Origin of the sequence: Dysgonomonas sp. ZJ279 (assembly GCF_011039205.1) — a bacterium.
GTDB lineage: Bacteria > Bacteroidota > Bacteroidia > Bacteroidales > Dysgonomonadaceae > Dysgonomonas.
In genome coordinates, this window is the sequence record NZ_JAAKEL010000001.1 from 402,167 (window position 1) to 459,837 (window position 57,671).

Annotated in this window: 56 protein-coding genes (2 of these 56 running past the window's edge); 22 read left to right on the top strand and 34 right to left on the bottom strand. The window is 36.9% G+C overall.

The annotated features are described in order from the left end of the window. Both G7Y57_RS01770 and G7Y57_RS01775 read left to right on the top strand, forming a co-directional pair. Positions 1-2,371 carry the 3' portion of a GumC family protein gene (locus G7Y57_RS01770; protein ID WP_165020452.1) on the top strand. The gene continues 14 nt to the left of window position 1, outside the view, so 2,371 of the gene's 2,385 nt are visible here — the last part of the coding sequence; its start codon lies off the left edge, out of view; its stop codon occupies positions 2,369-2,371. A 135-nt stretch (positions 2,372-2,506) separates the two neighbouring features. Then, on the top strand, positions 2,507-2,998 hold the full coding sequence (locus G7Y57_RS01775) for a GAF domain-containing protein (RefSeq protein WP_165020453.1): 492 nt from the start codon (positions 2,507-2,509) through the stop codon (positions 2,996-2,998). Between the two features lie 21 nt (positions 2,999-3,019). Here G7Y57_RS01775 and G7Y57_RS01780 read toward each other — a convergent pair whose 3' ends face one another. Beyond that, entirely contained in the window at positions 3,020-4,852 is a 1,833-nt protein-coding gene (locus G7Y57_RS01780; RefSeq protein ID WP_165020866.1) for an SLC13 family permease, read from the bottom strand. 313 nt (positions 4,853-5,165) lie between these two features. Between G7Y57_RS01780 and G7Y57_RS01785 the strand changes: the two genes are divergently transcribed. From G7Y57_RS01785 to G7Y57_RS01810, 6 genes are all read left to right on the top strand, one after another. Further along, positions 5,166-5,720 carry a nucleotide exchange factor GrpE gene (locus G7Y57_RS01785; protein ID WP_165020454.1) on the top strand — a complete coding sequence of 185 codons (555 nt, stop codon included), beginning with the start codon at positions 5,166-5,168 and terminating at the stop codon, positions 5,718-5,720. 16 nt (positions 5,721-5,736) lie between these two features. Next, entirely contained in the window at positions 5,737-6,876 is a 1,140-nt protein-coding gene (gene dnaJ / locus G7Y57_RS01790; RefSeq protein WP_165020455.1) for a molecular chaperone DnaJ, read from the top strand. 189 nt (positions 6,877-7,065) lie between these two features. Then, positions 7,066-8,160 carry a Nif3-like dinuclear metal center hexameric protein gene (locus G7Y57_RS01795; RefSeq protein ID WP_165020456.1) on the top strand — a complete coding sequence of 365 codons (1,095 nt, stop codon included), beginning with the start codon at positions 7,066-7,068 and terminating at the stop codon, positions 8,158-8,160. Positions 8,161-8,269: 109 nt separating this feature from the next. Next, the gene (locus G7Y57_RS01800; RefSeq protein ID WP_165020457.1) at positions 8,270-9,025 is read left to right on the top strand and encodes a zinc ribbon domain-containing protein; all 756 of its coding nucleotides are present in this window, start codon (positions 8,270-8,272) and stop codon (positions 9,023-9,025) included. 325 nt (positions 9,026-9,350) lie between these two features. Further along, the gene (locus G7Y57_RS01805) at positions 9,351-11,900 is read left to right on the top strand and encodes an adenosylcobalamin-dependent ribonucleoside-diphosphate reductase (protein ID WP_165020458.1); all 2,550 of its coding nucleotides are present in this window, start codon (positions 9,351-9,353) and stop codon (positions 11,898-11,900) included. 94 nt (positions 11,901-11,994) lie between these two features. After that, positions 11,995-12,498: a pyridoxamine 5'-phosphate oxidase family protein gene (locus G7Y57_RS01810; protein ID WP_165020459.1), complete on the top strand. Its 504-nt coding sequence runs from the start codon at positions 11,995-11,997 to the stop codon at positions 12,496-12,498. A 6-nt stretch (positions 12,499-12,504) separates the two neighbouring features. Here G7Y57_RS01810 and G7Y57_RS01815 read toward each other — a convergent pair whose 3' ends face one another. From G7Y57_RS01815 to kdsA, 22 genes are all read right to left on the bottom strand, one after another. Next, positions 12,505-13,230: a hypothetical protein gene (locus G7Y57_RS01815; RefSeq protein WP_165020460.1), complete on the bottom strand. Its 726-nt coding sequence runs from the start codon at positions 13,228-13,230 to the stop codon at positions 12,505-12,507. Positions 13,231-13,308: 78 nt separating this feature from the next. Further along, a complete protein-coding gene (locus G7Y57_RS01820; RefSeq protein WP_165020461.1) occupies positions 13,309-14,085 on the bottom strand; it encodes a prephenate dehydrogenase in 777 nt (258 codons plus the stop codon). A gap of 81 nt (positions 14,086-14,166) precedes the next feature. Continuing rightward, the gene (locus G7Y57_RS01825) at positions 14,167-15,228 is read right to left on the bottom strand and encodes a bifunctional 3-deoxy-7-phosphoheptulonate synthase/chorismate mutase type II (RefSeq protein ID WP_165020462.1); all 1,062 of its coding nucleotides are present in this window, start codon (positions 15,226-15,228) and stop codon (positions 14,167-14,169) included. A gap of 22 nt (positions 15,229-15,250) precedes the next feature. Further along, entirely contained in the window at positions 15,251-15,802 is a 552-nt protein-coding gene (locus G7Y57_RS01830) for a GNAT family N-acetyltransferase (protein WP_165020463.1), read from the bottom strand. Beyond that, positions 15,792-16,352: a GNAT family N-acetyltransferase gene (locus G7Y57_RS01835; RefSeq protein ID WP_165020464.1), complete on the bottom strand. Its 561-nt coding sequence runs from the start codon at positions 16,350-16,352 to the stop codon at positions 15,792-15,794. The genes G7Y57_RS01830 and G7Y57_RS01835 overlap by 11 nt, the downstream gene beginning before the upstream one ends. Before the next feature lie 19 nt (positions 16,353-16,371). Further along, on the bottom strand, positions 16,372-17,538 hold the full coding sequence (locus G7Y57_RS01840; RefSeq protein ID WP_165020465.1) for a pyridoxal phosphate-dependent aminotransferase: 1,167 nt from the start codon (positions 17,536-17,538) through the stop codon (positions 16,372-16,374). A 22-nt stretch (positions 17,539-17,560) separates the two neighbouring features. Beyond that, positions 17,561-18,403 (bottom strand): prephenate dehydratase, encoded by an 843-nt coding sequence (locus tag G7Y57_RS01845; RefSeq protein ID WP_165020466.1) that lies wholly within the window; start codon positions 18,401-18,403, stop codon positions 17,561-17,563. A gap of 322 nt (positions 18,404-18,725) precedes the next feature. Beyond that, positions 18,726-19,484, bottom strand: a complete 759-nt coding sequence (locus G7Y57_RS01850) for a GH25 family lysozyme (RefSeq protein ID WP_165020467.1) — start codon at positions 19,482-19,484, stop codon at positions 18,726-18,728. Between the two features lie 13 nt (positions 19,485-19,497). Continuing rightward, positions 19,498-20,622, bottom strand: coding sequence for an aspartate aminotransferase family protein (locus tag G7Y57_RS01855; RefSeq protein WP_165020468.1), 1,125 nt, complete (start codon positions 20,620-20,622; stop codon positions 19,498-19,500). A gap of 21 nt (positions 20,623-20,643) precedes the next feature. Further along, positions 20,644-21,051, bottom strand: coding sequence for a GNAT family N-acetyltransferase (locus G7Y57_RS01860; protein WP_165020469.1), 408 nt, complete (start codon positions 21,049-21,051; stop codon positions 20,644-20,646). Then, positions 21,048-22,397 carry a MutS-related protein gene (locus G7Y57_RS01865; RefSeq protein ID WP_165020470.1) on the bottom strand — a complete coding sequence of 450 codons (1,350 nt, stop codon included), beginning with the start codon at positions 22,395-22,397 and terminating at the stop codon, positions 21,048-21,050. The genes G7Y57_RS01860 and G7Y57_RS01865 overlap by 4 nt, the downstream gene beginning before the upstream one ends. Positions 22,398-22,426: 29 nt before the next feature. After that, positions 22,427-23,395: an N-acetyl-gamma-glutamyl-phosphate reductase gene (argC, locus tag G7Y57_RS01870; protein ID WP_165020471.1), complete on the bottom strand. Its 969-nt coding sequence runs from the start codon at positions 23,393-23,395 to the stop codon at positions 22,427-22,429. 51 nt (positions 23,396-23,446) lie between these two features. Continuing rightward, entirely contained in the window at positions 23,447-23,821 is a 375-nt protein-coding gene (locus G7Y57_RS01875) for a GxxExxY protein (protein WP_185153908.1), read from the bottom strand. A gap of 57 nt (positions 23,822-23,878) precedes the next feature. Continuing rightward, the gene (locus G7Y57_RS01880; RefSeq protein ID WP_165020472.1) at positions 23,879-25,078 is read right to left on the bottom strand and encodes an argininosuccinate synthase; all 1,200 of its coding nucleotides are present in this window, start codon (positions 25,076-25,078) and stop codon (positions 23,879-23,881) included. After that, positions 25,075-25,671: a GNAT family N-acetyltransferase gene (locus G7Y57_RS01885; RefSeq protein WP_165020473.1), complete on the bottom strand. Its 597-nt coding sequence runs from the start codon at positions 25,669-25,671 to the stop codon at positions 25,075-25,077. The genes G7Y57_RS01880 and G7Y57_RS01885 overlap by 4 nt, the downstream gene beginning before the upstream one ends. A 52-nt stretch (positions 25,672-25,723) precedes the next feature. Continuing rightward, positions 25,724-26,182: an arginine repressor gene (locus tag G7Y57_RS01890; protein ID WP_255491306.1), complete on the bottom strand. Its 459-nt coding sequence runs from the start codon at positions 26,180-26,182 to the stop codon at positions 25,724-25,726. A gap of 151 nt (positions 26,183-26,333) precedes the next feature. Then, on the bottom strand, positions 26,334-28,640 hold the full coding sequence (locus G7Y57_RS01895; RefSeq protein WP_255491327.1) for a glycoside hydrolase family 3 N-terminal domain-containing protein: 2,307 nt from the start codon (positions 28,638-28,640) through the stop codon (positions 26,334-26,336). A 59-nt stretch (positions 28,641-28,699) separates the two neighbouring features. Then, positions 28,700-29,431, bottom strand: coding sequence for a biotin--[acetyl-CoA-carboxylase] ligase (locus G7Y57_RS01900; RefSeq protein WP_165020476.1), 732 nt, complete (start codon positions 29,429-29,431; stop codon positions 28,700-28,702). Between the two features lie 11 nt (positions 29,432-29,442). Beyond that, positions 29,443-29,805 (bottom strand): MmcQ/YjbR family DNA-binding protein, encoded by a 363-nt coding sequence (locus G7Y57_RS01905; protein WP_165020477.1) that lies wholly within the window; start codon positions 29,803-29,805, stop codon positions 29,443-29,445. A gap of 6 nt (positions 29,806-29,811) precedes the next feature. After that, the gene (locus G7Y57_RS01910) at positions 29,812-30,177 is read right to left on the bottom strand and encodes a YraN family protein (RefSeq protein WP_165020478.1); all 366 of its coding nucleotides are present in this window, start codon (positions 30,175-30,177) and stop codon (positions 29,812-29,814) included. A 4-nt stretch (positions 30,178-30,181) separates the two neighbouring features. Then, on the bottom strand, positions 30,182-30,898 hold the full coding sequence (locus tag G7Y57_RS01915) for a 2-phosphosulfolactate phosphatase (RefSeq protein ID WP_165020479.1): 717 nt from the start codon (positions 30,896-30,898) through the stop codon (positions 30,182-30,184). A gap of 1 nt (position 30,899) precedes the next feature. Beyond that, complete coding sequence (gene kdsA / locus G7Y57_RS01920) at positions 30,900-31,694, bottom strand: 3-deoxy-8-phosphooctulonate synthase (protein ID WP_165020480.1); 795 nt, start codon at positions 31,692-31,694, stop codon at positions 30,900-30,902. A 287-nt stretch (positions 31,695-31,981) separates the two neighbouring features. Between kdsA and G7Y57_RS01925 the strand changes: the two genes are divergently transcribed. Together G7Y57_RS01925 and G7Y57_RS01930 are read left to right on the top strand one after the other, a co-directional pair. Beyond that, positions 31,982-33,313 (top strand): PhoH family protein, encoded by a 1,332-nt coding sequence (locus G7Y57_RS01925; RefSeq protein ID WP_165020481.1) that lies wholly within the window; start codon positions 31,982-31,984, stop codon positions 33,311-33,313. A gap of 178 nt (positions 33,314-33,491) precedes the next feature. Beyond that, on the top strand, positions 33,492-34,229 hold the full coding sequence (locus G7Y57_RS01930) for a porin family protein (protein WP_165020482.1): 738 nt from the start codon (positions 33,492-33,494) through the stop codon (positions 34,227-34,229). 70 nt (positions 34,230-34,299) lie between these two features. Here the strand turns inward: G7Y57_RS01930 and G7Y57_RS01935 are convergent, their stop codons facing one another. The 7 genes from G7Y57_RS01935 to G7Y57_RS01965 all read right to left on the bottom strand — a co-directional run bounded on the left by G7Y57_RS01935 (position 34,300) and on the right by G7Y57_RS01965 (position 42,743). Then, positions 34,300-36,345, bottom strand: a complete 2,046-nt coding sequence (locus tag G7Y57_RS01935) for a M13 family metallopeptidase (protein ID WP_165020483.1) — start codon at positions 36,343-36,345, stop codon at positions 34,300-34,302. A gap of 12 nt (positions 36,346-36,357) precedes the next feature. Further along, on the bottom strand, positions 36,358-37,017 hold the full coding sequence (locus G7Y57_RS01940) for a GDSL-type esterase/lipase family protein (protein ID WP_165020484.1): 660 nt from the start codon (positions 37,015-37,017) through the stop codon (positions 36,358-36,360). Between the two features lie 11 nt (positions 37,018-37,028). Further along, the gene (locus tag G7Y57_RS01945) at positions 37,029-38,978 is read right to left on the bottom strand and encodes an ABC-F family ATP-binding cassette domain-containing protein (RefSeq protein ID WP_165020485.1); all 1,950 of its coding nucleotides are present in this window, start codon (positions 38,976-38,978) and stop codon (positions 37,029-37,031) included. 100 nt (positions 38,979-39,078) lie between these two features. Next, positions 39,079-39,651 carry a pentapeptide repeat-containing protein gene (locus tag G7Y57_RS01950; protein ID WP_165020486.1) on the bottom strand — a complete coding sequence of 191 codons (573 nt, stop codon included), beginning with the start codon at positions 39,649-39,651 and terminating at the stop codon, positions 39,079-39,081. A 47-nt stretch (positions 39,652-39,698) separates the two neighbouring features. Then, the gene (locus tag G7Y57_RS01955; RefSeq protein ID WP_165020487.1) at positions 39,699-41,084 is read right to left on the bottom strand and encodes an FAD-dependent oxidoreductase; all 1,386 of its coding nucleotides are present in this window, start codon (positions 41,082-41,084) and stop codon (positions 39,699-39,701) included. A gap of 18 nt (positions 41,085-41,102) precedes the next feature. Further along, positions 41,103-41,918 carry a peptidylprolyl isomerase gene (locus tag G7Y57_RS01960; RefSeq protein ID WP_410492629.1) on the bottom strand — a complete coding sequence of 272 codons (816 nt, stop codon included), beginning with the start codon at positions 41,916-41,918 and terminating at the stop codon, positions 41,103-41,105. A 15-nt stretch (positions 41,919-41,933) separates the two neighbouring features. Then, positions 41,934-42,743: a peptidylprolyl isomerase gene (locus tag G7Y57_RS01965; protein WP_165020488.1), complete on the bottom strand. Its 810-nt coding sequence runs from the start codon at positions 42,741-42,743 to the stop codon at positions 41,934-41,936. 265 nt (positions 42,744-43,008) lie between these two features. Between G7Y57_RS01965 and pyrH the strand changes: the two genes are divergently transcribed. The 10 genes from pyrH to G7Y57_RS02015 all read left to right on the top strand — a co-directional run bounded on the left by pyrH (position 43,009) and on the right by G7Y57_RS02015 (position 52,496). Beyond that, entirely contained in the window at positions 43,009-43,719 is a 711-nt protein-coding gene (gene pyrH, locus G7Y57_RS01970; RefSeq protein WP_165020489.1) for a UMP kinase, read from the top strand. 60 nt (positions 43,720-43,779) lie between these two features. Further along, entirely contained in the window at positions 43,780-44,343 is a 564-nt protein-coding gene (gene frr / locus G7Y57_RS01975) for a ribosome recycling factor (RefSeq protein WP_165020490.1), read from the top strand. 83 nt (positions 44,344-44,426) lie between these two features. Then, positions 44,427-45,356, top strand: a complete 930-nt coding sequence (rsgA, locus tag G7Y57_RS01980; RefSeq protein ID WP_165020491.1) for a ribosome small subunit-dependent GTPase A — start codon at positions 44,427-44,429, stop codon at positions 45,354-45,356. Further along, positions 45,337-45,735 (top strand): DUF2809 domain-containing protein, encoded by a 399-nt coding sequence (locus G7Y57_RS01985; protein ID WP_185153909.1) that lies wholly within the window; start codon positions 45,337-45,339, stop codon positions 45,733-45,735. The genes rsgA and G7Y57_RS01985 overlap by 20 nt, the downstream gene beginning before the upstream one ends. Before the next feature lie 4 nt (positions 45,736-45,739). Further along, on the top strand, positions 45,740-46,138 hold the full coding sequence (locus G7Y57_RS01990) for a hypothetical protein (protein ID WP_165020492.1): 399 nt from the start codon (positions 45,740-45,742) through the stop codon (positions 46,136-46,138). A gap of 53 nt (positions 46,139-46,191) precedes the next feature. Beyond that, on the top strand, positions 46,192-47,616 hold the full coding sequence (gene cls / locus G7Y57_RS01995; protein WP_165020493.1) for a cardiolipin synthase: 1,425 nt from the start codon (positions 46,192-46,194) through the stop codon (positions 47,614-47,616). 69 nt (positions 47,617-47,685) lie between these two features. Beyond that, positions 47,686-48,852, top strand: coding sequence for a thioredoxin family protein (locus G7Y57_RS02000; RefSeq protein WP_165020494.1), 1,167 nt, complete (start codon positions 47,686-47,688; stop codon positions 48,850-48,852). Positions 48,853-49,024: 172 nt separating this feature from the next. Further along, on the top strand, positions 49,025-50,176 hold the full coding sequence (gene gmd, locus G7Y57_RS02005; protein ID WP_165020495.1) for a GDP-mannose 4,6-dehydratase: 1,152 nt from the start codon (positions 49,025-49,027) through the stop codon (positions 50,174-50,176). Between the two features lie 10 nt (positions 50,177-50,186). Next, entirely contained in the window at positions 50,187-51,287 is a 1,101-nt protein-coding gene (locus tag G7Y57_RS02010) for a GDP-L-fucose synthase (RefSeq protein WP_317167520.1), read from the top strand. 39 nt (positions 51,288-51,326) lie between these two features. Beyond that, complete coding sequence (locus G7Y57_RS02015) at positions 51,327-52,496, top strand: OmpA family protein (RefSeq protein WP_165020497.1); 1,170 nt, start codon at positions 51,327-51,329, stop codon at positions 52,494-52,496. 252 nt (positions 52,497-52,748) lie between these two features. Here G7Y57_RS02015 and G7Y57_RS02020 read toward each other — a convergent pair whose 3' ends face one another. After that, complete coding sequence (locus G7Y57_RS02020) at positions 52,749-53,180, bottom strand: DUF5606 domain-containing protein (RefSeq protein ID WP_165020498.1); 432 nt, start codon at positions 53,178-53,180, stop codon at positions 52,749-52,751. 158 nt (positions 53,181-53,338) lie between these two features. After that, positions 53,339-54,232 carry a bifunctional methionine sulfoxide reductase B/A protein gene (locus G7Y57_RS02025; RefSeq protein WP_410492632.1) on the bottom strand — a complete coding sequence of 298 codons (894 nt, stop codon included), beginning with the start codon at positions 54,230-54,232 and terminating at the stop codon, positions 53,339-53,341. Between the two features lie 181 nt (positions 54,233-54,413). On the opposite strand from G7Y57_RS02025, the gene G7Y57_RS02030 reads away from it, so the two are divergent. After that, entirely contained in the window at positions 54,414-55,673 is a 1,260-nt protein-coding gene (locus G7Y57_RS02030; protein WP_165020500.1) for a DNA recombination protein RmuC, read from the top strand. A gap of 294 nt (positions 55,674-55,967) precedes the next feature. On the opposite strand, the gene G7Y57_RS02035 is transcribed toward G7Y57_RS02030, so the two are convergent. Beyond that, entirely contained in the window at positions 55,968-56,459 is a 492-nt protein-coding gene (locus tag G7Y57_RS02035) for a transposase (RefSeq protein WP_165020501.1), read from the bottom strand. 146 nt (positions 56,460-56,605) lie between these two features. Between G7Y57_RS02035 and G7Y57_RS02040 the strand changes: the two genes are divergently transcribed. Beyond that, on the top strand, positions 56,606-57,334 hold the full coding sequence (locus G7Y57_RS02040; RefSeq protein WP_165020502.1) for a DUF3667 domain-containing protein: 729 nt from the start codon (positions 56,606-56,608) through the stop codon (positions 57,332-57,334). A 14-nt stretch (positions 57,335-57,348) separates the two neighbouring features. Here the strand turns inward: G7Y57_RS02040 and G7Y57_RS02045 are convergent, their stop codons facing one another. After that, positions 57,349-57,671, bottom strand: the 3' portion of a protein-coding gene (locus G7Y57_RS02045; RefSeq protein WP_165020503.1) for an MmcQ/YjbR family DNA-binding protein. Its footprint extends 49 nt past the window's final position; 323 of the gene's 372 nt are visible here — the last part of the coding sequence; its start codon lies beyond the right edge, outside the window; the stop codon is at positions 57,349-57,351.

Genomic DNA, 57,671 nt, shown 5'->3' on the forward strand with positions numbered 1-57,671 from the left:
TACGAGTCCCGCAGATAAAGTTCTAGATGAAACTGAAGAAGAGATAAATTTGAGAGAAGTATTTTCTAAATATTTTTCTCATTGGAAATGGTTCATTCTGTCTATAATCGTATTTTTAATAATAGGCATGTTCGTTTATTTATGTTTAGATAGAAAATATGAAGTGCAATCAGCGATTTTGTTAAAACAAGATAAAAACTCACCTTCTGGAGGGGCTGCTGGAGCCATGGCTAGTATGGCAGATTTGGGTTTATTTAGTAGTGCTAGTAACATAGATAATGAGGTTGCAGTATTGTCTTCTCCAAACCTGATGAGGCAGGTTGTATCAGATTTAGGTTTACATACATCATATTTTGAAAATGGTTTGTTTCGTAATACAGAGGTCTATAATAAATGTCCTTATATCGTCCATCTAGAAGATATATCGCCAGATGAATTGAAAGGTAAAATATATTTGAAACTAGAGAAGGAGAAAAATGGGATTCGTATTATAGGGGAATATCTCGTAAAAAAGGATGAGTACGAAATAGATGAATTTTTAGATCAGTTACCAGGATTTATTACTTTACCGGAAGGTGTGGGACGCTTGTCTATTTCTCACAGACCGGATTTTATAGTTGAGGAAGGAAAAGAAAATGAGGCTTATAGAGTACATATAAATAACACCCAAAAAGAAGCCTATGCATTGGGTGAATTGCTAACCATTGCCCCTACATCTAAATCATCATCCGTATTAAATCTAACCATAACTGTTCAGAATGTTGATAAGGGTGTCGATATTTTAAATAAAATTCTTAAAACTTATAATAAAAATAATGTTGATGATAATAATGAAATAGCGAGGAATACGTCTGTTTTTGTAGATGAGCGTTTGGTTGCTATATCATTAGACTTGAAAGATATAGAGAATAAGGTTGTTGATTATAAGACAGGTAATTCAATAACAGATTTAGGTGAGGAAGCTAAATTATTTATCGAGAATACATCTGAAATAGAACAACGGCTTATTGATCTTGGAACGCAATTACAATTAATTGATTTTATTGAAGATTATCTTAAAAAGACAGAAAATAGTTATAGAACTATACCTACTTTAGGTATTTCTGATGGTGGTTTGGCAGGTTTGATATCTAGTTACAACTCCCAAGTATTACTTTATGAAAGTTTAGAGAGGAGCACAACGGAAAGTAACCCTTCTCGTATAAAAGCACTATCAGACATAAATAATTTACAAGCAAGTGTTTTATCGGCAATAGTAAATCAAAAGAAGACACTGAATATATCGAAAAAGGAACTCGAAAAACGATCGTCTCTAATATCCTCTCGCATTCGGTCTGTACCAAATCAAGAGAGGGATTTATTGGATATTAAAAGGCAGCAACAGATCAAGCAATCACTCTATCTTTATTTAATGCAAGTTAAGGAGGAGACCAATATAGCGATGGCTTCTTACTCCGATAAAGCAAAATTGATTACAGATCCGATTATCCCAGATTATCCAATTTCACCAAGAGGGAAAGTTATATTATTAGGCTTTTTCATTCTGGGCATAGTGCTTCCTATTGGAATAATCTATGTAAGAGAATTGATGCAAGTAAATATAGTGAGCAGGAAAGAATTAGAGAAGTTGTCTAAAGTGTCAGTTATTGGTGAAATAATGAAAGCCGATCTTCACAATGAGGTAATTGTTGTTAAGCCAGGCCAAGTAACGCCTATTGTAGAGTTATTCAGAACATTGCGTAACAATATGCAATTTATATTAGGCTCTACCGATACAAAAACTATATTAGTTACGTCTACAGTGCCAGGCGAAGGAAAGACATTTGTGAGTATAAATCTTGCTGCATCTTTTGCTTTATTAGAGAAGAAGGTTCTTTTAGTTGGCTTGGATATAAGAAATCCTAGGCTTGCTGATGATATAGGCTTTTCAAAAAAGATTGGTGTTACTTCTTATCTTTCAGGTGGTGAAACGGAATGGAAACCATTAGTGAATAAGTTAAAGGGTTATGGCAATTTAGATATTCTCCAAGCAGGAGTTATACCTCCTAATCCGAATGAATTGCTGATGAAGCCAATATTGAAAAAACTACTGGACGAGGTTAAAGAAGAGTATGACTTGGTCATAATAGATTCCGCTCCTATCGGTGTTGTCTCTGATACATTCTTACTGGCTCCTTATGCAGATGCGACGGTTTATGTTACTCGCGAAAATGTTACACCTAAGGAGGCCGTGAATTTTATTAATGAAGTTTATAAAGATGATAAGCTTCCCGATATGTATTTAGTTCTTAATGGAGCCGATTTATCTAAAAATAAAGGACGCTATGGGTATGGAAATACTTATGGGTATGGAGTGGATAAGCAGTCTTAATACTAAAAAAAATAATGAATTAATATATGTCATCCCCCATTTGAAAATCAATTTTCAAATGGGGGATGATAATTTATAAATTATATTGTATGTACAGTTTTTTATTTTAATTTAGACGACATAAACTTTTGATATATGGCCGAATCCCTTACTATCCCAACTACTTTCTCTAAGGAGGAAAAATACAAAACTCTCTTACCGCAGTTTAAGGCTTTAATAGGAGGAGAGACAGACGTTATTGCCAATTTTGCCAATATATCTGCTGCTTTAAAACAGGCATTCTATTTTTTTTGGGTTGGATTCTATATCGTAAAAAGAGACGAGCTTGTTCTAGGTCCATTCCAAGGGACTATTGCATGTACCCGAATTAAATATGGTAAAGGTGTTTGTGGAACGGCGTGGAAAGAAAAGCGAGTTGTTATTGTACCTGATGTAAACGAATTTCCCGGACACATCGCATGTGATGCACTATCTCAGTCCGAAATTGTTGTTCCTCTTTTCTATAAAGATGAAGTTATTGCAGTGTTGGATGTTGATAGCGAATTAATCAATCACTTCGATCAGATAGATGCTACTTACCTCCAACAAGTAGTTAACTTGTTAGAGGCGAGTTTATCCGAAGCTTAATTCCTTTCTTTTCTTTTATTTTTACTTGAATGGGAATAATATTGGAAGCATAAGTATCATTACTATACCCATTACAACCTGTAAAGGTAATCCTACTTTTATATAATCCATAAATGTATATCTACCAGCGCTCATAACCAGTGCGTTCGGTGGTGTTGAGAATGGCGATGCGAAGCACATGCTTGCTGCAACAGCTACTGCAAATAAAAATGGATATGGGCTCACATCCATTCCGATAGCTGCCTGCATTGCAATTGGTGTAAATAATACTGCAGTTGCAGTGTTGCTTATAAACATAGTTAGGAGTGATGTACAGAAGTATATCCCCGCTAGTAGTGCGTAGGGCCCCATGTCTCCTAGTTGATCAATCAAGCCGTTTGAAATCAGTGTGTCGACTCCTGTGTTTTTAAAAGCGGTAGCCATTGGCAACATAGCTCCAATGAGAACAATGCTTTCCCAGTTGATACTGCCGTATGCCTCTTCTACATTCCGTAGGCAGCCTGTTATTACCATGAAAACAGCGGCAAGAAGTATCGCCACGACTGATGGTACTATGTCGAAGACCATGGCCACAACCATTAATGCCATAATAATAGCAGCGATAGGAGCTTTCTGATTGAGAGTTACTTTAGCAGCTTCTTGTAACGGTTGACCCACAAGTACCAAGTCATTTTGGCGATCGCCTAGATTTGCAATGTCAGCCCATGTGCCTTGTATTAGTAGAGCATCACCCGAATGGAGTTTTGCACCCTTTATATCATACATCTGATATTCTTTCTGGCGTTGTATGCCAAGTACATTTACATTATATTCTTCTCTGAAACGAATTTCAGAAATCGTACGATTTATCAGTTTAGAATTGGGCATTATAAATATTTCGGCAATGCCCGATTCTTGAAAGTCAGAGAATGCTTCCTTATTCTGTTTTCGCTCAAAGTCAAGATTGTTTTCAGATGCAAATCGCTCCAAGCTGGATGCTTCTCCTTGACAGTACAGTATGTCGTCTTTTTGTATAATCGAGTTTGGCCCTGCGATTTCCTCGATGTATTTTTTTCTTAGTTTCGATGAGCCTACTTTTCTTATTATTTTACTTATACTAATATCATAATGTGTAGCAATCTTTAGTTCGGCTAAGCTCTTGTTGAGCAGCGGCGAATTGTTATTAACCTCTACTTTATATGATTGTTGTAGCAGATTGTATTCGCTAGTCAGTTCCTTTAATGATTTGCCCTGATTCTTTTTCGTTTTTGAATCATCATTCTTAGATATAAGTAATTTACTAAGAAAGAAAAGTACGACAAGTCCTACTGATAGGGCAATAAAGCCGATCGGGGCGAAAGAGAAAAAGCCTAAAGGCTCAAATCCGGCATTAATTATTGCATCTTGTATAACCAGATTGGGAGGTGTACTAATCAATGTAAACATACCCATGCTACTTGCGAAAGCCAAGGGCATTAAATATCGGCGAGGACTGATGTTGGCACTATTAGCTAAACTCACAATGATAGGCATCATCACAGCCACTGTACCGGTATTACTTACAAAAGCTCCAATACCTGCTGTTACAATCATAACCAGTACAAATAACAAATTCTCGTTACCACCTGCAAGCTGTAGTATTTTACTACTTATCATTTTTGCCAAACCCGTCCTGAATATCCCTGCGCCTACGACAAATAGGCCGATCATCATTATAACCACAGGATTTGAGAATCCGGCTAATGCTTCAGATGGTTGTAATATGCCGAATAAAATAAGGGCAAGTAACGAGCATAATGCTACAAGATCGGAGCGGACTTTGCCTCGCATGAAAAAGAATGAAGCGATAGCAAGAATAGTCAGTGTTATATTGATAGGCGTTAAAAGCGATAGTAGTGACATATCTAATTATATTGTGATGTTATTAATTTGCGGTACAAAGATAACGATTACAGGTATAAACTGTAATCATTTTTATTTAACATTAACAACATAAAAGTCTCAAAATTGTTTTGAAGTAATGTCTTAAAGTTATTGTTGATTGTTCTTAGTGAAAATGTATTTGAAATACATGCCTTTGTCTACTTTGGCAAGCCTTTTGCATTAAATGATATGCCAATATTGACAGAAAATATCAATTATCTGTCATGTGTGTTCTATTTGGTTGATAACAAGAATGATATTAGATATGAAAGAAGAAAATAACGATTTTAATCAAGAAAAAGAGGAAGAATTAGCTGCTGATAATATGACAATAAATCAGTCGGAAGAGGTTTCTGATGAAAATATTAATGACAATGTGACTGATTGGGAAGCTAAGTATAATCAATTAAATGATTCTTACCTGCGTCTTAATGCTGAATTCGATAATTACAGAAAACGTACATTGAAAGAGAAAGCCGAGCTAATAAAATCGGGTAGCGAACGTGTGCTGTTAGATGTAATAAGTGTTGTCGATGATTTTGACCGTGCATTGGAAAACGTATCCAAGACAGAAGATGTGGATGCTGTAAAAGAAGGAATAGATCTTATTTATGCAAAATTCTTGAATTTTTTAACAAAGCATGGTGTAAAGGAAGTAGATGCGATCGGACACCCTTTCGATACGGATAAGCATGAAGCGATAACCACTATTCCAGCTCAGGAGGAAGAAGATAAAGATAAGATTGTAGACTGTGTACAAAAAGGATATACACTTGATGATAAGGTGATTCGTTATCCAAAAGTAATTGTAGCAAAATAAACAATAGAAGAAGCTAATGGCAACGAAAAGAGATTACTACGAAATACTGGAAGTAACTAAAACTGCATCCTCAGAAGAAATAAAAAAAGCATACAGGAAAAAGGCTATCCAGTTTCATCCTGATAAAAATCCTGATAATAAGGAAGCCGAAGAAAAGTTTAAAGAAGCTGCTGAAGCTTATGAGATATTGAGCGACGAGCAAAAGCGTGCGAAGTATGATCGTTACGGTCATTCTGCGCCCGGAGGCTTTGGCGGACACGATGGCGGTTTTTCTATGGATGATATATTCTCTCAATTCGGAGATATATTCGGTGGACATTTTGGTGGAGGCTTTGGTGGTTTTGGCGGACAGCGAGGACCTCGTGCAAACAGAGGTTCGGATTTGCGTGTAAAAGTGAAGCTGACCCTAAAGGAGATTGCATCGGGAGTAGAGAAAAAAATTAAAGTAAAGAAATACGTATCTTGTTCTTATTGTAGTGGTACAGGTGCAGATAATGGCACAGCATACGAGACATGTTCTACCTGTAAAGGTTCGGGTGTTGTTACTCGTATAATGAATACGATGTTGGGGCAAATGCAGACACAAAGCACATGTCCTAGCTGTAATGGAGAGGGTAAGAATATAACAAAGAAATGTGTTCATTGCTCTGGCGAAGGTATTGTGCGCGAAGACGAAGTGATTACAATAAATATACCGGCAGGTGTTGCTGAAGGTATGCAATTGTCGATGAGTGGTAAGGGAAATGCTGCACGTCATGGAGGTGTTAACGGAGACTTGTTGATTCTGGTGGAAGAAGAGCCGCATGCAGAACTTTTCAGAGATGAAAACGATGTTGTTTATAATCTTCTGTTGACTGTTTCTACGGCTGCTTTAGGTGGTACTGTAGTTGTCCCTACTATCGACGGAAAAGTAAAAGTTACTATTGAGCCGGGTACACAACCGGGAAAAGTACTTCGATTGAAAAATAAAGGATTGCCAAGTATCAATAGATATGGTACAGGTGATTTATTGATCAATATAAGTGTTTATATTCCTGAGAACCTAAGCGATAGTGAGAAAGATACGCTTACCGGACTAGAGAATTCACCGAATTTTCAACCAAGTAAGTCTGTAAAAGATAAAATATTCAGTCATTTCAGAAAGATGTTTGACTGATCAAAATATAATAGCGAAAAAGCAATCTAATTTTAGATTGCTTTTTTTTATACGCTATCATTTACATATATGCTGTCTTCCTCGAATTAATTATGTTGGCTTTAACAATTATAAGATCTGCAATATAACTGAATGATTTTCTATCTTTCAATTTAAATTTTATCTTTGGTATTATAAAATGAAGAGATTATGAAAATAAAAGAGATACTTCATGCTATAGAGCAGTTGGCTCCCCTTTCTTTACAGGAAAGTTACGATAATAGTGGAGTTCAGGTGGGAGATACCAATCAGGAAGCAAAAGGTGCGATAGTCTGTATCGATATTACTGAAGCAGTTTTGGATGAGGCTGTTGCTTTAGAATGTAACCTGATAATCTCACATCATCCGTTAGCATTTCGCGCATTTAAATCGTTGACAGGCAAAAATTATATAGAACGTTGTATGATGAAAGCGTGTAAGCATGACATTGTGATCTACGCGGCACATACCAATCTCGATAATGCGATGGGAGGCATAAATTACTATTTGGCTGATATGCTTAACCTGCAAAATGTTAGAATACTTGATCCTCAAAAAGGTAAATTGCTCAAACTCGTTACTTTCGTGCCTCAATCTCATGCCGAAACGGTACGTAATGCATTGTTTAATGCAGGTGCCGGAAATATCGGTAACTATGATTCATGTAGCTATAGTGTGGTAGGTGAGGGTACATTCAGAGCAGGAGAAGGTACGAACCCATTTAGAGGGGAAGTTGGCGAACTGCATTTCGAAGGTGAAATAAGGATTGAAATGATACTTCCTGTTTTCAAGCAATCGGAGGTTTCACGTGCTTTGATAGCGGTGCATCCTTATGAAGAGCCTGCCTATGATTTCTATGCACTTGAGAATACATGGTCGCAAGCCGGTGGCGGAATAGTTGGGACGCTACCCGAGGAAATGGAAGAGGAGGATTTCTTGTATTTCTTAAAGGACACTTTCAAACTGACTACCTTGCAATATTCTCCATATAACAGAAAGTCAGTGCGTGATGTGGCTATTTGTAGCGGAAGCGGTTCGTTTCTGATACCGAAGGCAATTTCGTATGGAGCAGATGCATTTATAACAGGCGAGGCTAAATATAATGACTTCTACGATGTTGAAGATAAAATATTGTTGGCGACGATAGGGCACTACGAATCTGAAATTTTCACAAAGAATATATTTTTCGATATTATTTCGAAAAAATACCCTACCTTTGTAGTCTATATGTCAGGAGCTGATGTGAATCCTGTCAACTATTTGTAACTAAGTAGCGATATACTCCTACCCATTGCAAATGATGTAGTAAATAAGTAGTTTCGGCTGTTTAATTACTGCATTTTTTTATTCGTATTTATTAAATTTATATATAATCATGGCTAAAAAGCAAGAAAAAGAAATTACAGTAGAGGATAAGCTAAAAACGCTATACTCCCTACAACAAAAATTGTCTGAGATAGACTCTATTAAGATTCTTCGTGGTGAATTGCCACTAGAGGTAGCTGATTTGGAAGATGAGATTATCGGATTGGATACTCGTATCAAGAAACATGAGGCAGAATTGAAAGAATCGGAAACTACTGTTTCTCAACAAAAACAAAAAGCTAAGGATTCTGCTTTGAAGATCGAAAAATATAAAGAGCAGTTAGATAACGTACGTAATAATCGTGAGTTCGATCATTTAAGTAAAGAAATCGAATTCGAAACTCTAGAGATTGAGTTATCGGAAAAACGTACGCGCGAATTTGGTCAGGAATCTAAAAATCTTGCTGAACAAATCGAAAAAAGCAAAGCATTCTTAGAGGAACGTAAATTAGACCTTGCTCAAAAGAAAGATGAGTTAGAGGGTATCGTATCTGAAACAAAACAACAAGAAGAAGAGCTTCGTGAAGAGGTGAAAAACGTAGAAACTCAAGTTGAGCCTCGTTTACTTCATGCATTCAAGCGAATTCGTAAAAGTGCACGTAACGGCCTAGCTGTTGTATGTATCGAGCGTGGTGCTTGTGGTGGTTGCTTCAATAAGATTCCACCTCAAAAGCAAATGGATATAAAATTAGGTAAGAAAATTATTGTTTGTGAATACTGTGGACGTATTATGATCGACCCGGAATTAATAGCTCCGGCAGATTAAATATATTTCTTTAATATAGTAACGCCCGTTAGGTTGTTTTTTAACAATCTGACGGGCGTTTTAGTGTCTTTTTACGTGAACTATATGTGTTATGTTTTTGTTTATCATAATGTGACATCGAAAAACAAAATGGAAAACTTTTTGGATATTCTAAAAATTTAATCAATTGATTAGTAGATATTTGAAAAATAAAATGGAAAACTTTTTAAATTGTTCATAAATTAATCTTGTAAAATTTGTTTCGTTTTCGATTAATTTCTAACATTGTACATCGAAAGAAAAATAAGACTTTATATTACAATCAAAATATATAATAACAAAAAAAATGGCACAAAAGGTTTACACTTTTGATGAGGCATGTACTGCCGCACTGGCATACTTTGATGGCGATGAACTTGCAGCAAAAGTGTGGGTAAATAAGTATGCATTGAAAGATGCAGCCGGTAATATTTACGAGCAATCGCCCGAAGATATGCACTGGAGATTAGCTAATGAAATAGCTAGAGTAGAAGCTAAATATGAGAATGGCTTAACCAACAAAGAATTATACGATTTATTTGATCACTTTAAATATATTATACCTCAGGGAAGTCCGATGACAGGTATCGGAAATAATTTCCAGATAGCATCTTTGTCTAACTGTTTTGTAATAGGGCTGGATGGCCAGGCAGATTCATACGGTGCAATTATTCGTGTCGATGAAGAACAAGTTCAATTGATGAAACGCCGTGGTGGAGTAGGACACGATTTATCCCATATCCGACCTAAAGGTTCTCCTGTGAAGAACTCTGCATTGACATCTACAGGGTTGGTTCCATTCATGGAAAGATATTCGAACTCTACACGTGAGGTGGCACAAGATGGCCGTCGTGGGGCATTGATGTTGAGCGTGTCTATCAAACATCCCGATTCTGAATCTTTTATCGATGCTAAAATGGAGCAGGGTAAAGTAACAGGAGCGAACGTATCCGTGAGAATTGATGACGATTTTATGCAAGCTGTTGTTGATGACACATTATATACACAACAATATCCAATCGATTCTAAAAATCCGACAACAGTTAAAGATATAGAAGCATCGCAACTTTGGAAAAAGATTGTGCATAATGCATGGAGATCGGCTGAACCCGGTGTTCTTTTCTGGGATACGATTATTAGAGAATCGGTGCCTGACTGTTATGCTGATTTAGGGTTTAAAACCATATCAACAAATCCTTGTGGTGAGATTCCACTTTGTCCTTACGATAGCTGCCGTTTATTGGCGATCAATTTATATTCATATGTAGTTAACCCATTCAAGGATGATGCCTATTTCGATTTTGATTTATTCAAAAAGCATGTAGCATTAGCTCAGCGAATTATGGATGATATTATCGATCTTGAAACTGAAAAGATCGAACTTATCCTTAAAAAGATAAATGATGATCCTGAGTTGGAAGAAGTAAAATCTACCGAGAGACATCTTTGGGAAAAAATTCGCAAAAAAACACTTCAAGGTCGCCGTACCGGAGTTGGTATAACAGCCGAAGGTGATATGATTGCTGCTATGGGTCTTCGCTATGGAACAGAAGAAGCTACTGCTTTTGCTGAAGAAGTGCACCGTACATTGGCTCTTGCTGCTTATCGTTCGTCTGTAGACATGGCTAAAGAGCGTGGAGCATTCGAAATATTTGATATCAAACGTGAGAAAAACAATCCGTTTATTAATCGTTTGGCAGAAGCAGATCCACAATTATATAAAGATATGGAGAAATACGGTCGCCGTAATATTGCGTGTTTGACTGTAGCTCCAACAGGAACAACAAGTTTGATGAGTCAATCATCGTCGGGTATAGAGCCTGTATTTATGCCGGTTTACAAACGCCGTCGTAAGGTGAATCCAAATGATAAAGAGGTTCGTGTCGACTTTATTGATGAAAATGGTGACTCGTGGGAAGAATACATTGTATTCCATCATAAGTTTGTTACATGGATGGAAAGTAAGGGCTATTCTACAACAAAACGTTATACAAACGAAGAAGTGGATAAGATGGTTTCCGAATCTCCTTATTACAAAGCCACATCGAATGATGTAGATTGGTTGCAAAAAGTGAAGATGCAAGGACGTATTCAAAAATGGGTCGATCACTCTATCAGCGTAACTATTAACTTGCCATCTGATGTGTCTGAAGATCTTGTTAATCAACTTTACGTAGAGGCTTGGAAAAGCGGATGTAAGGGTTGTACTGTATATCGTGATGGTTCACGCGCAGGTGTACTTTTGGCTGCTGATGATGAAAAGAAGAAAAAAGCGGAAGAGGATTGCAACTGCTACGAGCGTCCGTTAATCGTTCCTTCTCGTCCTAGAGAATTGAGTGCAGAGGTTATCAAGTTCCAAAATAATAAAGAAAAATGGATTGCATTCATCGGGTTGTTAGATGGTCGTCCTTATGAGATATTTACCGGTCTTGCCGATGATGACGAAGGTCTTATGTTGCCTAAGAATGTAAATCAAGGAGCTATTATTAAGACAACAAACGACGAGGGTGAGCGTTCTTATGACTTCCAGTTTAAAAACAAAAGAGGTTACAAAACGACTATCGAAGGTCTTAATGATAAATTCAATCCTGAGTATTGGAACTATGCTAAATTAATTTCAGGAGTTCTTCGTTACGGTATGCCTATCGATCAGGTTGTTAAGTTGGTACAAACACTAGAGCTAAACAGCGAAACCATTAATACATGGAAGAATGGTGTAGAACGTGCCTTAAAGAAATACCTCCCGAATGAAACGGAAGCTAAAGGTCAGAAATGTCCTGTTTGCGGATTGGAAACGTTGATCTATCAGGAAGGTTGTATGAAGTGTACAAACTGCGGTGCATCTAAATGCGGATGATCGTAATCATTATATAGAATAGAGAAGAAGGAGCAATTGTATTGTTCCTTCTTTTATTTTATCTTTGTTGTTAACGAAAAGAATAATCCTGCTTATGATAACAGTTACTATTGAAGAGAGAGCCTTAATAAACGAAATAATAGCAAAGAATAATACTTGCTATGTCGGTATGATAGACACGGAGGGTATGCCTTATGTAATACCGATGAATTTCGGGTATGCCGACGATATTATATATCTGCACTCCGGACAGGATGGAGGAAGTATAAGGGCGTTGGAGAATAATCCTAATGTATGTATTACATTTTGCTCAAGAGCCCAGCTGACTTACCAGAATGTAGAGGTGGCTTGCAGTTACCGTATGCAGGGGAGTAGTGTAATCTGTAAGGGTAAAGTCATTTTTGAAGAAAATTTTGATGAAAAAGTAAAAGCCCTGAATATAATAATGAAACAATATACAGACAGAGCTTTTACATATTCTGTGCCGGCAGTAAATAATGTACGTATTTGGAAAATAGAGGTTGATAAAATATCAACTAAAATATTTGGTGTTCCACATCCTAACTCGCGTAATTACAAAGAAGGTCCGGTATTCTAACTAATTTTAATCAATGGTATATGATAATAATTCATGCAGGATTTCAGCATTAGGTCTTTCATCCTTTTTTGTATATTGATTGATATGTTTGGTAAATAGGACAATTGTCCCGATCAGATTTGTTTCTTTAATTTCTGGCGATATACGTTCATCACTATTAAGTAAACCGGTAATCTTGAATGCCTCACCACATTTTGAATTAAATTGGGGGATAGGTTGAAATTTATAGCCCATCCAAATAATTCCATTTTCTGACCATCGACCCCAATATGTAGCAGATTCTTTGTTTTTAACTATTATTACTTTAGGTTTAATTATATCCTCAATTATATGTTGAGTCAAATTAAGTTGTTCTGCTAAAAAGCTTCTACCATCATTCGACTTAAGGATAACATTCGTTAGAAACTTTTGATTCATTTCTCTAAAATGAAAAATATCTAAATATGCTGCATTATTAGTATAGTCTAAATCTGATAATTCGGATTTAAGTATTTTTTTAAGTGATGACCAATAGTTATCCCATTTATTATTTCCTAATATATCCTTAAAATTAAATGAATATATTTCTTTTTTATCGTCATTTGTTCTCCAGGATGGATTAATTCCTGTGATAAGGATATCTTTTTGATCTGTATTTTCAGAATACATAAATCCACGCTCTAAAATACTATCATGTATACTAAGCTCAAATCTTTTCCAGATATTGGAAACTCTCTCATGAATGTTTATCATAATATTTATTTATAAATTAATATCACAATAGTACTATAAATATATTTACCGTCGAAAAAAAAGTGTACCAACTTGTCCTTATTCTTCAATGTTTTTTCTAACCTTAGTCAGAAAATCAAGCATAGCTTCACTATCCTTATTTTCTATGATATTGAGCAAGCTTTTCAATTCCGCACGAATGTTCTCTACTTGTGAGGGTGTATATGGATTGAATAAGATCTCGGTCAGTAGGTAATTATCTTCCGACAACAAGCCTTTAGCAATGTCCATATGACGTTTAAATGTTGTTCCCGGAGCTTCCTGATGTTTCATTACCGATGCAAATACAAGAGTAGATGCAAAAGGGATGGATAGGGAATAAGCGATTGTTTCATCATGCTCTTCGAAAGAGTATTCAAATACACGAAGATTTAGCCCTCTGTATAAATTGAGGAAAAACTCCTTGCCTTTGGGACTAGACTCCGATATCACAATTGCGCTTTGTGTGCTTAAGTTGCGAAGATCGGCAAATGTAGGTCCAAACATAGGATGGGAAGAGGCAAAGGGTTGTTCGACACTTGCATAAAATTCTTTCAGTCCTGTTTTTACCGAAGCTATATCGGATATAATACAATCTTTGCTAATATAAGGCAGTATTGCTTTAAAGGCATCAATCGTATATTTTACTGTAGCTGCATTTATCACCAATTCGGGGTTAAATTCTTTGATCTCCTTCGGATCACTCATCCGAACGGTATTGTATATGAATCTCAATCGCTGAGGATCGGTATCAAAAACTGCTAATTCGTGATCGAAACTAAGCACATCACCAAAGAAGGAACCCATTTTTCCGGCACCAAGTATAAGTATTCTCATTGTCTTCTAAATTAGAGATATTATATCACTTCCCACAACAGGGAAGAAATAACCCCTCCTAAAGAGGGGTTTGAAAAGCTATTATTTGTTTAAAATATCTACTTGTTGTCTTACCGACTCTTCGTGGATAGCTTCCAAAACAACACGCATGAATTCAGGATTCATACCCATGCCGCTAGCCTGAGAAATACGCTTGTTCAAGATCTCATCATAACGTTCAGTTTGAACAACTGTCATGTTATGCTCTTTCTTGAATGTACCTATTTCGCAAGAGATACGCATACGTTTAGCCATAAGCTCTAATAGTTGATCGTCCATTTCATCAATTTGTCTGCGAAGATCAGATAAGTCTTCTGTCGATTGTTTGCCATCACGAATAACCAATGCAGAAAGTATTTCTTTCAGTCTGCTAGGAGTTACTTGTTGCGATGCATCACTCCACGCGTTATCAGGATCACAATGTGTTTCGATGATTAAACCATCGAAATTTAGGTCCATAGCTTGTTGAGACAGTGGCTGGATTAAATCGCGTCTACCACCGATGTGGCTAGGGTCGCAGATGATTGGAAGATCAGGGTAACGGCGTTTCAATTCGATAGGAATATGCCATTGAGGAAGATTACGGTAGATCTTTTTGTCATAAGAGCTGAATCCACGGTGAATAGCCCCTAATTTAGTTAAGCCTGCATTGCTAAGGCGCTCTAATGCACCGATCCACAATTCAAGATCAGGATTTACAGGATTCTTTACAAGGACAGGAATATCGACGCCTTCCAGTGCATCGGCAATTTCTTGTACAGCAAAAGGGTTTGCAGTTGTACGTGCACCAATCCAAAGAAGATCCACTCCGTATTTCAATGCTTCGTAAACATGTTTTTGTGTCGCTACCTCTGTAGAAACATAAAGACCTGTTTCTTGCTTTACTTTTTTTAGCCAAGCAAGTCCCTGACTGCCGATACCTTCGAATCCACCCGGTTTAGTACGGGGTTTCCATATACCGGCACGCATAATTTTTATACCATCAGCAGCTAATGCTTTGGCCGCGCTCATTACTTGTTCTTCTGTTTCAGCACTACAAGGTCCTGCAATTACCATCGGACGCTTAGCGTCAACCCCGGGTAGTAAAATTGATTCTAGTTTCATGTCTATTTTTATTTTTAATTGATTATTCTTTTATTCTTAATGTCATTATAATATTATCTATATATCCGCCCAATTTTGTTTTGTAGTAGTACTTTCTCTTCCCTTCTTCTACAAAACCCATTTTTTTGTAAAGCGCAATGCCCGCTTCGTTCTCGGCAAATACTTCTAAACAAAGAATCTCTAATTCGGGATTACTTTTAGCCCAACGAATTGCATTTTCAAAAAGGGCTGTGCCTAAACCTGTATTCTGCCATTCTTTTCGTATAGCAATAGCTAGCTCATTGGTATGACGTAATTTTCTCATTTGTTTACCCAGTAAACCGAAAGTTGCAATTACTATATCATCTGCTGTCGCTATAAGGAGCAGGCTATTGTCGTTATCATAAGATTTAATCCAATTCGTTTCATCCTCAATAGTCGGGTTGAACTCTTCTTCATACGAAAGGAGATAGTCGCTATCTCTAAGATAGGATTTTGCAGCAGTAATTAATCCTTCCGCATCCTCTATCGTAGCTTCCCGTATTGTTACAGATTTGCCATTCTTGAGCGTTATATGTATTGGTTCAAACTTCATGTCTTTTTATTTTTAATGTCATTATAACATTATCGGCATAAACTCCCGATGCTATTTTAATGAAATCTTTTTGTTTACCGACTTCTTCAAAACCATATTTTTTATATGTAGCTAAACCGATTTTATTCGTATTATAGGTTTCTAACCACAAGAGTTCGAGTTCAGAAATTTTAGCCCAACTAATCATAGCCTCAAATAGAGCGGAGCCAACTCCTTGATTTCGCCATTCGCTCAACAAACCGATTCCGATACCAGCGGTATGCTTCATCATCGCCCTTTGAGAACCGTTTAGGCTTATATTTCCAATAATAGAATTATCACATAGTGCCAGTAATAATAAACTATTTTCTTGGTTGATAAAAGATTGTATCCAATTTTTCTCATCTTCTATTGTCGGATTAAATTCTCCTTCAATATAAGGGATAAACTCGCTTTCCTCCACATACTCTCTAATAGTCACTATCAATTCTTCCGCATCACTTACCGATGCTTCCCGTATTGTTACTGTCTTACCATTCTTGAGTTCTATATGTATTGGTTCAAACTTCATATTTTAAATCGGATGTTTATTAAACGATCTCTTTTATTCGTTTCAACGCTTCTTTAAGCATTGTTTCGTTGCAACATAATGATATGCGTATATATCTTTCCCCTTTGTCTCCGAAAATAAATCCGGGAGTTAGGAATACTTTCGCATCATACAATATTTTATCGGCTAGTTCTTCGCTTCCTTTATACTGTGCCGGTATTTTTCCCCATAAGAACATTCCGACTTGATTTTTATCAAAAGTACAGCCAAGTGCATCCATTATTTCTTCGGCATACTTGCGGCGAGTACTATATAGTTCGATATTCATAGTCTCATGCCATTCTTTCGGATTATGAAGTGCTGCTATTGCAGCCTCTTGCATCGGTTTGAATTGTCCGCTATCGATATTGCTCAATACTTTCAGCACCCATTGTATGAATTGGGGATTCGAAGCTAGCATTCCCATACGCCAACCGGGCATATTATGAGATTTACTCATCGAATTTAATTCTATGCAGATATCTTTAGCACCATCTACTTGCAAAATGCTAAGTGGTTTTTGATTTAGAATCAAGCTGTATGGATTATCATGTACTATTATGATTCCATGTTTCTTTCCGAAAGCAACAAGTTTTTCAAATAGCTCGATCGTTGCATTTGCACCTGTTGGCATATTCGGATAGTTTACCCACATTAGTTTAATATTGGATAAGTGCATTTTTTCTAATGCATCGAAATCTGGTTGCCAGTTATTATTTTCATCCAAATCGTAACTGTGGATTTTTGCTCCTATCAGTTTATTTATAGATGTATAAGTCGGATAGCCCGGATTAGGAATTAAAACGCCGTCACCCGGGTTTATAAATGCAAGCGAGATATGTAGTATTCCTTCTTTCGACCCGATTAATGGCTGAATTTCATTCGCAGGATTAAGAATTACACCATAACAATCTTTATACCAGTCGGCAAATGCTTTTCTCAACTCTGGTATGCCTACATGAGGCTGATATCCATGTGTATCGCTCTTAGCTGCTGACAAACTTAGTGCATCAATTGTTTCTTTCGATGGTGGAAGATCGGGGCTTCCGATACCTAAACTGATCACATTTTTGCCTGCTGCATTCATCTCAGCAACTTCTTTCAATTTGATTGAGAAGTAGTATTCGTTTACCGAGTTAAGGCGCTCTGCCGGTATAATAGTTTTCATTGTATTTTCTTATTTGATAGTTTTACGATTCGCTTTGTCTTCCTTCGGGATAGTCTCCCAAAACCTTCAGTTCACTGATTAGCGGACGAATAGCATCTAACGATTGTCTATAACGTGCCAAATCTGAAAATTTGAGGTCTACATAAAACTGATATTCCCACTCGCGACCAATGATTGGCAATGATTGTATTTTAGTCAGATTAATATCGTAGAACGAGAATACCGATAATACTTTCGATAAGCTACCTTCGTTATGAGGTGTTGTAAATACTATGGATGATTTATTCAATACTTCATCTTTCTGTATTTCTTCGACAATCCATGGATTACCAAAAATAAGAAAGCGAGTAAAATTGTGTTTATTCGTCTCAATTCCCCTCGCCAATATATTCAAGCCATATATTTCTGCAGCTTTCGTGCTACATATTGCTGCACAGCCCAACGTCTTATTTGCCGCTATATCGCGGGCAGCAAGAGCTGTATCTTCGTGTTCTACTACCTTTACTTCTGACAGGGTATCTAAGAACTCTGTACATTGCATAAGGGCAATAGGATGAGACTGTACTTCTTTGATGTCGTGAATAGTTTGTCCGGGTAAAGCTGCTAAACAATGCGATATGCGTTGTTTGTATTCTCCGGCAATAGGTAATTTGTTGATTTTAAGTAGCTCATAGTTTGGTAATAGACTTCCGGCAATCGTATTCTCTATAGCCATGATGCCTATTGTGTTGGGATCTTTCTTTATTACAGTAAAAATATCCCTGAATGTAACGCAAGGCACTATTTCAACTTCTTCCTCGAAAAAATTCTCTGCCGCAATGCCATGATATGCACCTAGACCTCCCTGAATAGCAACTTTCTTCATCTTAATTTTTTCAAAAAAAAATCCCGTCGTTTCGGACAGGATTTTATATATTTCTATTTTGTTATTTCATTTCAAATTTCTCATACAAAATCCTATTTCACTTTTTAAAGTAAAAGTAAAAAAAGAAAAAGTATGTATAAGAAAAGTTCTTCATTCTAAAATATTCTTAGCTTTATTTATGACTACAAATGTAATACTTTTTTGAATAGTGCAAACAAAAATGTTATTTTTTTATCAGTTATATCATTCATATTCTCTTTTTGATGTCATTTATAAAATAAACAGCATCCTTAAATCGTCTGCTTTAATTGATAAACAGCAATTATTCTGTAGGCAATACTTCTTTCTTATTCGATTTAAGTAGTACTTCAAACTCTTCTTTGCTTCCAACGAATGCGTTTAAATCGACAAATGAATCAATTCCCTCGATACGCCCTCTGTTAGTATACTGCCAGAATAACCATTTCCGGCCATCGGGTAAATTAGGAACAGATAGAATATCGCGTATCCATATAGGATTATCCATAAACTTATGTAGAAGATAGGTTTTATAAAATTCGTTTGTTGTATATATAATCGCTTTCTGTTGATAGTGATCTTCTATTATCTCCAGATAGTTTGCTATCTCTTGAATAATATCCTCTTTGCGATTTGCTTCCTGACAATTACCGCCATACTCGAGATCTATAATAGGAGGAAGGTCTATACTGTCTTTCGGGACATAATGGATGTAATTGCGGGCTTGCTCGTCGCCTCCTTTACAAAAGGTGAAGAAGTGGTAAGCACCTGCAGGTATATTATTCTTTTTCGCCTCTCTCCAATTCTCGTGAAAGAGTGAATCTTTGTGATTTCCTCCTTCCGTAGCTTTGATAAAGGCGAATTGAACAAATTTTCTGTCTAAATCCTTCCATCTGATGATCCCCTGATGATGGGAAACATCAATCCCTTGAACCGGATATTCTTCCAACGAAGGGTAGTTTGCTCTTATGTACCCTTGGTAAAAGGCATAACGTAGTCCTCCGGCGATTAAAATCAGCAAAGCAATTCCGATGACAGAATAGATTATATATTTTTTCTTCAAACGATATTATAGTTTATGCGATTACTTTTTTGAAGTGTACCATAAATTCTTTGGCTTGCTCCATTGTCAGACAAAGAGGTGGTAGCAAACGGAATACATGGGTTCCAGTAGATCCTGTAAATACTTTCTCTTCAAACAGTAATCTGGTGCGCATTTCTTTGATCGGTTTATCGAATTCCATACCTATCATTAAGCCTCGACCACGTACTTCTTTTATTTGGGGGAGTTTCTTCAACTCCTGCATTAAGTATTCACCGACGTTATATGCGTTTTCCACTAATTTTTCCTCCTTCATAATATCCAGCACGGCAATAGCTGCTGCACAAGCCAGATGGTTTCCTCCAAAGGTAGTACCTAATTGACCATATACAGCCTTAAACATCGGATGAATTAATACACCCGACATTGGAAATCCATTACCGATACCTTTAGCTACAGTGATTAGATCAGCTTCAATACCTGCATATTGATGAGCGAAAAATTTACCGCAACGTCCATATCCCGATTGTATTTCGTCTATAATAAGGATTGTTCCTGTTTCGGTGCAAACTTGACGGAGCTCTTTCAAAAAGCTATCGTCAGGTATTTGTATTCCTGCAACACCTTGTATACCTTCAATAATTACTGATGAGTATTCTTTTGTAGCCAGTTCTTTCTTTACAAATTCGATATCGTTGAAGGGTGCAAATACAAAGTTCTTGCTTTCGTTTACCGGAGCCTGATAGCTCGGTATGTCCGTTGCCATAACAGTTGCAGAGGTACGTCCGTGAAATGCTTTGGCAAAAGCCAGAACTTTTTTACGTCCATTATGGAAGGATGCAAGTTTAATTGCATTCTCATTAGCTTCTGCTCCCGAATTTATAAGGAACAAGAAGTAGTCAGAATAACCACATTGTTCGCCTAATTTCTGAGCAACTTCTTGCTGTAATTTATTGATTACAGAGTTAGAATAAAAACCTATCTTGTTTAGTTGATCAGTCAGTTTTTCTACATAATAAGGATGTGTATGTCCTACCGAAATAACGGCATGACCACCATACAGATCTAAGTATTTATTTCCTTTGTCGTCGTATACATAACAACCTTCTCCTTTTACTATATTCAGATCGAATAGGGGGAATACGTCAAATAGTTTCATATATTTTATATTTTTTTATTGTCAATTTTTGTATTGCATACCAGGTGCATCCGGTGAGCGTTCTTCAAAATTATTTTTCAAATAAAACTCTTTCTTTTCTTTAGCACAAAAGAGTTGAATGTCATTGATACTTGCACTCTTTATTTGATCTACAAGGCGATTTAGTATTTCTGTTCCGATTCCTTTTTGCTTATATTCAGGTAAAATTATTAAATCTACAATGAATGCGTGCAAATATCCGTCAGAAATAACTCTGCCAAAACCAATCAGATTATTATCTGCGAAAGCAGAAATAATATACCAACTGTTTTCGATAGCATTATACAGTTCTTCTTTTGTTTTTCCTTCTGAATTATTCCACCCTGTGGATTCATATAACGCGAAAAAAGAATTTATCTCGGGAATCTTATTTGAATATTCTATTTTCATTTATCGTCTGTTATACTGTTTATCTGCTCAATCAGCCTCTCTTTATTTATGATATACATTCCAAGTCTCACATCAGATACACCTTCTTTTAGCTTATAAGTATAGGTTGGTATACCATCTGGTTGATCTACTTCAAAATAACAGAACTTTATTTTAGTATTGTCGTCGAGTTCTTTTGCTACTTCAACAATATGGGTCGATACTACAAAGAAAGAGCTTTTTATGCGGGAAAATGCTGATACAATAGCTAAAGTTCCATCGTAAGCATCCTTTACATTTGTTCCTCTGAATAGTTCATCAAAGATAACAAGCATATTTTTATTAGACGATAATTCTGCTGTCACATCTTTTATCCGCATTACTTCTGCATAGAAGTGGCTGTAGCCCGATTTTAAATTATCGGCAATGTTTATTGTCGTACATAATCCCGATAAGACGCTTAGAGTCATTCGACTTGCCGGTACAGGAAATCCTACATGTGCCAGATACACGCAAATACCCAGTGCTTTGAGGAAGGTTGATTTACCTGCCATATTAGGACCCGACACGAATAGAAGGTTCGACGATCCGTCGAAATGAATATCGTTAGGTATCGCATTTTCGACAAAAGGGTGGAACAATCCTTCTATATTAAGGCGATTCTCTGTTTCGGGTAATATTTCGGGATATGATAACTTATATTCGCCTGCTGCTTTAGCTACTGATCGAAAAGCGTCATATTCATAAATAAGGCTTAGGAAAAAACGTATGTGATGTCTGTCTTTATAACGAAAAAGATAGTCTAACCTTGATGTATCATAAGCTTTTATTTTTTTTAAGTTGATGATTTCCTCATATTCGGGTTGTGAAAAAATCTCCAGAACCTTCTCATTGTTTTTCTGTAAAAGGGTCGGGTAACTTTCTGACTGTTGAAATTTAGCTGATAGTTCTAGTGAAAACTGATGGATGGATTTTAATAAATTAACGGTTGAACTTACCCCTTTTTCTATAAGATAATATTCGCTGTTGGGACTTATCTTATCCATTATCTTCCTTTCTATAGCAATAGCTTTAGAAACAATTCGTGTGGGGTATGAACCATTTTTTAAATAAAACTCTGTGAAATCCAGACTGTTTTTATCAACCTCTAATCCTATTGGGAGGTATTTCTGAAAATATGCAATTGCGGCTTTCCTCTCTGTGAGTTCAGTAAGATCGGTAACCGGAGAAGACAAGAAGCTTCTAAGTCTCTCTTTCCCTCCTAAGCATTGAGTGAAATTGAAAAGAGCAAACACAGATTGTCCATTCTGAGCAGTGTCGAAAATGTCCAGATCTTTAAATGTTTGATTATCAATTTTGAATTTCATATACTTACTCTTTTAAGGATAAAGGTGTTTTAAAATGCTGCCGATTTCAACTTTAGACCTATTGTTTCGTCCAATCCGAAAATTAGATTCATATTATGTACAGCTTGTCCCGAAGCGCCTTTTATTAAGTTATCGATACATGACAGGATCAGTAGTTTATTGCCATGTTTTTCCAAATGCAATGCACACTTATTGGTGTTTACTACTTGTTTCAAATCTATATTTTTGTCTGAAATAATCACAAAAGGGCTATCTTTATAAAAATCCAGATACAATTTTTCAGCTTCTTCCAATGTTCCATCGAACTTGAGATAGGTAGTAACAAATATGCCACGGGTAAAATTGCCGCGTACAGGTATAAAGCTAATATCTTCTCTAAAACTATTTTGTAACTGAGTCAAAGACTCTTTTATCTCAGTCAGATGTTGATGCCCAAAAGCCTTATATACAGATATATTATTCTCTCTCCAGCTAAAATGGGATGTTGCCGAAGGTTTTACTCCAGCCCCGGTCGACCCTGTTATCGCATTTACATGGATTTCGGTATTAAGCAATTTTGCTTTTGCTAAAGGTAATAGACCTAGCTGAATAGCAGTAGCAAAGCACCCCGGATTAGCAATTCGAGAAGCTTTTTTTATCTCTTCTTTATTCAGTTCGGGAAGACCATAAACAAAATCATTACCTTCTGCTTTATGGCGATAGTCTGTCGATAAATCGATAATTTTTAAATCTTGAGGTACATCATTCGCCTCTAAAAATTTCTTTGTGTCGCCATGTGCCGAACAAGAAAATAAGACATTTATTTTATCGTAAGGCAATTGGTCTGTGAATGTCAAATCGGTTTCACCTAACAATCCGCCATGTACATCCGTTAATTTATTTCCTGCATTGCTGGTGCTGTTCACAAATACTAGTTCTACTTGGGGGTGATTGAGTAATATACGGATCAGTTCGCCTGCCGTATATCCTGCACCGCCTATTATTCCTGCTTTTATCATTGTATGTTTTTTTTACAAACCACAGAGTGACACAGAGGTCACACGGAGTTTTTACATTATAAATCTTTTTATACCAAGCTTCAACGATCTGACATTAAAGTTCATGAGATAGCCGATCTTACAGCCGGATAACTTTAAGTAAGTTAGTAATTGTGCTGTATGGATGTCTGTCAATTCTTCTACCGATTTCAGCTCGAGTATTATCTTATTTTCCACTAATAAGTCTAAACGATACCCTGCATCAATTTCAATTCCTTTATAAGCCACTGGAAGTTCAACCTGTTTTTCTGCAAATAAACCACTTTGTCGTAGTTCGTGATAAAGACAAGTTTCATACGTTTTTTCGAGTAACCCCGGACCTAATTCTGTATGAACTGAATATGCACAAGCTAATATTTTCTCTGTTAATTCTTTTTCAATAAACATAGTTAATTATTACTCTGTGAAAACTCCGTGTGACTCTGTGGTTTATTTTTTATCGTATTACTTTCCGTTTTTCTTCTGCACACTATGAAAAATCTTAGTAGGTACGCCGTATATTTTAGTGAATCCTTTAGCGTCGTCAGCAGTCCATGCCTTATTCACTTCACCATATTCGCCAAAATCAGCTTTCATCAAATCGAAATCGCTTTCCACACCAACTAATGTATAGTGATAAGGTTTCAATTCGATAATTACACGACCTGTAACATTATCCTGAGAGCTTTCCATCATCGCTTCAATATCACGCATCACAGGCTCAAGATATTGAGCTTCGTGTAGGAACATACCATACCAGTTTGCTGTTTGGTCTTTCCAATATTGTTGCCATTTGCTCAATGTGTGTTTTTCAAGCATTTTGTGTGCATTGATAATCACCATAGGGGCGGCGGCTTCGAAACCTACACGTCCTTTGATACCGATGATCGTATCGCCGATATGCATATCACGGCCAATAGCATAAGCCGATGTGATCTCTTCGATCTTTTGAATAGCTTTTACTTTGTCTGTATATTTTTCACCATTTACAGCATCTATCTCACCTTTTTCGAAGTCGATGGTAAGGAACTCCGAGCCATTCTTTTTCAACTGAGAAGGATAAGCACTTTCAGGAAGAGTTTGGTTAGACTTCAACGTTTCTTTTCCACCGATACTTGTTCCCCAAAGACCTTTGTTGATAGAATATTCCATCTTCGTGAAATCGGCTTCGTAGCCGTGTTCTTTCAGATAGTTGATCTCATATTCACGAGTCAATATCATATCACGGGTAGGTGTGATTATTTCGATGCCCGGAGCAAGCACGTCGAAAGTCAGATCGAAACGAACCTGATCGTTACCTGCACCTGTACTGCCATGTGCCACAGCATCAGCGCCTATTTCTTTTGCATAATTGATAATTGCAATCGCTTGAAAAATACGTTCCGAACTTACCGAAATAGGATATGTGCCATTACGAAGTACATTTCCGAATATCATATATCTGATACTCTTCTCATAATATTCTTGTGTAATGTCTAGTGCTACATGTTTGGCAGCACCTAGTCTATACGCTTTTTCTTCTACCACTTTCAATTCTTCGGGTGTGAATCCGCCTGTGTTGGCAATTGCAGTATATACTTCGTAACCTAAATCTTCTGATAAGTATTTTGCACAGAATGATGTGTCTAATCCTCCACTAAATGCTAAAACGACTTTCTTTTTCATTTCAATTGCTTCTTTAAATCTTTGATTATATCTTTTATTTCTTTTTTATCTTTTTGTTTTTCAGGGTCGAAAAGCATAGCTGTGCAAATGCAATATTTGCGTTCTGTTCTTGTAAGCACATCGTAGTTTATGCAACCCTGACATCCTCTCCAGAATGACTCATCATCTGTCAACTGAGCGAAACTAACAGGTACATAACCCAGTTCTGTATTTATTTTCATAACAGCGGCTCCCGATGTCAATCCGAAAACTTTTGCCTGAGGATACATAGCACGAGCGAGCGAAAAAGCATGACGCTTAATTCGTTTAGCTAATCCGTGTTGTCTGAATTTATCAACAACAATAAGTCCCGAGTTAGCAACATATTGTTTGTTTCCCCAAGATTCGATGTAACAGAATCCTGCAAATTCGTCTCCGGCCAAAGCTATTATTGCTTTACCTTCTTTTATCTTCAATTCGACATATTCCGGCGAACGCTTAGCAATCCCTGTTCCACGCACTTTTGCTGCAGCCTCTATTGTATCGAGTATGGTTTGCACATACCCAACATGGCTTTCATTAGCAATTATTACTTTTATATCCGGTGTATCCATTTCTTGTTTCTGAAAAATAAATTGTTTTATAAGTTTATAAACACTGTGCTACCTATTTGATAGGTATAAATTGTGATAAGGATTTAATTACTTCTTCTCGTTTGATGCCTTCACGTGGTACGAGTAATATCGTATCGTCGCCCGCGATTGTTCCTATTATGCATTCAGATGCTTTTCTATCTATCTCGCCCGCAATTGCCATTGCATATCCGGGACGTGTTTTTACAACTGCCAAAGAGCCCGAAAATTCGATACTAACAAATTTGAAGGAGGAGAAAGATACTTCAATCTCTTCTTGTAGCGAAGGTATACTTTCCGAAAAACGATAGGCATAGCTTCCTTTCGGGGTAGGTACTTTTATTATTTTAAGTTCCTTAATATCGCGAGAAAGTGTGGCTTGAGTTAACTCAAATCCTTTCTCTGTTAATATATTGAGAAGCATATCCTGACTGATAATGTCGTTATTACGAACTACTTCCGTTATTATTTTATGTCTGTATTGCTTTGTCATGTATGTATAAATATACAATTGTGATGCAAAAATATACATAATATTGTATATTATAGCATTTAGAAGATACTTTTTTACAAAAAATAAGGTTACCTGATGAGATAACCTTATTTTGTATAAATGATAAATTGTAAAATCTATTTTGTTCCCGTCATGGGATCACGTCCAAATCGTTTTGAAGTTTAGTATTATTGGATGCAGAACCTATCATAATATTGAATATACCGCCTTCTACTACCGGTTTCAAATCTTTACCAATCAGTTCGAAATCTTTAGAAGTTAGTCTAAATGTAACTATTCTCGATTCTCCGGCTTTAAGGTGCATACGATCGAAACTTCTTAGTTGTTTCACAGGGCGTACGGTCGATGCCACTTTGTCTCGTAGATATAACTGAGCAACCTCGTCACCATCGTATTTACCTGTATTCTTTACAGTAAAGCTTACTCGATAATCAAGACTTCCATTTTTTTCAATCGTTAAATTACTATAGTCGAATGTGGAATAACTCAATCCATATCCGAATGAATAAAGCGGTTTTGCCGACATTTCCACATAATCGTGTCCAGCCGGATTTTTCATATTGTAGTATACCGGTAATTGTCCTACCGAACGAGGAACCGAGATAGGTAAACGACCCGCCGGATTGTAGTCGCCAACTAATACATCAGCGATGGCGTTTCCTCCATCTTGCCCCGGATACCAAGCACTTAGTAAAGCATCGGCATTTTCGCTAGCCCAGTTCATATTCAATGGACGACCTTGTATATAAACTACAACCACAGGAGTACCTGTTGCTTTAACGGCTTTCAGTAATTCCAGTTGTTTTCCCATGAGGTCGAGAGTCGCTCTATCATAGCCTTCGCCGCTTTCCATATCGCTCACACTATTCTTATCAGCTACGGCTGCACCTGTATCGATATACTTAGTCTTGAAATCGCGTGCACTCGATCCGCCTACTACTACGATTGCCACATCGGCTTTTTTAGCAGCAGTTACAGCCTCATCTATATTTATATCGGTAGTGTCTCTGATGGCACAGCCTTTCACATATTCTATTTGCGAAGATGTAAGTTTTGCCTTTAAACCATCGAGTACAGTAACAATATTACTTCTTTCTTGTGGTGCTGTATAATCTCCTAATTGATTGTAAATGTTATCGGCATTAGGCCCTATTACAGCTACTTTTTTTATGTTCTTGTTTAAAGGAAGAGTATTATTCTTGTTTTCCAGTAAAACGATCGCTTCGCGAGCCACTTGCCTTGCTAACGAAATATTCTCTTTTGTTCTCACATTTTCCTTTGCGGTTTTCACACTTACATACGGATCTTCGAATAATCCCATTTTGAATTTCAAACGCAATAATCTACATACGGCAGTGTCAATCACCGATTGTTTTACCTCACCTTTTTTTATGGCATCTATCAGATTTACATAAGCATTGCCTCCTAGGTCGCAATCCAACCCTGCAACAACTGTTTGTTTAGCTGCATCAGCTACCGATTCTGCAACATGATGGCTACCTTTTAGACCTTCTATACTTCCCAGATCGGAAACTACAAAACCTCTAAAGCCCCACTCATCGCGGAGAATATCATTTAATAAATATTCGTTCGACGAGCAAGGAATACCATCTACCGAATTGTAAGCAGTCATAACCGACAATGCTCCTGTACGAACAGCTTTCTCGAAAGGGGGAAGGAAATTCTCTTTCAGATCTCTCATTCCCACACTATTGCTATTGCCATTATGACCTCCTTCGGGTACACCGTAAGCAACGAAGTGTTTAAGGGTCGAAATCAGGCTAAACTCTTTTGTCAGATCACCACTACCCAAGCCTTTCACAAAAGCCTCTCCCATGCTGGCAATCAAAACAGGGTCCTCGCCATAAGCTTCTTCTGTTCTCGACCAACGAGGTTCTCTTGCTAAGTCTAATACAGGGCCATAACCGATGTGCGCTCCTTGCATGCGGGCTTCTTTCGATATGGTTGCGCTCATTTGTTCGATAAGTTTAGGATTCCATGTCGCTGCTTGTCCTATGGCTGTCGGAAATACAGTCGTACCTATTGCCATGTGTCCGTGCGGACATTCTTCTGCTAAGAAGATAGGAATACCTAAGCGTGTGTTTTCCACCATATAACGCTGAAGCGCATTACAAGCTTCTGCCGATAAGGCAGGATTTAATCCTGTCTCTAACGTTTTTTGCGTCCATGGGTCGGCACGAAGAGTAGCCCAGAGCATACCGATATGTCTCTCCTTTACTATATTTTCAAATTTCTTCGATTGAGATACTTTATTACCTTGTTTCTCGTACATTTCCCAACCAAGCGGGCATAATAATTGTCCGACTTTTTCTTCTAATGTCATCTGACGGAGAAGGTCTTGGGTACGTTCTTCTACACTTAGTTTCGGATTTTTGTATCCGTTTTTTTGTGCATGAATTGATTGAGTAATTACCATTGAAATGATAATAGCAAAACAATAGGAGTAAATGTGTTTCATGTTTAGTTATAATCAGTTTATATAATATATTTTACTTCTTTGAAGGCGAACTTACGTTCCACGCCTTCCATCGTTTCCAATACAAGAATGCCGGAGGGTTTTATGTCTTTTATCTTGGCAAGAAAATCCATTACGCCGTCGTGATATAAGTGATAACCTTTGCTTCGGAAGAGAGAATCTTTGTATTGTTGAACTATCGGATTGAAATTGCCTTCTTTTACATACCCATAATGAAGTTGAATTTGGCCTGCTAACTCTGTCAGTATTTCTTTTAAATCATAGCTGTTGCCTGTTATCTTTTTTAGGGATACAGGATTTGGAACTTCGGAAATAAATCGCTCTTGATTTATATTTATGCCGATGCCTATAACAGACTGGCTTATTTTATTTTCTAATAAGGCGTTTTCTATCAGAATACCGCAAATTTTCTTCTCTTTCCAATAGATATCGTTTGGCCATTTAATCGTAATATTATCAGTATATTTACTTAATGTATCTTTGATAGCCAATGATATGAATTGCGATATGATAAACTGCTCGTTTGCATTTATCATTGTCGGATAAAGCACAATACTGAAAAGCAGATTTTTTCCATGTTCAGATTCCCAGTTATTACCACGCTGTCCTTTTCCGGCAGACTGGTAATCGCTGTATATAATAGTGCCCTCTTCTACATCTTGTTTCAATAACAAGTCTTTAAGATAAGTATTAGTAGAAAAGGTTTCTTCTAAATGAATAACAGGAGGCATAAATTGTCGGATTAACTGTTATGGTATTCTTCTTGTTTCTTTTTAGGCAGTTTTTTGATAACTTCATCTACAGAATGATGAATGAGTTCTTTTGTCAATTCATCAGGCACACCGCTATCTAAAAAAATAGAAATCCAATATTTTTTATTGAAATGAAAAGCGGGGGTGATTCCACTATGATGTTCCCTTAAATCTACAGCCCTTTCCGGGTCGCATTTCAAGATAATATTAAAATCATTATTCCTAGGTTCGAGAGGCAAACATGCAAACATTTTCTCCATAACCTTGAAAACAAGTGTGGTATCATCAAAAGGGAGACATTCGGAAGCTCCTTTAATCGAGAGGCAATATTCTCTAAGTTGTTCAATATTCATATCTTATCAATTAACAGGTGATAAAAAAGCATCGTCAATATGATCTATTTCAAAAGATTTCCCTGTCGGAGTAATTGCTATTACATCGAATCGGGCAGGCAGATCGATGTCAAATTCATTCAGATAAAAATCAGCTGCTTCTACAATACGTTTTATTTTCCCTTTCGAAACGGCATCTTCGGGATTACCCCATTGATTCGAACTTCGGGTTTTCACTTCTACAAAAACGATAAACTCATCATTCTGGGCTATAATATCTATCTCATACTTATCATAAGCCCAATTGCGCTTAATTATCTTATAACCGTTCTGCTGAAGATAATATACGGCGGCATCTTCGCCTTTTTTACCGAGTTCGTTATGTTCAGCCATGGTATCAGATAAGTGTAAGTTTCTTAGTTTCCTTATTGTAAATGGGTACTAAATTCACTGTGTCTAAAGTAAGGCAATAATCTACAGAGTCTTGTAGATTATTAGCCTCTAATCTCTTTATATGTTCTGATTTATTTATGTATGCACGAATATCAGGTTTAGCCTCTTTCCACATAGACAGAGCGACTTGCGTCGCATCTGATGCAGACAGATAGCTTCCTTTCTCTATCAGGAGTTCGGCTAAAGCACCGCCATATAAACTATCTTCCAAGTTGAATCGGTTATTCCATCCCGCACAGAGTACTATCACATCCTTCTGCTTCTCGATACAAAAATCGACAATTGCATTGATATTAGAAAAAGCACCAACTGCCAACGAATAACAATCAGCAGCTATATTTATAGCTTGCGTGCCATTCGTGGTTGTAAATACAACATCTTTATCTTTTACTTTCTCCACTGTATAGTCGAATGGAGAATTACCAAAGTCGGCAAAGTCGCAACGCTTCACATTCCGTTCAGCTCCTACCAGATAACCTTTAGCTTTGTAAGCTTTTGCTTCTTCGATAGAGGCTACAGGGATAATACTTTTTACTCCATTCTGGAATGCAGCACACATTGTGGTCGAGGCTCTAAAGATATCGACTACAATTACTATCTTATCGTTATTCTCAGCATAATAAGGATAGAGTGCAGGCGAAAAACAAACTTCTACTTTCATCTTATAATGCAGCTTTTATTCTTGATAGTTTAATTAATAGGGCTTCCAATTGATCGAGCGGAAGCATATTTGCTCCATCGGACAGAGCATGAGCAGTATCGAAATGTGTTTCTATAAACAAACCGTCTATGCCCGTTGCAATACCGGCTTTACACATTGTTTCTATCAACTGTGGTTGTCCACCTGTCACACCCGACGATTGATTTGGTTTTTGCAAACAGTGGGTCGCATCCAATACTACAGGAAATCCGAATTCTTTCATTTCGGGTATTCCTCTGAAATCTACAACTAAATCCGAATATCCGAAAGTCGTACCTCTATCTGTTATGACTACATTGTTATTACCTGAATCCACAACTTTTTGAGCTGCAAATTTCATTCCACCCGGTGCAAGGAACTGCCCTTTCTTTATGTTTACAATCTTACCTGTTTTTGCCGCAGCAATCAATAGATCAGTCTGGCGACAAAGGAATGCAGGGATTTGCAGCACATCCACATATTCGGCAGCCATAGCTGCTTCGTGTGTTTCGTGAATGTCTGTTACCGTAGGTATGCCAAATGTTTCGTTTACTTTGCGGAGTATTTTCAAAGCTTTCTCATCTCCAATGCCTGTGAATGAATCGACGCGAGAACGGTTTGCTTTTTTATATGATCCTTTAAAAACATAAGGGATATTTAGCTTTGATGTAATCGAAATTATTTTTTCGGCAATACGTAATGCCATTTCCTCTCCTTCTATGACACAGGGTCCTGCAAGAAGAAAGAAGTTATCTGTTTTCAAATATGAATTATCCATGTAAAATAGAGTAAATAAGTACTGTAAATAAATTGTTATTTCTTTTTTAAGTGACAACTAACTTAGTTGATAATATCTTAAGAAACCTGCTTTAAAAAGATTCCCGAATATACTAAAAAACTCTTAGATGTGGGATAGAAAAAAATTAAAATAAGGGAATCATTGATATTCTGACAGTTGGATCAAATATCATTTTTTGTTTGCATTTCAAGATCAAAATGCCCGTATTTATTGTTATATGATAAATTGCGAGAGTTATAATTAATACAACTTAATGAAATTATATTATGGGGAGAAGTAAAAAGAAAAACTTCGTTTTAGATACAAATGTTATTCTTCACGATTTCAGATGCTTGGATAATTTCGAGGAAAATGATATATACATTCCTATCATTGTACTCGAAGAGTTAGATAAATTTAAAAAGGGGAACGAACAGATAAATTATAATGCTCGCGAATTTCTTCGTCAATTGGATGCTATAACAGACGACGACCTTTTTTCGAAAGGTGCTGCAATGGGCAATGGTATGGGTAAACTTTATGTGGAGACAGGAATGAAATCTCAGCCGAAAGTTTCAGCCATATTCCCTGAAATGATACCCGATCACCGGATATTGGCAACTCTGATGGATATTTCAGAACGAGACCCGAAAACGAAGACTATTCTTGTGACGAAGGATATTAATCTGCGAATGAAGGCACGTGCAATAGGATTGCTTACCGAAGATTACATTAATGATAAAGTTCCTGATGTATTTCTGTTCGAAAAAGAACATAAAACGTTTAAAGATATGGATTCGTCCGTTATCGATAGACTTTATACACAGGCAGAAGGTATTGATATCTCGGAGTTTGATCTGGATAGCCCTGTGAATCCGAATGAATGTTTTATTATGAAGAATGGCAAAAAGAGCGCCTTAGCTCGTTTCAATCCATTTACCAATAAAATAAAGAAGATTGAGAAGCAGGTTGCTTATGGTATCCAACCACGTAATGCCGAACAGGCTTTTGCCCTTGAGGTTCTATTAGACCCGAATGTAAAGTTGGTGGCACTTACAGGGAAAGCCGGTACGGGAAAAACCTTGCTTGCTTTGGCTGCGGCATTGAAACAGCACGAGAATTATGAACAAATATTGCTGGCACGTCCTATCGTAGCATTGGGGAATAAGGAATTGGGTTTTCTGCCCGGAGACGAGAAGCAAAAGATAGCACCTTATATGCAACCGTTGTTTGATAACTTGTTGGTGATAAGAAATAGCTTATCATACGGAAGTGCAGAGGCACGTAGTATAGAAGAAATGCAAAAGAATAAAAAGCTGGAAATAGAGGCCTTGGCATATATACGAGGACGAAGCCTTTCGGAAATGGTCTGTATTATAGATGAGGCACAGAATCTGACTCCACACGAGATAAAGACAATCATAACACGGGCAGGGGAGGGTACAAAGATGATATTTGCAGGAGACCTTCAGCAAATTGATTCACCTTACCTCGATGCTCAGTCGAATGGTTTAGCTTATGTAATAGATAAAATGACAGGGCAGGATTTATTTGCCCACGTCAATCTGCTGAAAGGGGAGCGAAGCCGATTGTCTGAACTGGCTAGTACTTTACTTTAAAAGTATAGAAGATAATGTATGGGAGAGGTTGTACAAAAAGTACAACCTCTCTTTTGTTTAAGCCGTTTTGTCTATATTTTAAAATGTTAACATCATTTGAGAATTTAATACTTTTTCCTTGACAATATAAGCATCTTAGATAGCGTTAAAGCCTTAACCAATTAAAACAACACATCTTATGAAAAAAATCTTGTTAGTAGTTATTATGAGTATCGGTTTTGGCTGTATACTGTCTGTGAATGCTCAGGAAGATTCACGATTTACTTTTGGAGTGAAAACCGGAGTCAATCTATCCAACTCGAGTTTATCTATTGCTGATCCCAGAGTCGGATTTAACATCGGAGGAACTGTCGATTATGAATTGTCAAAAGGCTTTTTCTTATCATCGGGACTCGAATTTACGACCAAAGGAGCTAAGTTTAGCGAGCGTTATTTTGTTACTGAAATATCAGAATCAAGTAATATTGTGATTGGTGATAAAGAAAGTAATTTCAATCTGATGTACCTTCAGGTACCTTTGACTATCGGTTACAAGATTCCACTGGCAAAATCTCTATCATTAAATCTGAATGCCGGTGGTTATGCAGCTTATGGTATTACATCACGAAATAAAATTTCGTTGACTACACCAATTGAAACTGATGGTTATTTATATACATCTCATAATGAATATAAATCGACAGGTTATGACAAAACAGGTCTTGATCGTTGGGACTTTGGTTTGCTTGGAGGGATTGGATTGCAATATAAGAAAATTGTACTTAATGTGAATTATGAATTTGGTCTTCGCGATCTACAAAAAGGTCCGACATCGTATGTCGTTACTTATGGCCAATATGGAAGTCCAACAGGAACTATGAATAATGACAAATGGAAGACTCGCAATTTAAGTTTTTCAGTAGGGTATAAGTTCTGAAAAATGGGGTAAGATATATAAAAAAAGGGTCGCATTTGCGACCCTTTTTTTATATTACATATTCATCCGATTACCAGATGTCAGCACGTTTTTCTTTTGGAATATACAATGCATCTTTGTCTGTTATATTGAATGCATCATACCAAGCATTAATATGAGGTAATGTTCCGTTTACACGCCATTTACCTAGCGAGTGCGGATCCATTTTGGTAAGTCTAAGCGCTTCTTCATCGCGGATATTACCTGCCCAAACACCTGCATAAGAAAGGAAGAATCGTTGTTGAGGTGTGAAGCCATCTATTTTCTCTCCTTTTTGAGCTTGTTCTGTTTTAGAAAAAGCATTGTATGATATTTGGATTCCACCAAAGTCTCCGATATTTTCTCCTAATGTAAACTCACCATTAGCAAATACACCCGGTAAAACTTCTATTTGGTTAAAATGATTGACAAGCACTTCTGCTCTACCTTTAAATTCTTTAGAATCATCGGCTGTCCACCAATCTAGCAAATTACCATTCTTATCGTATTTAGCACCTTGGTCGTCAAATCCATGCGACATTTCGTGACCGATAACTACACCGATAGCTCCGTAATTAACGGCATCGTCAGCATTCAGATAAAAGAACGGAGGTTGAAGAATACCGGCAGGGAAGCATATTTCATTTGTAGTAGGGTTATAATATGCGTTCACCATTTGAGGAGGCATATGCCATTCTGATTTATCTACCGGTTTATTGATTTTGTTAATCAGCTCGTTGTAGCTAAACTCGCTTGCACGAACAATATTTTCCCAATAGCTGTCTTTCTTGATCTCAAGCGTTGAATAATCTTTCCATTTGTCAGGATAGCCTATTTTTACAGTAAATGCATTCAGTTTTTCTTTCGCTTTTTCCTTTGTTGCATCACTCATCCAGGCTAGGCTCTGTATACGTTCTCCAAGAGTAACCTGAAGATTGTCTACTAGTTTTAGCATTCTTTCTTTCGCTTCAGCCGGGAAGTATTTTGCAACGTACATTTGGCCAACAGCTTCACTTAACGATCCGTCTACGGTTCTGACAGTGCGTTTCCAGCGAGGTTGTTGCGCTTGACGACCACTCATTTGTTTTCCGAAGAACTCAAAGTTTGCATCTACGAAATTATCACTTAAATAGTTTGCTGATGCATTGATTACACACCACGAAAGATATGCTTTTGTTTCATCGATAGGGCTTGTTTGTATAAGCTTAACGGCAGTAGCTACCGGTGCAATCTGAGATACATTGAGATCTTCAAGTCCTTTTGCATTTGCTGCATCGAAGAATGTTGCCCAGTCGAATTTAGCAACTTTGGCATCCAGTTCTTCTACTTTCATTTTATGATAGTTTAGTTCAGGCTTTCTGGTGTCTTCTTTCTTGAAGTGTGCCTTAGCCAAAGCTGTTTCAATTTTAAGAACAGCATCGGCTGCTTTTAGTGCATCGGCTTCTGCACAACCGGCATTCATAAATTGAACCTTAATCAGATTGTGGTATCCGCTGCGAAGTGCTACAGATGTAGAATCTTGTTCAATGTAGTATTCGCGGTCGCCCAGACCTAGTCCGCTTTGATATAAGTGAACAATATTCATGGAACTATTCTTATCGTCAGCACCAACATACATTCCGAAGAATGGAGTTTCTGCATATTGTCTGATTTTTCCGACTAATTTGATAATGTCGGTAGTATTGGCTGCTTTATTTATTTCTTCCAATTGGCTTTTGATAGGACTAGCACCATCGGCATTCAGTTTTACGCTATCCATACCCATAGCATAAAGATCACCGATTTTTTGACCAATAGAGCCTTGTTCATGTGTAGTCTTTCCCAACTCCTCAATCAGTCCCCTTACTTGTTCTTGATTTCGCTCTGCAAGTTTATCGAAAGAGCCATAACGAGAATATTCGGCAGGCATAGGATTTGCTTTAGACCATCCGCCTGTGGCAAACATATAAAAATCGTTACCCGGAGCAACTGTTGTGTCCAGATTACTCATGTCGAAATTTGCACTTTCGGCAACCTCTTGATTTTTAGATTTATCACTACACATTGACGATGTGAACGCAATTGCAGCGATAGGTAAGAAATAATAAATCTTTTTCATCGTTCTTTTATTTTAATTTTCTTCTACAAAATTTCGGATCTGATTGACCCAAACAGTATATCCTTCCTCATTCAGATGCAGACCATCAGTTGTGTATCTAGCATTTAACTGTCTTTTCTTTATTAAGAATGAAGGGTAGATGTTAATGAAAATCAGATTTTCTTTTTTACTTAATTTATGGAGTTCTTTATTTAGTTTTTCTATTGTCTTCTCTTTCTTTTTTAGTCGCGAATAAATTCCAATCTCATTATTGATAGGCAGTACGCTTTGAAGATAGATTTGAGTGTCGGGGCTACCTTCCTTTATCATTACAATCATTGTACTGATATTGCTTACAATCTTTTTATTCGATCTACTCAACGATATATCGTTAATACCAGCCATAATAAAAAGCTTCTTTGGTTTAGCCGCAATAATTTCGTCTATTCTGGCTAGCATTCCTTCTGTATTATCACCTGCTATTCCTCTGTTTGCAGGTTGTTGACTAGGGAAATACTCATTCCATTTTCCGGCTTGAGTAAGGCTATTACCAAGAAATATAATTTGCCCTTCTGTTAAGGGATGCTGTTTGAAATATGTCATTCGATCGATATAAGTCTTATTCTCCTGAATCTCTTGTCCCATCATATACCCAGAGAAAAATAGTAGCAACATTACAAATTTTATTCTCATAATGGTAAAGCTCAAGCGTTAGTAATACTTTCTAACTCCATAGTCAATTCTTCCCATTTAAGCATATCCTGCTGAAGCTCTTTGTTTAACAGTCCATGTTTTTCAAAAAGGGACGTATTAGCTGAATCTTCAGGAGTAGCCAGTCTGACTTCAAGGTCGGCGATCTCTTTCTCTTTCTTTTCGATAGAGTGTTCCATCTCTTTTATTTGTTTCTCAACTCGTTTTATTTGGCGGCTTAATTCTTTGCGCTCCTCGTAAGACAGCTTATTTGTCGGTTCTGTTTTCTCAGATTCTTCTGCTTCAACGCTTTTACTGTCGTTTCGACTAGTTTGAGTCTCTAATTCCTGTAAAGAATCCATTTTCTTTTTTTCAAGGAACTCATATATACCATATAAGTGTTCTTTCACTTGCTGGTTGCCAAACTCGTACACTTTATCCACTAAGCCATTAAGAAAATCTCTATCATGGGATACTAGAATTACTGTTCCGTCAAATTCTTTTAATGCCTCTTTCAGTACATCCTTCGATCTCATGTCGAGGTGATTAGTAGGCTCATCGAGAATAAGCAGATTGACAGGCTCCAACAATAAACGAATCATAGCCAAACGGCTGCGTTCTCCTCCCGAAAGGACTTTTACTTTCTTATCGGAAGCTTCTCCTCCGAACATAAATGCTCCGAGTATGTCGCGTATTTTGGTTCGGATATCGCCTGTTGCTACATAATCAATGGTCTCGAATACAGTTTTGTTCTCATCTAATAGTTGAGCCTGATTTTGAGCGAAATAGCCTATTTTTACGTTGTGCCCCAATTCCAATTTACCTTCGAAACCGATCTCACCCATTATACATTTGACAAGGGTAGATTTACCTTCACCGTTTTTACCGACAAAAGCTACTTTATCTCCGCGATTGATAGTCAATGTAACGTTCTTAAAGATAAGATGATCTCCATAGCTTTTTTCTACATCCTCCGCTATTACGGGATATGAGCCCGAACGGGGTGCAGGAGGGAATTTCAGACTAAGCATGGCTGTATCTTCGTCGTCGACTTCTATGCGGTCTATCTTATCAAGATGTTTTATCCGTGATTGTACTTGTACCGATTTGGTCGCTTTGTAGCGGAATCGCTCTATAAACTCTTCGGTTTTTTGTATTTGTTTTTGCTGATTTTCGAAAGCACGCATTTGTTGTTCGCGATATTCTTTACGAAGTTCAACGTATCTGGAGTAAGGTACTCTATAATCGTATATCCGTCCTAGTGATATTTCGATGGTGCGTTGTGTCACAGCATCTAGAAAAGCACGGTCATGCGAAACGAGTAAAACGGCATTCGCCCGTGTAGAGAGGAATGTTTCGAGCCATTGTATAGATTCTATGTCTAAGTGATTGGTAGGCTCATCGAGTAATAATACATCCGGACGTTGGAGCAATAGTTTTGCCAATTCGATTCGCATACGCCATCCTCCACTGAATTCGGACGTAGCACGATTAAAGTCTGAACGGGTGAAGCCGAGTCCGAGCAAAGCTTTTTCTATTTCAGCCTGAAAATTGTTTCCGCCCGACATTAGAAACTGCTCGTTCAGATGAGCAGAACGGTCTATAAAATCGTGATATATTTGTGATTCGTAGTCCGTTCTTTCAGCCAGTTGTTTATTTACATACTCGAGTTCGGTTTCCAGCTTATGGATATGGTCGAAGGCCAAAGCGGCTTCTTCCAGAACTGTATTACCTTCGTTCAATGTCATGTGCTGAGGAAGATAACCGATGGTTATATCCTTAGGTGATGAGACATTGCCGCTTGTAGGTTGCTGCAATCCCGCAAATATTTTGAGCATGGTAGATTTTCCTGCTCCGTTTTTTCCAACGAGGGCAATTCTATCTTTTTTGTTTACAACAAACGAAACACCATCAAAGAGGGTAAAACCTCCAAATTCGACTGTAAGACCTTCTACTGAAATCACAATTAAAATATGTTTAAAATCAGCACAAAAGTAGAGAATTTAACTGAAATACAGTGACGTTTTGTTATTTTCTTCAATAGCAGTCTGTTCCTTATGTTGCTTATTCTATGATAATATCATATCTGGTAAGTAATCCTTTGATTCCATCCGCCGAAAATCGTGCTTTTTTAATTTTGTTGCTTTCCGGATGAATCGAGTAATTATGAGATGTACTGAAGTCTGCTTTTTCAAGATTTGTCCGCTCAAAGGTAGCTCCCTCAAGATCACATTTATAGAAGGTCGTACCTGTCAGATTCGTTTCTACAAAATCGACATCCTTCATATTGCAATTCTTGAAAACGATATCTTTTAATTTGAGCTTAAAGAACGAAGAGAAATTTAGTATGCAATTATCGAATTTGAGTGCTAAAGAAAATTGATTGCAATGATCGAACCGTAAGCCCATGAGTTTACAATTTTTGAATGTCACGCCCCGAAAAGCTGTATTGCCAAGTTTTGCCATACTCAGATCGCAATTATCGAATGTGCAATTCGTAAAAGCGATCTCCAATAGATTTGCATTTAATAAATTACAATTAATGAAGCTACAACCGTCGTAATCTCCTTCTTCTAAAAGATTGGTAGTAAAATCGATTCCTTTAAATTCTTCGTCCTCAATGAAAATTCTGCTCATAATACGTGTGGTAAAATTATAATTTAAGTAAAACGAATAAGTGTCAATTAGCAATACCCTTTCAGCATGCTGTAAAAATAAAGAGGTTTTAGCCCATATACTTTTAGTAGCCATGCGGCATACTGTTCTTTGGACGTGTCTAATAGAGTGAATGGAAACGATGTGTCAGAGTCTTTGTTATAGTCGAACTCGCATAAAAGAACGTTTCCATAACCCGTAATAATAGGGCATGCGGCATATCCGTTATATTTCTCTTCGGGAGTTTTGCCTTCCATCAGCAAAACGAGATTTTTAGCTGCAATAGGTACTTGCTTTCTGATTGCAGCAGATGTTTTACTTGTAGGTATTCCAGCGCAGTCTCCTAAGGATACAATATTCGGGTATGTTTTGTGGACTAATGTTTCTTTGTCTACCATAACCCAACTCTCTGCGGCGAGCTTACCTTCTGTCCAGCCTAATCCTGAATCGCGGACAAAGTCGGGAGCAGACATCGGTGGTGTGAAGTGTAGAAAATCATATCCTTCGGTGAATGGAGTCGTAATAAGTTCTTCACCGATAGTTTCTCTTTTTTCGAAATATACTTGTTTGGCGGCAGTATCGACACCTTTCACTCGAACATTCAGATTAATATTTACATTACGCTCGTTGTATATTTCCAGCAGACGAGGTGTATAATAGGCTACATCATAAAGTTCAGGATCGGCAGTGTAATAATCTAAAGTAACATTGTCGCGCGTACCTTGTTTCTGTATATAATCTTCGGTCAATAGGCATATCTTTTTGGGGGCTCCACCGCATTTGTGCTTTGTATAGGTATCTGTGAAAATACCTTTACCTCCGGTTTTCGAAAATTCCTGCATGGCCGCCCATGTTTTTTGAGCACTTACAAAGTCATATATGCAATGGGCATTTCCTTCACCCAATGTGGCTTGGGTAATACCTTCTACTTTCTCCCAATTTATTTGTAATCCCGGTGTTAAAACCAGAAAATCATAATCTACGTTTCCATTTTCAGCTGTTGTGATTGTATTCTTTACAGGGTCTATTGCTTTTACTGTGTCTTTCAGCCATGTGATGTCGCTAGGTACACAATCTTCCTGCGATTTCCATACATCATCTGCTTTATAAACCCCCGAAGCTACAAGTGTAAAGCCCGGTTGATAGTACTGCTTGTCGCTGGGGTCGATCAGGGTAATATTCGGTTCGTCGAGCCACCTGTTCAATAACGCAGCCATACTAATGCCGGCAGCGCCTCCGCCTACTATTACAATCTTGCCTTTGGCGTTGCTCGAAAATTTATTGAGCTGATAAGCTCCAATGCCTGTTACCACTCCGGCAGCAGCTGCAATTTTGAGGAATTTTCTACGATTGATTTTTTTGTTACTTAATTTGTTTAATTTGTTCAGATTTTCATCTGATGTGTTGTTTTCCATGCTTAGATATATTGAAATTTATTTTTCCAGTAGGATGATATTCATTGTTACATTTTTGAATGGTCTGTCGCTCTGATTTGTTTCTACATTCTGAATTTTGTCTACAACATCTAGACCTTCTATTACTTCTCCATATACGGTGTAGCCTCCATCCAATCGTGGTACTCCTCCAACAGTTTTGTATGCTTCTTTTTGTTCGGCGGTAAATAATGCTTCCGATTTTCTTGCGTTAGCCTCTTCTTCGGCTTGAGCCTGAAGTTTAGTTCTGAACTCTGTCAACGCATTTCGGTCACCTTGTCGATATAATTCTTTGACGGTATCCGTATTTGCTGCTTGAAGTCCTTTTAATATTTCTTGTTTCAGTTTTTCGAAACGCTGTCTCTCCAAAGCTTCAAGTTCATTGTCGGTATAAGTTTTTCCCATTACGATATAGAATTGAGAAGCCGACGAGCCTTTTTCGGGATTTACATCATCTCCTGTACGGGCCGCCGCCAAAACACCGCGTTTGTGAAATATCTCAGGTGTTCTGAATTCAGCATCTATCATATAGCCCAGATCTCCATTCCCAAGAAATGCGGTATCTGCTGCCAGACGAGAATCGGGATCACCACCTTGTATCATAAAATCTTTTATAACCCGATGAAATAACAAGTCTTTGAAAAAACCTTCATCGATCAACTTTAAAAAGTTATCTCTATGCTTAGGTGTTTCGTTATAAAGTTTGATCTTTATATTTCCGTAATTGGTTTCGATCAATACAATCGGTTCTTTTTCTTGCGATTTCATATTCATTGCTGTTGCTAAAATGATGATAAATAATACTATTTTTTTCATATTTATATATGTGCTTTATTGACTGATGATACTGATTTGCATTTTAATATCCTGCATGGGGCGATCATTATCATTTACTTTTATGTTTTGTATTTGATCTACGACATCCATTCCTTCAATCACCTCTCCAAATACAGTGTACATTCCATCCAGATGAGGTGCACCACCTATTGTTTTATAGATTTCTTTTTGTTGGTCGTTAAATAGTATTTCCGATTCTCCGGCTGTTGCATTTTTTTCGGCTTGTGCAGATAATTCTTCTCCTAATGTGTATAGACCGTCTTGATCTTTTTTGTCATAGAGGAGTTTAATCTTATCTATATTCTGAACTTGTAGCTGATCGAAAATATCTTTCTTAAGCTTTTCAAGACGTTTGTCTTCGATGTCTTTTATTTCGGACTCGTTGAAGTGTGCACCTGTTACAATGTAAAACTGATAAGCGTCAGATAACTTCTCAGGATTCTTATCATCGCCCCAACGGGCTGCACCCAAAGCTCCTCGTTTATGGAAATAACGAGGGTACACACTATCTATCTCGGAAGGTATGCCGGCTAAAGTAGAATCGGTTTTTATTGTTCCGCCTTGTATCATAAAATCTTTAATTATCCTGTGAAAAAGAACATCATTGTAACTGCCTTCGTTAATCAATTTTATAAAATTGTCACGATGGAGTGGTGTCTCATTGTAGAGTTTAATTTTGATATTGCCATAGTTAGTCTTGACTAAAACAATCGTTTCTTTTTCTTGTGATGTGCCTTTACAAGAGGTAATAATCAGTATTAGTAATAATAAAGAATAAAGATTTTTAATGTATTTATGTTTCATGATATCTCGAATTTCGGAGTCGCAAGATACGAAATAGACTTGTATCTTCCATTTCCCTTACTCCTTAATTTTGTCTTGTGATGGTAAGAACTGTTTCCCTATATATAATAACAAGTTGTAGTTCTTGATGATCTGGCTTTGTATTATCTTAAAAATATATTAGATTTGCATTGTTATAAGAATGAGTAAATTTTATTACCCGAATAAACTTTACTTATTAATCTCACATACTAATTTAATAAAGTGCAGACTTTAAAATAGAGGAATGATAAAATATAAAAGAATACTTCTCAAACTAAGTGGCGAGTCGTTAATGGGCGAACAGCAATATGGTATTGATGTTAATCGGTTAAATACTTACGCTACTCAGATAAAAGCGATTGCTGATATGGGAATCCAGATAAGCATAGTAATCGGAGGAGGTAATATATTCAGAGGGCTGAGCGGTGCCTCGAAAGGTTATGATCGTGTAAAAGGTGACCAGATGGGTATGCTGGCAACAGTGATCAATAGTCTTGGTCTAAGTTCGGCATTCACTGCCATAGGGCAGAAATCTCGTGTGCTGACTGCTATCCGTATGGAACCCATCGGTGAAATATATAGTAAATGGAAGGCAATAGAAGCGATGGAGAATGGAGAAATTGCTATCTTGTCGTGCGGAACAGGAAATCCTTTTTTTACAACAGATACAGGTTCTTCTCTTAGAGGAATCGAAATAGAAGCCGATGTTATGCTGAAAGGCACCCGTGTAGATGGAATCTATACCGCCGATCCTGAAAAAGATCCGACAGCTACCAAGTTCGATAAAATATCTTATGATGAGGTATTGAACAGAGGATTGAAAGTGATGGATCTAACAGCAACGGTGATGTGTAAAGAAAATAATCTGCCTATTGTTGTTTTTGATATGGACACAGAAGGCAATCTTGAAAAAGTAATGCGAGGTGAGAATATCGGTACTTATGTACATGCCTGATCTTATAACTAGGGAATAAATCAGAAATCAAATATAAATAAACATTATAAAGCTATTTTTATGGCAGTAGATATAAAAGAAATAGAAAAGAAAGCGGAAGCTAAAATGGCTTCTTCGATAGAATTTTTGGATGAATCTTTGGCGCATATCCGTGCGGGAAAGGCAAATCCCAGAATTCTTGATGGTATTAAACTGGATTATTATGGAAGTTTAACGCCTCTTAGTGGTGTTGCTTCTATCAGCACACCCGATGCGAGAACAATTATTGTTCAACCATGGGAGAAGAATATGATGCGCGATATTGAAAAAGCAATCATGGACTCGGATGTTGGTATCACTCCCGATAATAATGGTGAAGTTATCCGTTTAAGTATTCCTCCGTTGACAGAAGAGCGTCGTAAATTGCTGGTAAAACAATCGAAACACGAAGCCGAAGAAGCAAAGATCAGTGTACGTAATGCTCGTCGTGATGCTATCGATGCAATCAAGAAATCGGTTAAAGACGGCCTGCCTGAAGATGTAGCGAAAGATGGCGAGAACGAAATGCAAAAACTTCACGACAGATATATTAAGAAGATCGATGAAGTATTCGCAGCAAAAGAAAAAGAAATATTAACTGTATAACACCTGTATGTTCCAATATTCAAGTATGTTGATTGTGTGTTTTTGCAATTGATCGGCATATTTGGATATTGGTTCATTGATTTATGAAGAATGGCTTAGTAATAAAAAATACAGGTAGCTGGTATCTGGTTCGTACTGATGACGGACAGGATATCGAATGCAAAATAAAAGGAAACTTCCGCCTCAAAAGCATACGAAGTACAAATCCTATATCGATCGGAGATAGAGTGACTATTATACTTAATAATGAGGGTACCGGTCTTATCTCTGAAATTGAAGACAGAAAGAATTATATCGTTCGCCGATCATCGAATCTTTCGAAACAATCACATATAATCGCAGCAAATCTCGATTTGTGTTTCTTGATTGTAACAATTAATCATCCGGTAACATCTACGGTTTTCATCGATCGCTTTTTGGCTTCGGCCGAGGCATATCGTGTCCCTGTAAATCTGATATTTAACAAGATCGATATATATACAGAAGAAGAAATAGAATATTTGGATGCCCTTATTGATATGTATCAGTATATAGGTTATCAGAGTGCTAAAATATCTGTACTCGAAAATATGGGAATAGAAGATTTGCAAGAAACAATAAAAGGAAAGATAACACTGTTCTCCGGGCATTCGGGGGTCGGAAAGTCGACACTTATAAATGCATTGGTTCCTGATATGAACCTGAAAACAGGAGCAATTTCAGATTATCACAACACAGGAATGCACACTACTACATTTTCTGAAATGATAGAGTTACCGCAGGGCGGTTTTATAATAGATACTCCCGGTATCAAAGGTTTTGGAACAGTTGATATGGAAAAGGAGCAGATTTCACATTATTTCCCTGATATATTTAAATTTTCGACAGATTGTCGGTTCAACAACTGTATTCATATGAATGAACCCGGTTGTGCTGTTCGCAATGCTGTGGAAAAACATTATATCAGCGAAAGTCGTTATAAGTCTTATTTAAGCATGATGGAAGAAGAGGCTGATGGGAAATACAGGAAATAAATTGCAAATAAGATTTGATTTCAGATCATTTGTTGTTTTCTTGATCATATTTGCTGTAGAGGTTGTTATCGCTTTGTTCGTCGATGATAAAATCATACGCCCTTATGGAGGGGATATATTAGTTGTTATATTAATATATTACTTTGTAAAGTCTTTTATTCGGATCAAATCGTTATATTTGGTAATTGGCGTTTTGTTATTTGCCTATGCTGTCGAGATAGGACAATATTTTCGATTAGTTGAAGTTTTAGGCATGCAAAATAATAAAGTAATGAGAGTAGTTATTGGTTCCACTTTTACGTGGGGTGATACTTTTTCTTATACTTTAGGGGTTGCTATTTGTTATTTTATAGACCGTAAACAAACTGATCTAAAATAGAACAATGATTCAACAACGAGAAAAAGATTATCTACAGCGCATTATTGAAGAGTTTTTTGCAAAATTGCAAGAAATGGATAATAATACAGAAGGATTAAGCCTCCCGGAAAGAAGGATTATCTTAGAGGATTGTTATAAATTTTTCGCTGATAATTTTGAGGTTACAAAAATAGATACGGTTGAGCAATTGGCCGAGAAAATTGATAGCGTAGAGCTATTTGAGCAATATGCTAAATTATTGTTGAACGAGTATGAGATAACAGACAATAAAGATAAAGCACTGTTGTTAAAAGCTTTTTCGATTGTAGAAACGTTAGAAAATACAGATACTACCTACTCATGGGAGCGCACCGTCCTGCGTGAGGATGTTCTGCGTTTGCTGGAAGAAAAAGCTGATCAATAATAAAGATTTGATTTTGTACTCTATCCAAGGAGTATTTTGTATAAATATTTTTTATGGAAGCAACAAGTAATCTGATTCTTGTTTTTCAAATCCTATATGTCGTTACAGCATTAGGGACGATGATTGTAGTCATCTCAGAAAACAGGAACCCACTGAAGACGATTTCGTGGGTGTTGGTGTTATTGCTTTTGCCATTAGTCGGGCTTATTATATATTACTTCTTTGGTGAAGATAGCCGCAAACAACGCCTTATTTCGCGAAAAATGCATAACGAACTCAGTCGCAATGCAATTGAGCATCAAGACTCTTATGAGAAGATAGTTCCTCCAAAAGAACATAAGCCATTGATTAATCTGCTCGATCGGGTAGGTGAAGATCCATTATATGAAGGAAATGAGGTTACATTCTATTCGGATGGAAACGAGAAATTCGAGGCCCTTTTCGAAGAGATGGAAAAGGCTCAGAATCATATTCATATCCAATATTACATTTTCATGGACGACAATATTGGACACAAAGTAAAAGATCTTTTGATAAGAAAAGCAGCAGAAGGTGTGAAGGTACGTCTTTTATATGATGACGTAGGTTCGTGGAAAGCAAAACGTAAATTCTTTAAGGAAATGCAGTCTCAAGGAGTTGAGGTGCAATCGTTCTTGAAGGTTGCTTTCAAACTGCTGACAAGCCGTGTTAATTACCGGAACCATCGTAAGATTGTGGTTATAGATGGTAGAGTAGGTTTTGTTGGGGGGATGAATGTTGCGGATAGGTATGTCGATGGAGTTAGTTATGGTGTATGGCGGGATAGTCATATTAAGATAGAGGGTAAAGCGGTTGTCGGATTACAGATATCCTTTCTTATAGACTGGTATTCGTCGCGCAGGGAGCTTCTTTCCTCTAAAGACTATTTTCCACCGCTGGAAAATAAAGGGGATAATCTTATCCAACTTGTCACGAGTGGGCCTGTCGGTCAATTTAAGGATATACACTTAGGTATACTTCAGGCAATAGCAAATGCTAAAGACAGCATATTTATGCAGACGCCCTATTTTGTGCCTACAGATTCGCTGATGTTATCGATTCAGATGGCCGCCATGCGAGGTGTAGATGTGCGTTTGATGCTCCCCCGCCGCTCAGATACTACATTCGTACAGATAGCTACAATGTCTTTTCTGAAAGAGATGCTTGACGCAAAGGTGAGCGTTTATTTCTTTGAAGCAGGCTTTTTACATTCGAAGTTAATGGTTATAGATAATTCGTTGACCATAACAGGGTCGGCTAATATGGATGTTCGTAGCTTTGAGCATAATTTTGAAATAGATGCTTTTATATATAGTGAAGAGACGTGCCAAATGGCAAAAGATATTTTTTATAAAGATATGAGGCAGTCTACACTACTATCGATAGAAGAATGGGAGAGCCGTTCGCGTGCAAAGAAATTTAAAGAATCGGTAATTCGAATGTTTTCGCCGTTGTTGTGAAGATAATATGTCTTAATAAGATGTATGATAAAATGGATTTTAATTTCAATCAGTTGTAAGAGAAATAAAATGAGAAAAATAATAGTCTTTGGGTTTCTTATTGTTGTTACCCTATGTGGTATAAAAGCCCAACAGGTAAATATAACGCTGCCGCAGGATGCTAATAAAGAATATGTATTCATATTGAATAAAGGTATAAATCAGGATACAATACAATCAGGACGATTGAATTTTGCAGGAAATGCAATTGTAAATATACCTCCAAAGGATAAAGGATATATAGGGTCAGGAGCTCTTATTGTAAAGGATACTCCAGCCTTGAATATGATTGTGGACCAAGAAAGCTTTTCAGTGCATCAGGATGCTGATAATAAATATATTTTTAAGAACTCGAAAGAAAACGAATATCTCTATTCTTTTATTCAAGATAAGGAAAAGCCGGCTGAAGATACTAGTTTGTATGCAGACTATCTTATAAAACTTATTCGTTATATGCGTGAACTCAATCAGGTTACCAATGGCCAGGGTGGACTTATGGAAAAAACATCCGTTCGTCTTTATGCTTTAGATAAATTAGATATAGATCGCTTATATACAAGTGGCCTGTGGTATAATATTATTGATGGAATTACCCGGTTGACAGCCGATCAGGAGATTTTAGGTCAGGATATGGTTCAAATACTGAAGCGCATAAATTCTGATGAGGTATTTGAGCATTTAGCCGATAATTTGGTGACTATTACAGAACAATATGGCTGGGATGACGCTTTCGATATTATTGTACCTTATGTACAAGAGTCGGGTCGGATCGAAACACCACGAGACAGAATGTATGCAGCATTCACAATGGCTAAGGTTCGTAAAGGGATGCCTGCTCCGCCTGTTGTTGGTTTGGCAAAATTAGCCGATGATCAGGTATTTGATAAAATCTTATTGGTCTTTTATCAGCCAGATTGTCATAACTGCGAAGAACAATTGGAGTTGTTAATTAAGGATTATAGTCGGTTTAAAGAACAGAATATAAGAATTGTATCAATTTCTTCTGATCATAATAAGGAGACTTTTGTATTAGATTGTGAAAAATTTCCATGGTCTGATAAATTATGTGATTTCAGAGGATTTGCAGGGGTTAATTATTTGAACTATGGTGTATTAGGGACTCCTACGTTTTTTTTATTAGATAAAAATTATGTTGTTTTAGGGCGTTATGCTCGTGTAAATGATATCTTATTTTAAGGGAAAAATAAGAAAAATAGGGCGTTTTGGGCTAAAATAAAGATATATTTGTTTGTCTTTGTTAAAAAATATATATCTTTGTACTCTCTATACTTGTTTCTCTTTTGAAGAGGTGTCAAGCGAAAAAGGGCTTTGGTAGCCTAAGAGGTTTGTTTTTATATAAAAAAAGAAAATGGGAAAAGTTGCACTCATCACAGGCGTTACAGGTCAAGATGGAGCTTATCTTTCAGAATATTTAATAAAGAAAGGTTATACTGTTCATGGAATTAAGCGTAGGTCATCTATGCTTAATACTGATCGTATAGATCACTTGTATCAAGATCCTCATGATGAGAATCGGAATATGATTCTTCACTATGGTGATATGACTGATAGTATGAATCTGACTCGTATAATTGGTGATGTGCAGCCCGACGAAATATATAACCTTGCGGCGATGAGCCACGTTAAGGTTAGTTTTGATACGCCGGAGTATACTGCTAATGCTGATGGTATAGGTACTTTGCGGTTGCTGGAGGCTGTTCGTTTGTTGAATTTAACTGAAAAGTCTAGGATATATCAGGCTTCAACATCTGAATTGTATGGTCTGGTTCAGGAAATTCCTCAAAAAGAAACAACGCCATTTTATCCTCGTAGCCCATATGCTGTCGCAAAGTTGTACGCATATTGGATAACAGTGAATTATCGTGAAGCATATGGGATGCATGCCAGTAATGGTATCCTATTTAATCATGAATCTCCTCTTCGAGGGGAAACTTTTGTAACTAGAAAAGTGACGCGCGCTGTATCTCGTATCGTGTTGGGGCTTCAGAAAAAAGTATTCATGGGTAATTTATCCAGTAAAAGGGATTGGGGTCATGCTAAAGATTATGTAAAAGCAATGTATCTCATTCTTCAGCAAGATACTCCCGATGACTATGTAATATCGACAGGAGTGACTACGACTATACGTGATTTTATAAAAATGTCATTTGCGGAGGCTGGTATCACTGTTGAGTTTAAAGGAGAAGGGGAAAAAGAAGAAGGTTTTATATCTGCAGTTAATGAAGACATTTTTTCGAAAGTTGTTGGTGCAGAACATTTAGATATATTTAAGAAGAGAATAGGTGAGTCTGTGGTTGGTATTGATCCAGCTTATTTCCGTCCAACGGAAGTTGATATTTTGATTGGAGATAATACAAAAGCTCGTACAAAATTAGGATGGGAACCTACATATGATCTTAAATCGCTTTGTCAGGATATGATGTTGCATGATATCTATTTGATGAAGAAGGAAGAATATTTAAAAAACGGTGGGTATAAGATTTTGAACTATTTTGAATAGAGATTCAATGATAGATAAGAATGCTAAAATATATATTGCTGGTCATAGAGGCTTAGTCGGTTCTGCAATTCTTAAAAGTTTACAAGCGAAAGGCTACACGAACTTTGTTTTGAAAACGCATCAAGAATTAGATTTGACGAATCAGGCAGATGTCGCTAATTTCTTTGAAAAGGAAAAACCTGAATATGTTATATTGGCTGCTGCTAAGGTTGGTGGGATTATAGCAAACAATACTTATCGGGCGCAGTTTATATATGAAAATATGATGATCCAGAATAACGTGATACATCAGTCTTATATAAATGGTGTGAAAAAGTTGGTATTTTTAGGGAGTACTTGTATTTATCCCAAAGAAGCACCGCAGCCGATGAGTGAAGATGCTTTGTTAACATCACCGTTGGAATATACAAATGAACCCTATGCTATTGCTAAAATTGCAGGTATTAAGATGTGCGAGAGCTATAATCTTCAATATGGGACTAATTATATAGCAATAATGCCTACAAACTTGTATGGTCCAAATGATAATTTTAACTTAGAGACTTCCCATGTTTTACCAGCGATGTTGCGTAAAATTCATTTGGGTAAGTGTCTTGAGCAAGATGATTGGAATACTATTTTAAAAGACTTATCTTTAAGACCTATAGAAGGTATTTCTGATAAATCGGCAAAAGAAGAAATTTTAGCTATTTTAGCTAAATATGGTATCAAGAGAGATGCTAATAATATTATTGAAATAGAGCTTTGGGGTACAGGAAAACCAATGCGAGAGTTCCTTTGGAGTGAAGATATGGCTGATGCAACCGTTTTTATTATGGAGACTGTAAACTTTTTAGACTTAACAAATGTTATAAAAGGGAACGAAATTCGTAATACACATGTGAATGTGGGTACAGGAGTTGAAGTATCAATAGCGGATGTTGCAAATCTTATCAAAAAACTGGTAGGGTTCTCTGGTAATTTGTGTTTCAATACAGATAAACCGGATGGTACTATGAGAAAGTTGACTGATGTGTCAAAGTTAAATTCTTTGGGGTGGAAACATACTGTTAACGTGACTGAAGGCTTGACAACAATGTATATGTGGTATAATGAATATATTAGAGAATAAGAATAGAAGAATGTTTAATTATAATTTAAAACAATTATTATGAAAAAAGTAAGTTTACTTTTAGTTTTAGTTTTTGCGGCTATTACTGTTTCTGCTCAAGATAGCGGATTCAGTACTAAAGCTGGACGCAAGGCTACTTTTGCACGCAATGGTTTCTTTGACAACTGGTTCGTAGGAGCTGGTGCTGGAGCAAACATGTATTTTGCAAAGCCTGATGGTGATGCAAGTTTTTTTGATCGTCCAACTCTTACAGCTAACCTTCAATTGGGTAAATGGTATAATCCTTATTTAGGAATACGTGCCAAAGGTACTTATGGTAAGATCCATACATTTGCTAATAATGCAACTGTAATGAGAACCCAAAAAGCTCTTACTGGAGAAGTTGATGTAATGGTTAATTTGATGAACTATTTTGGTAAATATAACGAAAAACGCCTATATAGCCTTATTCCTTATGTGGGTATTGGTGCTGCTTATGGTGGTGGCTATAGTATCAAAAGCCCAGGACGTGCTACTTTTGGTGAGCAAGAGAATCAAAAAAGTTTAACTTTCAATGGTGGTTTAATCAATAACTTTAGAATTACAGACAAACTATCTCTTGCTATTGAGCTTTCTGCTGTAATTTTGAAAGATGACTTCGATAGAAGAATTGGTGGTGATTGGAGTTATGACCTATTAGGTAATGCTTCTGCTAACTTGATTTACAAACTTGGTTCTAAAACTGACTTCTCTGAAGCTCTACTAATGGATCAAGGTCTTATTGATGACTTAAACAGCCAAATCAACAGACTACGTCAAGAAAATGCTAAACTATCTGTTCCGAAAGAATGTCCTAAATGTCCAGATCCAGTTACTAAAGTTGTTGAAGTTAACAAGGGTACAGGTGCATTTATTTCTAATGTGGTATTCTTCCGTATCGGTAGCGCAGTTATCGACAGAAACCAAGAAATCAGTATTTTCAATACAGCTAAATATCTACAAGACAATCCTAGCGCTAAAGTTAAGATTGTAGGTTATGCAGATAAGAAAACTGGTACTCCTTCTATCAATGAAAAACTTTCTGAAAAACGTGCTAAAAATGTAGCAAATGCGTTGATTAAGAAATATAACATCGATAGCAACCGTGTAACTATTGAGTGGAAAGGTGATACAGAGCAACCATATGCTGAAAACGCATGGAACCGTGTTGCAATCTTCTTCGCTGAGTAATTTCAATTGCGATATAATTAAAAAGAGAGTGGATTATCCACTCTCTTTTTTTTGTTTTTAGAGGTCATCTTTAGATTGTGATATATCATAAGGTAAATACTGTATAGGCTTTAGTCGTTTTGCAATGCATCTGAGCGTGGAATTACAGGGTAAAGGTATTGCTGTACAAAGTATTTATGAACCTCGCACACATAAGAAAAGCCCATAGTTATAACTATGGGCTTTTCTTATGTGTGTATAAGGATTCCTTATTTATTCAGCGCTTATTACTTCTTCTTCTTCTTCTGAAACTTCATCTTCCTTTTCAAAATCTATACTGGCATTAGTTAGGATATTGTACCAGCCAATTATTTTCTTAATATCCGTTGGATATACACGGTCTCTGTCAAAATTAGGAAGTACTTCTTCAAAATATTTTTTCAATTCTTCAGGCTTAGCACTTGTATTGATAGATGCCTTAGCATTGTTTTCTTTTTGTTTGATAGTAACCAATATATCTTTTAGTGGGGCTTCAGCTTCGTTTGTATAAATAGAGATGTCTCCTAATGAAACAACTTTGTCGCGAGCATGAATCGGTATCTTCTTGCTGTCAACCAAAGATTCTACTATAACCATATTCTTTCCACTCGAAATTAGTTTGTATAAGCCTGGTTTGCCCGATACGGATAAGATTGTCTTTAGCATGATAATAATCAAATTTTGTTTAAATTCTATTTAAGTCTTATTTCAGTTAAACGACAAAAATAACATGATTGACCTAAATAATGCTATTTTACCTTAGATAAATTGAATTTAATTCCTTAAAAGATTTAAATTGTCGCCTAATGAGCTGATAATCTGAATTAAAATATTTTCTTATATATGTGGCAATAAGGAGTACTTCCTTTATGTTCATAATATTGCTGATGATAGTCCTCGGCTTTCCAGAAAGCAGAAGCCGGTTTTAGCTTCGTAGCTACTTTATAATCTTTATTCTCTAATATTTTGATGTACTTCTCAGCTATTGCTTTCTGCTCTGCGTCCGAATAGAAAATACAAGATAGGTACTGTGGACCAATATCGGGACCTTGCCCATTTGTTTGAGTAAAGTCGTGTGTCTCGAAGAACAATTTAACTAAATCCTCATAAGAAGTCTGAGTCGAATTATATTCTACCTGTGTCGTTTCCAAATGCCCGGTATTCTTTTGGCATACTTGTTCGTAAGTCGGATGATCGACATGTCCACCCATAAAGCCAACAGCAGTATGTGTTACCCCTTTGGCTTTCATGAAATAGTATTCGGTACCCCAGAAGCATCCTGATGCAAAATACGCTACATCCAGATCTGGTATGAATTTCAACGATATAGAGTTTACACAATGGCGGGTATCTTTAGGAGTGAATCTTTCGTGTAAGAATACATGACCTAGATGAGCGCCACAATTGGCACATACAATTTCGGTACGCATGCCATCTGGATCGGGTATACGTTTTACAGCTCCTGTAATCTCGTCGTCGAAAGAAGGCCATCCGCAATCTGAATCGAACTTATCTGTCGAGCGATAGAGCGGAGCATCGCATCTTTTGCAAACATAGATTCCACTGCGTTTGTTGTTTACATACTCTCCCGTGAAAGGTCGTTCCGTTCCTTTGTGAAGAATTACGCGTTCTTCTTCTGCTGTTAATTTATTGTATTTCATATTGTCTAAGTTAGTATTATTTTTATTTTGAGCGCATGATATACTTATCATGAACATATATATATAAAATAGAACATGTATCCTTTTCATGATGCGACTGTTATAATGTTAAGCAAATGTATTCCTTATGAACAGATGTTAGCAACTTTTGTTTCGCAAATTTTGTTAAGGATTATATTTTGAATAACTTTCCATTAGATTTATAAAGTAGGTCGTAGGTCTTAATCAAATTAATTATATGGAATATATCTTCGCCGCAATAATATTAATACTGAGTATTGCTGCCATTATTGTGTTACAAAAGAATAGCAAACAAAGGGAACTGGATTTAAAGAATGAAATGGCTAAGCATATTTCTGAGAAAGAAGCTTTGCTACAAAGCCAGTTAGATTATATCCGGGAGATTGCTCAACTTAAAGCAAACCTGCAATCGAAAGAGGAACTGTTACAAACCCAACAGGAAGAGCTTCTCAATACCCGTAATCAACTCAATAAGGATTTCCAAGTGTTGGCCAATCAGATATTGGAGGAGAAGACACAGCGCTTTACAATAGCCAATAGGGATAATATGGAGGCGATATTAAAACCTCTGAACGAGAAACTGATCGAGTTCAAAACAAAAGTAGAAGAAACTTACGATAAAGAGTCAAAGCAGCGATTCTCGTTAGAAGAGCGTATAAGGGAGCTTGTAGTTCTTAATAACCAGATCAGTGAAGATGCAAATAACCTGACCAAAGCTCTTAAAGGAAATAATAAGGTACAGGGCAACTGGGGCGAAATGATTCTGGAATCAATCCTCGAAAAGTCGGGATTGAAGAAAGGAGAAGAATACTTCGCCCAGGAATTCCTTACTGATGACAATGGGCTTCGTGTTCAAAATGATCAACATAAATATATGCAGCCCGATATAGTTGTAGTCTACCCGGGAGGACGCAAAATAATTATAGACTCCAAGGTTTCGTTAAATGCTTATGTTAAATATGTAGAGTCGGAAACTGATCATGAAAAGCTTGTTGCCGAAAAGGAGCATATTCTATCTATCAAACAACATATAGATGAATTAAGCCAAAAGTCTTACCAGGATTATGCAGAGTCTTTAGACTTTGTTATGATGTTCGTACCTACCGAACCTGCATATATACTAGCTATGCAGCTTGATTCCAATCTATGGGATTATGCCTATCGTAAACGTATTCTGTTGATTAGCCCGACTAACTTAATAGCATCCCTCAAAGTTGTCTCCGATCTGTGGAAACGAGAGTATCAAAGTCGGAATGCTCAGGAGATAGCTAAAAGGGGGGCGGTACTATACGACAAATTTGCTGGCTTTGTAGACACGCTTCAAGATGTCGGTAAAAATATAGAACGCTCTCAAAAGGCTTATGATAAGGCTTTTGGGCAGCTAAAGGATGGGAATGGAAACCTTATTCGTCAAGCGGAAATGCTCAAAGAATTAGGTGTAAAAGCTCAAAAAGAGTTACCAAATAGTGATACATAATTAAATTATGTTAATAATGCATGAAAAAAGTAGAAACATGTTGTATAACATAAAAATTAGCTTATCTTTGTACTGTGTTTTTCATGGTATTAGATTTAAGGTTAACAATGAAGATTGGTTGTCGGGATGACAACCTTTTCTTTTTTATATATGTTCCCATATAATCTCGGTCTTAGATAATTTCTTTGTTCTTCCCTTATGATTCTTAGAATAAGCTCTATCAATGCATTTTTCAATTCAAAAAGTAACAAAAGTAACACTTTTACACAGTTTCTATATGTTACTTTAGGTTCATCAAGTTCCATTTTGTAACCGATCACGAAGAATTCTCAAACTCTCAGCCGTCTTTTCATTATTTGCAACAAAAGTTAATTGCTTAGGCTGTACATTAGTCTCCTCTTTTTTATCCATCTTCTCATCATATCGTTTCAGAATAAGCTTGATAGATCGGGTATCAGGCGCATATTCCTTTTCTTTGACAACTACATTTTTTACTATTAGCTGAGACGGGTCATCTTTATCAGGGATGTAAGTCGTCTTTTTCTCGGTCAGCGTATAGCCTTCTATTTTTCGCTGCAATGCCTTTCGTGCACCCATCATCAGCTTCTCATCCCGACGATCCATAGCCTCATCGAGTTGACGAGCGAACTCAGGCTTGAAGTTTTTCCATTCGTAAAACGATTTTCTGCTGATTGATAATATTTTGCAGACTTCAGATATGGTATAGTTGTTATCTTCGATAAGGGTTATAATCTTTCCTGCAAGTTTCTCGCTGTATTTTGCCATAATTAATCGGTTTTCTTTTTTGATTATAGATAAATATGTTTCAAGTCTGTTCATAAGAGAAAAATAGTTATTTCGGGTTCTGTTATACAAAACAAACCCATCTTGTATTATGTTATATATATTTATGCATCTAAAATATAAGCAAGTTGGCTAAGCACTGTTTGAATTGTAATAATATAGTAAAAGGAAATTTTTGTGCTAATTGTGGACAATCACTAAAGGAGACAAAAATAGGCTGGAAAAGCCTTTTCGATGAACTACAGTTTAGCATTCTACATATAAATAAGGGAATTATTTTTACAATAAAAGAATTACTCTTAAGACCGGGAAGTACTATAAACGGATATTTGGGAGGAAAAAGGGTCGACTATTCTAAACCATTCGCTTATCTGTTTATTTTAGCAACGATTTATAGTCTTGTTATACATTTTTTTAATGTATATCCTGAGTCAGAAATGCATCCGAATAATAATTCGTTGTTCGATAGTAATGCTTTATATAGTTGGTATTACGGTCATTATGCCATAAGCCTATTGCTGATAATTCCCTTCTATGCGGTATCATCCTATCTTATATATAGAAAAAGAGGTTATGATTATATTGAGCATCTAGTGATTCATTCTTACATTAGTGGTACTAAGGTTTTTATCCTGCTGCTTTTGTATCCTTTGTTCTATTATTCTCATTCAGTATACGTTTATCATATGATGAATGTTTTCACATTCATCTATATTCTATGGGCCTTGATTCGGGTATTCAGATATCCATCCTTTTTCAAAACTCTGTTTAAGGCTATTTGGTGTATTGCTCTTACATTAATATTTGCCACATTTGTAGCGGTTGTTGTTGTGGAAATATTGAAATCTGCCCATTAAATATATCGGTGTCCTTATTGCAAACTATTATATTCTGCCTGTTTCATTTTAGGTAATTTCTTTATTACCTCACTTACCGAAATATCTACCAGTTCTTTAATCACTGAATCGGGTACGTCGCTTTGGAGGTTGACCGCATTCCAAGTAAAACTGTTTCCTGCATGCTGACCGTGTGTAATACCTTCGTAGCTATCCCGTAATTCCATCGATCTGCTTGGTTCGCACTTTATGCTGACACGAAACTCACCGTCTTTGGGTTCTATATTCAGGTAAGCAAACATTTTCTCCATCACCTTGAAAACAAGAATCCGTTTATCGAAAAAAGGAAAACTGCCGG

Coding starts and splice junctions, on each gene's coding strand:
- G7Y57_RS01775 (WP_165020453.1), top strand. CDS start 2,507: ATGGCCGAATCCCTTACTATCCCAACTACTTTCTCTAAGGAGGAAAAA.
- G7Y57_RS01785 (WP_165020454.1), top strand. CDS start 5,166: ATGAAAGAAGAAAATAACGATTTTAATCAAGAAAAAGAGGAAGAATTA.
- dnaJ (WP_165020455.1), top strand. CDS start 5,737: ATGGCAACGAAAAGAGATTACTACGAAATACTGGAAGTAACTAAAACT.
- G7Y57_RS01795 (WP_165020456.1), top strand. CDS start 7,066: ATGAAAATAAAAGAGATACTTCATGCTATAGAGCAGTTGGCTCCCCTT.
- G7Y57_RS01800 (WP_165020457.1), top strand. CDS start 8,270: ATGGCTAAAAAGCAAGAAAAAGAAATTACAGTAGAGGATAAGCTAAAA.
- G7Y57_RS01805 (WP_165020458.1), top strand. CDS start 9,351: ATGGCACAAAAGGTTTACACTTTTGATGAGGCATGTACTGCCGCACTG.
- G7Y57_RS01810 (WP_165020459.1), top strand. CDS start 11,995: ATGATAACAGTTACTATTGAAGAGAGAGCCTTAATAAACGAAATAATA.
- G7Y57_RS01815 (WP_165020460.1), bottom strand. CDS start 13,230: ATGATAAACATTCATGAGAGAGTTTCCAATATCTGGAAAAGATTTGAG.
- G7Y57_RS01820 (WP_165020461.1), bottom strand. CDS start 14,085: ATGAGAATACTTATACTTGGTGCCGGAAAAATGGGTTCCTTCTTTGGT.
- G7Y57_RS01825 (WP_165020462.1), bottom strand. CDS start 15,228: ATGAAACTAGAATCAATTTTACTACCCGGGGTTGACGCTAAGCGTCCG.
- G7Y57_RS01830 (WP_165020463.1), bottom strand. CDS start 15,802: ATGAAGTTTGAACCAATACATATAACGCTCAAGAATGGCAAATCTGTA.
- G7Y57_RS01835 (WP_165020464.1), bottom strand. CDS start 16,352: ATGAAGTTTGAACCAATACATATAGAACTCAAGAATGGTAAGACAGTA.
- G7Y57_RS01840 (WP_165020465.1), bottom strand. CDS start 17,538: ATGAAAACTATTATACCGGCAGAGCGCCTTAACTCGGTAAACGAATAC.
- G7Y57_RS01845 (WP_165020466.1), bottom strand. CDS start 18,403: ATGAAGAAAGTTGCTATTCAGGGAGGTCTAGGTGCATATCATGGCATT.
- G7Y57_RS01855 (WP_165020468.1), bottom strand. CDS start 20,622: ATGAAACTATTTGACGTATTCCCCCTATTCGATCTGAATATAGTAAAA.
- G7Y57_RS01860 (WP_165020469.1), bottom strand. CDS start 21,051: ATGAAAATAGAATATTCAAATAAGATTCCCGAGATAAATTCTTTTTTC.
- G7Y57_RS01865 (WP_165020470.1), bottom strand. CDS start 22,397: ATGAAATTCAAAATTGATAATCAAACATTTAAAGATCTGGACATTTTC.
- argC (WP_165020471.1), bottom strand. CDS start 23,395: ATGATAAAAGCAGGAATAATAGGCGGTGCAGGATATACGGCAGGCGAA.
- G7Y57_RS01875 (WP_185153908.1), bottom strand. CDS start 23,821: ATGTTTATTGAAAAAGAATTAACAGAGAAAATATTAGCTTGTGCATAT.
- G7Y57_RS01880 (WP_165020472.1), bottom strand. CDS start 25,078: ATGAAAAAGAAAGTCGTTTTAGCATTTAGTGGAGGATTAGACACATCA.
- G7Y57_RS01885 (WP_165020473.1), bottom strand. CDS start 25,671: ATGGATACACCGGATATAAAAGTAATAATTGCTAATGAAAGCCATGTT.
- G7Y57_RS01890 (WP_255491306.1), bottom strand. CDS start 26,182: ATGACAAAGCAATACAGACATAAAATAATAACGGAAGTAGTTCGTAAT.
- G7Y57_RS01895 (WP_255491327.1), bottom strand. CDS start 28,640: ATGGTAATTACTCAATCAATTCATGCACAAAAAAACGGATACAAAAAT.
- G7Y57_RS01900 (WP_165020476.1), bottom strand. CDS start 29,431: ATGCCTCCTGTTATTCATTTAGAAGAAACCTTTTCTACTAATACTTAT.
- G7Y57_RS01905 (WP_165020477.1), bottom strand. CDS start 29,805: ATGAATATTGAACAACTTAGAGAATATTGCCTCTCGATTAAAGGAGCT.
- G7Y57_RS01910 (WP_165020478.1), bottom strand. CDS start 30,177: ATGGCTGAACATAACGAACTCGGTAAAAAAGGCGAAGATGCCGCCGTA.
- G7Y57_RS01915 (WP_165020479.1), bottom strand. CDS start 30,898: ATGAAAGTAGAAGTTTGTTTTTCGCCTGCACTCTATCCTTATTATGCT.
- kdsA (WP_165020480.1), bottom strand. CDS start 31,694: ATGGATAATTCATATTTGAAAACAGATAACTTCTTTCTTCTTGCAGGA.
- G7Y57_RS01925 (WP_165020481.1), top strand. CDS start 31,982: ATGGGGAGAAGTAAAAAGAAAAACTTCGTTTTAGATACAAATGTTATT.
- G7Y57_RS01930 (WP_165020482.1), top strand. CDS start 33,492: ATGAAAAAAATCTTGTTAGTAGTTATTATGAGTATCGGTTTTGGCTGT.
- G7Y57_RS01935 (WP_165020483.1), bottom strand. CDS start 36,345: ATGAAAAAGATTTATTATTTCTTACCTATCGCTGCAATTGCGTTCACA.
- G7Y57_RS01940 (WP_165020484.1), bottom strand. CDS start 37,017: ATGAGAATAAAATTTGTAATGTTGCTACTATTTTTCTCTGGGTATATG.
- G7Y57_RS01950 (WP_165020486.1), bottom strand. CDS start 39,651: ATGAGCAGAATTTTCATTGAGGACGAAGAATTTAAAGGAATCGATTTT.
- G7Y57_RS01955 (WP_165020487.1), bottom strand. CDS start 41,084: ATGGAAAACAACACATCAGATGAAAATCTGAACAAATTAAACAAATTA.
- G7Y57_RS01960 (WP_410492629.1), bottom strand. CDS start 41,918: ATGAAAAAAATAGTATTATTTATCATCATTTTAGCAACAGCAATGAAT.
- G7Y57_RS01965 (WP_165020488.1), bottom strand. CDS start 42,743: ATGAAACATAAATACATTAAAAATCTTTATTCTTTATTATTACTAATA.
- pyrH (WP_165020489.1), top strand. CDS start 43,009: ATGATAAAATATAAAAGAATACTTCTCAAACTAAGTGGCGAGTCGTTA.
- frr (WP_165020490.1), top strand. CDS start 43,780: ATGGCAGTAGATATAAAAGAAATAGAAAAGAAAGCGGAAGCTAAAATG.
- rsgA (WP_165020491.1), top strand. CDS start 44,427: ATGAAGAATGGCTTAGTAATAAAAAATACAGGTAGCTGGTATCTGGTT.
- G7Y57_RS01985 (WP_185153909.1), top strand. CDS start 45,337: ATGGGAAATACAGGAAATAAATTGCAAATAAGATTTGATTTCAGATCA.
- G7Y57_RS01990 (WP_165020492.1), top strand. CDS start 45,740: ATGATTCAACAACGAGAAAAAGATTATCTACAGCGCATTATTGAAGAG.
- cls (WP_165020493.1), top strand. CDS start 46,192: ATGGAAGCAACAAGTAATCTGATTCTTGTTTTTCAAATCCTATATGTC.
- G7Y57_RS02000 (WP_165020494.1), top strand. CDS start 47,686: ATGAGAAAAATAATAGTCTTTGGGTTTCTTATTGTTGTTACCCTATGT.
- gmd (WP_165020495.1), top strand. CDS start 49,025: ATGGGAAAAGTTGCACTCATCACAGGCGTTACAGGTCAAGATGGAGCT.
- G7Y57_RS02015 (WP_165020497.1), top strand. CDS start 51,327: ATGAAAAAAGTAAGTTTACTTTTAGTTTTAGTTTTTGCGGCTATTACT.
- G7Y57_RS02020 (WP_165020498.1), bottom strand. CDS start 53,180: ATGCTAAAGACAATCTTATCCGTATCGGGCAAACCAGGCTTATACAAA.
- G7Y57_RS02025 (WP_410492632.1), bottom strand. CDS start 54,232: ATGTTCATGATAAGTATATCATGCGCTCAAAATAAAAATAATACTAAC.
- G7Y57_RS02030 (WP_165020500.1), top strand. CDS start 54,414: ATGGAATATATCTTCGCCGCAATAATATTAATACTGAGTATTGCTGCC.
- G7Y57_RS02035 (WP_165020501.1), bottom strand. CDS start 56,459: ATGGCAAAATACAGCGAGAAACTTGCAGGAAAGATTATAACCCTTATC.